Origin of the sequence: Paludisphaera sp. (assembly GCF_037189885.1) — a bacterium.
GTDB lineage: Bacteria > Planctomycetota > Planctomycetia > Isosphaerales > Isosphaeraceae > Paludisphaera.
Window position 1 is genome coordinate 57,672 of record NZ_JBBCIR010000005.1, and the last position, 48,870, is coordinate 106,541.

Here is a 48,870-nt window from a genome sequence, read left to right on the forward strand (position 1 = left end):
CGCGCTGGAGGGGGTCTCCTTCGCCTACCCAGGGACCGACCGCCTCGTCCTGCGGGACGTGAACCTGGACGTCGCGCCCGGCGAGACGATCGCGCTGGTGGGGCGCAGCGGGTCCGGCAAGACGACGCTCTGCAACCTCGTCGCCCGGTTCTACGACCCGACCCTGGGCGTGGTCCGGCTCGACGGCGTCCCGCTGCCGGAGTACGACGTCGAGAGCTACCGCCGGCTCCTGGGCGTGGTCGAGCAGGACGTGTTCCTGTTCGACGGCACCATCGCCGAGAACATCGCCTACGGCGACCGCTCGGCCTCGCGGGCGCGGATCGTCGAGGCCGCCGAGGCCGCCAACGCCGCCGAGTTCATCGAGCGCATGCCCGAGGGCTACGAGACCGTCATCGGCGAGCGCGGCGTGCGCCTCAGCGGCGGCCAGCGCCAGCGCCTGGCGATCGCCCGCGCGATCCTGGCCGACCCCAGGATCTTCATCCTGGACGAGGCGACCAGCAACCTCGACAGCGAGAGCGAGCGGCTGATCCAGCAGAGCCTCGGCCGCCTGCTGGAAGGCCGCACCTCGTTCGTCATCGCCCACCGCCTCAGCACCATCAAGAGCGCCGACCGCATCCTCGTCCTGGAGGACGGCGCCGTCGTCGAGGCCGGCGCCCACGAGGAACTCATGGCCGCCGCCGGCGTCTACCGCGACATGGTTGAGCTGCAAAGCCTGGGGGGCGAGGGGTGATTGATGCCACGAGGGCCATCGCGGCCCCGTGGGCTCGGGACGACGACGGTCTTCGCCCCTGGTGGGGGAAGACAGACCGCGAAGCGGTCAGATGAGGGGGAGCCCGCCCGCGGGGCTTCGGGATTCGAATACTCCGGTCCAGGGCGACGGCGCTCGGAAGGCCCCTTCGAATTCCGGCGGTCGTGCCGCTCGTCCCCCCCTCATCCGGCCCTCCGGGCCACCTTCCCCCACCAGGGGGGAAGGCCGTCATGATGGCCGCCCGGCGAGCGGCGGTGGTTCCGGAATCCGGCGACCCTCACCCGCCGCTGACGCGGCCGCCCTCTCCCGGGGGGAGAGGGGACGGAGGGAGGTCCGCCCCTCGGTCGTCCCTCCCCACGACGCGCCTCGGGTCGACGAACGCCCAGAGCGCCACGCCGACCAGGGACAGGCCGACGTAGATCCAGAAGCCGGGCTCCCACTGGTCGCGGCCCGAGCGGCCGGCGGCCTTCATGACGTCGAGGAACCAGCCGAAGAACGCGGGGGAGGCAATGCCGCCGACGTTGCCGATCATGTTCATGAACCCGAACAATGCCCCGACGTGCCGGCCGCTCACCAGCGTCGCCGAGGCCCACCACGACGGCATCTGAATCTGCACGCCGAAGCACGCCGCCGCCACCAGGGCCGTCGAGAGGACGGGGGAATCGACGCGCAGGCTCGCCCCCAGCGCCGCGGCGGCCAGCCCCGCGCCCAGCACGGCCTGGAGCGTCCGCCCCCAGCGCCGGCCGGCGAAGCCGCGCGTGAGCCGGTCGGTCAGCCACCCGCCCAGCAGGCAGCCGACGGCCCCCGTCCCCAGCACGAAGCTGGAGTACATCCCGGAGTCGGTCGCCGAGACCCCGCGCGCCTCCTGGAGGTACTTCGGATACCACGAGATCAGCAGGTTGTACGTCGCCGCCATCGTCACCATCGCCAGGCCCAACAGCCAGACGTCCGGCGAGCGCAGGACGTGTCGCCAGGGGATGCTCTCGTGCGTCGGCGTGACGTCCTCGCCCCGGCGGCCCTCGCCGATCAGCCGGCGCTCGGGCTCGTTGACGGCGGGGTGGGTGGCCGGATCGTCGCGGAACCAGTACGAGAACGCGAGCGCCCACGCGACGCCGACCAGGCCGAAGATCCCGAACGTCCACCGCCAGCCGACGGCGTCCATCAGGCGCTGGCTGACCAGCGGGGAAAACGTCCCCCCCAGCAGCATCGAGGTCGCGACGAACGCCTGCGCCCGGCCCCGATTGGCGTCGGAGAACCAGACGCGCAGCACCCGCGCCGAATTCGGCAGCGCGCCCGCCTCGCCGGCGCCGAACAGGAATCGGATCGCGATCAGGCTCCAGAGCCCCCAGGCGAAGCCCGTCAAGGCCGTGAAGAGCGACCACCAGATCACGATCCGCGTCAGCACCCCGCGCGAGCCGTACCGATCGCCCCAGCGCCCCGTCGGGATCTCGAACAGGACGTAGGAGAGGCTGAACGCCGAGAAGACCACGCCCATCCAGGAATCCGAGATCCCCAGCTCGCGCTGGATCGCCGGCGCGGCCTGCCCCATGCAGACGCGGTCCAGGTAGAGGATGAACGTCATCGCCGCCAGGAAAGCCAGCACGCCGTAACGGACGCGCGTCGGGGGCTCGGGGAGGACCGTCATCGGCGGGGGAGGCTCCTGGGCGGGCGGGGAAGGAGTGCGGCGCGACCCTCCAGGGCGGGGGAGAGTCGCTTCGAAGTTGGGCCGACGGCAATCGTCCTTCTCCCCTCGTGGGAGAAGGTGGCCGAAGGCCGGATGAGGGGGGCGCGGCCGGCAAGCATGGCCATGAACCCCTTCCCCCCTGGCGGGGGAAGGTGGCCCGGAGGGCCGGACGGGGGGGAAGACGAGCGAGACGGCCGCCGGCGTTCGCATGGGCTGGTCGGACGCGGCTTCGAACTCCAACGTGCCTCGTGCTCGTCCTCCCCCTCATCTGACCGCTTCGCGGTCTGTCTTCCCCCGCGAGGGGGGAAGAGGTCTCGAGCCGGGGCATCCGCGGCCTCGTCGCGTTACTTGGCGCGCGAGGCGACCTCGGCGCGGGCGCGGGCCATGACGCTCTCGATAGTCACGGGGCGGCCGTCCTGGCGCTTGCTCTCGTCGGCGGCCTCCATGAAGGCGAAGATCTCCAGCGTCTCCTCGGCGGGGAAGGGGGGCTCGCCGGTCTTGAAGAACTTGACGATCTCCGCGACCAGCGGCTGGTAGCCGGTGTAGCCGCCGCTCTGGCCGATCCCCTTGGACCCGAAGACCGTGGCGCCGAAGTCGTGCGGCGCCCCGTCGCGGATGCCGCGGAAGGTGCCGATGCGCCCCCCTTCCCACACGCCCACCGCCACGTCGCTCCCGGGCGTCGACGCCCGCGACACGCTCTCGCAGCCGGTCCCCATGATGGTGAAGAGGGTCTCCACGCCGTGGACGCCGTACCAGAAGAAGTCCGGCACGTGCTCCTCCAGGTCGCACGGGCTGTAGGCGTCGCAGCCGGCCACGTCGCCGAGCTTCCCGGCGCGCATCGCCGCGATGCCGGGCGCGAACCGCAGCGCCGAGCTGGAGAAGACCGGCGTGCCGCTCCGCTTCGCCAGGTCGTAGATCTCCACCGCGTCGGCCAGGCTGCCGGCGACCGGCTTGTCGATGAACATCGGCTTGCGCGCCTCGAAGACCGGCCTCGCCTGCTCGAGGTGCGGGCGGCCGTCGACGCTCTCCAGGAACACGACGTCCACCTTCTCCAGCATCGCCTCGATCGAGTCGCAGATCTCGACGCCGTACTCCTCCTTCAGCGTCTTCGTGTACTCGGGGACGCGGTCGCGGCTGGACGGGACGTCCGGGCTGCCGCCGGGGAAGGCGGCGACGACGCGCACGCCGGACAGCTCGGGCGGGGCGTTCGGGTCGTTCAGCAGCTTCGTGAAGGCGACCGCGTGCGAGGTGTCCAGGCCGATCATCCCCGCCCGCAAGACCTTCCCGGCCGCGGCGGGCTCCTCCGCCACCAGCGCCGGCGCGGCGCAAATCGAGACGGCCAGCGCGGCCGACAGGGCGATCCGAACGTTCATGTTGCTTCCCTTGGGTCCGGTCGATACGGGATCATTCGCGAGCGTGATTATCACCCGAGCGGTCTCCGAAAACCAGAACCGATGGGACGAGGAATCCGGCCCGATTACCATGGGACGACGTCGCGCCCCGCTCACGAGCGGCCACGCCACCCGAGGAACCGCCCATGCCCCCGAAGACCCCGCCGATCCGACGCGCCGCCGTCGCCCTGGCCGTCGCGCTGAGCTTCGCCGTTCCCTCGGCCGCCGGCGAGCCGACGATGACCGCGGAGGTCGACCTGCGCGACCTGCCCCGGAAGATCGTCCGCGCCACGATCGACGTGCCGTGCCGCCCCGGCGAGGAGCTGGCCCTGTGGCACCCCAAGTGGATCCCCGGCACGCACGAGCCCTGCGGCGCCAACGAGCCCGTCGCCGGCCTGCGCGTCCACGCCCCGGACGGCTCCCCCGTCCCCTGGCGCCGCGACGACCTGGAGCTGTATCGCATCGTCTGCAAGGCGCCAGACGGGGTCTCGACGCTCCGCGTGAAGCTGGACACCATCGCCAACGTCCCCGCGATCGAGGCCGCCGGGCATCTCACCTACGGCAGCGCGAAGGTCGGCGTCGTCAACTGGTCGACCTGCCTCATGTACCCCGAGGGCCCGTCCGCCGCGGAGACGGTCGTCGCCCTCTCCGCCCGGCTCCCCGAGGGGTGGAAGCACGCCACGGCGCTGAAGACCGAATCGGAGGCCGACGGCCTGGTCCGGTTCCGGCCCGCGTCGCTCGTCGAGGTGATCGATTCCCCCCTCATCGGCGGCGTCCACCTCAGGACGACGAAGCTCGACGTCGGCCCGCATCCCCCCGCGTCGTTCCACGTCGCGGCCGAGTCCCCCGAGGCGATGGACCTCCCGCCCAGGACCATCGAGAAGTATTCCCGCGTCGTCCGCGAGGCGTGCGCCCTCTTCGGCTCGGCCCACTACGACGAGTACCAGTTCCTCGTCACGCTGAGCGACGAGCTGGGCTATCTCGGCCTGGAGCACCTGTCGTCCAGCATCAACGGCGTCCGCGAACGCGACCTGATCGACGACTCCCGGCGCGTGGGATGGGTCGCCAACCTGATCCCGCATGAATATATCCATTCGTGGTGCGGCAAGTACCGCCTGCCGGCCGGCATGGCCACGCGCAACTTCCACGACCCGATGGCCACGCGCCTGCTCTGGGTCTACGAGGGTCTGGCCGAATATCTCGGCGAGGTCGTCATGGTCCGCTCCGGCCTGGTGAGCCCGGACGACTACAAGAAGACGCTGACCCACACGATCGACGGCCTGATGTCCCAGCACGGCCGGCGCTGGCGGCCCCTGGACGACACCGCCGCAGCCACCTCGTTCCTCCGCGCCCCGAGCCCCAACTGGAACGACCTCAGGCGCGGGCAGGACTACTACATGGAAGGCTGCCTCCTGTGGATGGAGGTCGACGCGACCATCCGCGAGAAGACGGCCGGCGCGAGGTCGATCGACGACTTCTGCAAGGCGTTCCTCGGCGGGCCGACGAAGCCCGAGAAGTTCGACCCCTACACCTTCGAAGACGTCGTCGCGGCCCTGAACGGCGTCGTGGAGCACGACTGGAAGACGTTCCTGCAAGATCGCGTGACGAAGCCGCTGGAGGAGCTGCCGCTCGGGTTCGTCGAGAAGCTCGGCTACCGGCTGGAGTACGGCGCGGGCCCGGAGGCGACCCACCGCGGGCGTCGCGGCCCCGCGGGCGCGACGGCGCGGCACTCGCTGGGCCTCGCCTTCCACCACGACGGGACCGTCGCCGACGTCGTCGTCGGCTCGATCGCCGAGCGGGCCGGCCTCGCCCGGGGCCGCAAGGTCCTGGCGATCAACGACCGCCTCTTCAGCCCCGACGCCCTCCGCGAGGCCCTCGCCGCCAGCGTCGAGCGCGGCAAGGTCGACCTGACGCTCGTCGACGGCGACCGGCTCGACACGCTCTCCCTGGACTACCGCGACGGCATCAAGAACCTGGCCCTCGTCCGCGACGAGACCAGGCCCGACGTCCTCGGCGAGATCCTCAAGCCCCGCGACCCGGCCGCCGGGGCGGGGCCCGGCGGGGAAGGCGAGACGAAGGGCCCCGCCAAGGCCGCCGCAGACCCGCGGCACCCGAAAGGCTACGTCGCGTACAGGACGCCGAAGCCCATCGAGGTCGACGGCAAGCTCGACGACGACGCGTGGGAGGCCGCCCCGTGGACCGACCTATTCGTCGACATCGAGGGGGACCGCAAGCCGCGCCCGCGGTTCGAGGCCCGGGCCAGGATGCTCTGGGACGACGAGCATTTCTACATCGCCGCGAGGCTGGAAGAGCCCCACGTCTGGGGGACGCTCACGGAACACGACTCGGTCATCTTCCACGACAACGACTTCGAGGTCTTCATCGACCCCGACGGCGACAACCACAACTATTATGAAATCGAGATCAACGCCCTCGGCACCGTGTGGGACCTCTTCCTCCCGAAGCCCTACCGCGACGGCGGCCCGGCCGACAACTCCTGGGAGATCCCCGGCCTGAAGTCGGCCGTCGCCGCGCAAGGGACGCTGAACGATCCCTCGGATGTCGACGAGGGCTGGACGGTGGAGCTGGCCATCCCCTGGAAGGTCCTGGCCGAGCACGCCGGTCGCCCCGCGCCGCCGGCCGACGGCGACCGGTGGCGCGTGAACTTCTCGCGCGTGCAGTGGCGCCACGAGATCGTCGAGGGCAAGTACGCGAAGGTCCCGAAGACGCCCGAGGACAACTGGGTCTGGTCGCCCCAGGGGGTCATCGACATGCATCGGCCGGAGGCCTGGGGCTACGTCCAGTTCTCCGCGACGGCCCCCGGCGGCGAGCCCGTCGCCTTCCGCCCCGATCCCGCCGAGCCCGCGCGAAGGCGGCTGATGCAAGTCTACCACGCCCAGAACGCCTACAAGCGGAACAACGGCCGCTGGTCCGCCCGCCTCGCCCCCCTCGGCCTCCCCGAGCCCCCCGACGGACTCCCCGAGCCGACCATCGCGATCACTCCCGAGGGATACGAGGCGTCGCTCACCTTCACCCCCGAGGGCGGCCCGGCCGAGACCTGGACCGTGCGCCAGGACTCGCGCCTGACGCGCAAGCCCTGAACGCCGATCCCGCCGGTCAATCCGGCAGCGGTTCGCCGCGGGTCTCGTGGGCGAAGGGGACGACGGCCAGGCCGAGGACGTAGATGAACGACATGATGATCGCCGCGCGCGAGTAGCCGCCGGCGCCGGCCGCCAGCCGGCCGAGCAAGACCGGCGCGGCGGCGGTCAGGTAGCGGGCCATGTTGTAGCAGAAGCCCATTCCGGTCGTGCGCAGGCGGGTGGGGTACAGCTCGGGCAGGTAGACCACGATCACGCCGAAGATGCCGCAGGTGCAGAAGCCCAGCAGGGGGAGCATCCAGAGGGCGTCGACCCCGCGCGACATGCCGCCGAAGACCAGCCAGACCGAGGCCATCGACATCGCGTAGGCCGTGGCGAACGCCTTCCGGCGGCCGAAGCGGATCGCGATCCAGGTGCAGAACGGCGCGCCCAGGAGCGAGCCGACGTCCTGCAAGAGCGTCCCCCGGCCGACGTGGCGGTCGGCCTCGGCCTTCCACTCGGAAAGCTTCGAGTCGGCGTCGCCCCCGGTCTCCGTCGCCCAGGCGCGGGCCAGGTCGTCCAGGCTGTCGGCCTCGACGGCCAGCTCGCGGCGATGCTCCCGGAAGACGACGTCGCGGACGAGTTCCGGCGTGTACAGGCCGATGCTCCAGAGGCCGATCTGGCCGACCATCCCCAGCGTCATGCCGATCAGGCTGCGTCGGCGCAGGACCGGGTCGGCGAAGATCGCGCGGACGTCGCCCAGCTCGCGGCCCGGTTTCGGGTCGCGCCGGGCCTCGTCGCGGGCGCGCAGCCAGCGGTCGGGCTCGGGGACGCGGAAGCGGAGCAGGACCAGCAGGACGCTCGGGATCACGCCGAAGAAGAAGAGGATCCGCCACCCCTCCCAGCCGCCGACGCGCGACTGCGGCCCCACCAGCAGGCTCAGCGCCGAGCCGAGCATGGCGCCGATCGACGACGCCGCCTGCACCATCCCCAGCGCGATCGGCCGGAAGCGGGCCGGCATGGCCTCGGCCACCAGGGCGACCCCCGCGGCGTACTCGCCGCCGATCCCCATGCCGCAGAGGAACCGATAGGCGGCGAACTCCGGCCACGACCTCGCCAGGCCGGACAGGCCGGTGAAGACCGAGTACATCAGGATCGTCAGCGCCATCGTGCGGACGCGGCCGTAACGGTCGCCGATCAGCCCGAAGACCAGGCCGCCGGTCGCCCATCCGGCGATGAACAGGGCCGTCGCCCAGCCCGCCAGCGCCGGTAGCGCCGAGGGGTCGGCGCCGGCGGCCAGGTCGCGGATCGCGGGCGAGCGCGCCAGGATGAACAGGCGCTGGTCCATGGCGTCGAACATCCATCCCAGCGCCGCGGCCAGCAGGATCCACCAGTGCGCGCGGGTCAGGCCCGCGCCCACGCCGGCGGATTCCGGCCCGGCCTCCGTGGTCGTCGCCCCGTCGCCCACGTCAGTCCGCCAGGCGGCGGTATTCGCCGGCGAAGTAGAGCAGGGGGTCGGCCCCGTCGTGCACCGCGCCGCCGACGACCTCGCCGAGGAAGATCTCGTGGTCGCCGCCGGGGAGGACGTCGTGCAGCCGGCAGTCGACGTAGGCCAGGCAGCCGGCGATGACCGGGGCGTCAGTGACGTCGGTGGACAGGTCGAGGCCGAGGAAGTCCTTCGGCCCGGGGACGGCGAATCGCCGCGAGACCTCCTCCTGGTCCAGCCGCAGGATGTTCACCGCGAAGCAGCGGTTGGCCATGATGAACTCGCGCGTCTGCGCCCGCTTGCCGATGGCGACGAGGATCAGCGGGGGATCCAGCGAGAGCGAGGTCACGGCGTTGGCCGTCAGACCGTGCATCCCCATCGGGCCGCCGGTCGTGACCACCGTCACGCCGGTCGCGAACCGCCCCATCACCTTGCGCTGGATCAGCGAATCGATCGCCATGGCACCCCCTTCGTCCGGCCTTCCCACGCGGGCCTTCCGGCCCAGGCCCGTCATTCTACACGAAACGGGGCCGAATCCGGCGCGTCGTGTAAGGACGAACGCCGGGGCCCGTATCGTTCGGACGAAAGTCGGGCCGGGATCGAGAGGATTTCATTCGTATCAACCAGCGATCCGTGGTATTGTCGCAACCGCGAGGAACGCCATGGCGGACGAAGACGTCGCTTCATCTCCCGACCTCTGCCGGACTCAGATCATGCCGAGGACCGAAACGCCGACTCGACACACGCTCATCGATGGCGTCCAGAAACGCAGCCCGGACCGCTGGGCGGAGTTCCACTCGATCTACCGGCCCATGCTCGTCGGCTACTTCCGCAAGCAAGGCCTCTCCGACGGCGACGTCCAGGACCTCGTCCAGGACGTCTTCCTGAAGCTCTGCAGGCGGATCCACACCTACGACCGCGAGAAGACGCGGTTCCGCACCTGGCTGTTCACCGTCGGCCGGAACACGCTGATCGACCACGCCCGCCGCTCCCTGACCCGGCGCCAGGCGGTCGACGGCTGGGTCGCGCGCGTGCTCGCCCAGGCCGCCGACGACGAGGAGAAGCAGCGACGCGAGTTCGAGAAGTCCCACCACGCGCGCATCCTCCAGTTCGCCTTCGAGAAGGCCCGCGCGCGGTCCAAGCCGCGCGTCTGGGACTCCTTCGAGATGACGGTGATCCAGCGCAAGCCCGGGGCCGAGGTGGCCGAGGCGCTGGGGATCTCCTGCAACTCGGTCTACGTCAATTCGTGGCGGGTCCTCCGGTACGTCAAGGAAGTCTGCCGGCGCTACGACGAGGACCTGAAGCATGAGCCGGACGAGCGACTGCCCTGACGCGAGCGTCCTGCTCGCGCTGGCGGCCGGGGAAGACGCCGCGCCGGAGGTCCGCGCCCACGTCGCCGCGTGCCCCCACTGCGGCCGGGCCCTCCGGCGGCTCAGGGCCGAGATCGCCCACCTCCGCTCCTCCGTCGACGCCGACTCCGACGCCGAATCCCCGCCGGGATCGCCCCCGGCGGGGGATTGAGGCTCATCCCTCGTCTTCCTGGGCCAGCTCCCGGATGTACTCCAGGGCCTCGTCCAGCTCGCACACCTCCGCGCCGGGGACGCGGCCCCGCGAGTCCAGCTCGCGCAGGAGCATCAGGTCGTCGAACTCCTCGGATTGCGTCAGCCGCAGCCGCGCGCGGGCGCCCAGCGTCCCCTGGCGGTAGGCCAGGGCGTCCATGTGCAGCGCGATCAGCGTCTCCGTCCGGGGGGTGATCGTCCCCTCGAGCGCCTGGAGCCCCGCGGCGACGTGGTCGGCCGGGTCGATCGCCTTGCCGACGTCGTGCAGCAGCGCCGCCAGCAGGAATTCCTCGTCGTACCCGCGCTCCTCGCGGGCCAGCTCGAAGACCTGGAGGCTGTGGTAGAGCGCGTCCCCCTCCGGGTGGTGCTTCGGGCTCTGCTTCACCCCCTCCAGCGGCCGGAGCAGCAGCCGGTACAGCTCGAAGCGGTCGACGTGGTCCTCGACCCGCTCGACCTCGGAGTCGAGGTCGACCTCGGGGGCCTCGGCCTTCAGGAACGCCTCCAGCTCGGCGATCGAAGCGCGTTCGATGGCCTTGCCGGTGATGCTGCTCTTGAAGGCGTAATGGGCCTTGTCCTCGGGGTAGATGGTCAGCTCGAAGGGGTACCGGTCTTCCAGGTGGACGTGGGTGAAGACGCGCTCCTCGCCGAACTTGACGATCCGCTTCTGTTCCACGTCGTATCCCAGGCCGTGCTCGTCGAGGGCGTCCGTGACCAGCGACAGCGAGTCGCTGAAGACGTGCAGGTCGATGTCGGAGCCCTTGCGGACGTGCCCCGTCCAGACGCTGCCGATCAGCCTGGGGCGGAACCTCGCGAGCTTGCGCATCAGGCGGAGGGCCTCCAGCCGCATCTCGCGCAGGGTATCCAGCCGTTTCGGCCCCTCGTGCATGCGGGCCATGGCCTGGATCTGGTCGCGGATCTCGGCGTTGGAGGGGAGGTCGCCGGGCTTGTAGCGGTACTCGACCCCCAGTTGCCTGGCGGCCTTGCGCTTGGCGGTGAAGTACTCGGACTCCAGCCGCTGGTACATCATCTGGGCGGCCAGGAAGGCGATCTGCCGCCGGATGCGTTCGTCGGCCATGAGGAAGGGTGCGTCGATTAGGCCCATCGAAGCGACGCCGGGCGTGGGGCCCGCGGCCCCGGAGACGATGTCGAACGTCGAAGCGACGCCGACGGGGGGATCGTATCCCCCGCGGCGTCGCCGGTCAAGCCGCGCGAGGCCCGCCCCCGGCCGGGTCGGCCGAGGACGGGACGCCCGGCGTCGTCAGGGGCCGTCCTGCCCATCCACCACGAACGATGTGATGTAGAAGCCCGTGAGTTCCGCGATCCCCGAAGCATCGGTGAGGCCCAGCCTGACGGCGATGTCGGCGGGGGCGAACCCCTCGAGGACGCCGTTGATCGAGATCATCCGATCGTCGACCGTGGTCGTGAATCCCAGGGACGTCTCAACGACCGCGCCGCCGTTGACGACGAGCAAGACCTTCACCGACATCCCGGCCGGCGGGGCGGCCGAGAAGTGGATATCCGCCCTCACGACGATCCTGTCGCTGGTCGAGGTGGTCGTGAGACTCTCGAGCGCGCCGACCGTGGGCGAGAGGATGGTCCCCATGGGCGAGACCGCGACGGAACTGATACCGCCGGACGCGAACGCGATGTCTTTGATCGCGCCGATGCCCGCCGCGCCGGTCGCGCCGGTGGCGCCCGGCTCGCCCTGGGGTCCGGTGGCGCCGGTCGCGCCCGGCTCCCCCTGCGGCCCGGTGGGCCCGGTGATGCCCGGCTCCCCCTGGACTCCGGTAGCCCCGGTGGCTCCCGTGGCTCCCGTGGCTCCCGGCTCGCCCTGGGCTCCGGTGGCCCCCGGTTCGCCGGCCGCTCCGGTCGCCCCCGGCTCGCCGGCCGCTCCGGTCGCCCCATGCTCGCCTTGCGGGCCGGCGGGGCCGCGCATCCCGGGCTCGCCCCGCGGGCCGACGGGGCCCTGGGGACCCTCGGGCCCCCGAGGGCCGACGGGTCCGCGCATCCCGGCCTCGCCCCGCGGGCCGACGGGCCCCCGCGGGCCGACCGGGCCTTGCGGTCCGACGGGACCTTGCGGGCCGACGGGCCCCCGCGGGCCCGGGATGTTGGTGTTGATCGCGGCCCCCGGCGCGATGGGGCCGACGCCGACGGGGCGATCGGCACCCGGCCGGCCGTAGGTGACGAAGCTCGCCTGGCCGCCGGCGAGGAGGTCGGCCGGCACGCCGCCGGGGGTCGCGGCCCCCAGCGCGACGCTGAACGTCCGCCGGCTGACGGTCACCGTCTGCGTCTCCTCGAACAGCAGGTTCGTGCGGCTCCTGTCGTACACGCGGAACGTCAGCGTCACGACGCCGTTGGCCGGGCCGGGGACGCGGCCGCGGAACGCGACCATGGGGACGCCTTCCCCGTCCTCGGTCGGCTGCTGCGCGACGGCCTCCGTCTGGGCCGGCGTCCCCTGGGGCACGATCGAGACGCGCCGCATCGTCGCCCCCGCGGCCAGCTCCGCGATCTGGGCGACCGGCTGGGCCGCGTTCAACACCACCCGCCGCTCGAGGGCGCCCTGGAGATCGGCCTTGAACTTGATGCTTCGGCGCTTTTCGGCCATACGGTCACCTGTGGTTTTCATTCACATTTCGTCTCGACCCCCGCGGGGACGGTCTACATCGCCAAACCTAGGACGCCATTTCGACGATTGAGAACCGTCGCGCCCGCCCCTAGCTTTTTTTCGCCCGCGGCGCCGGATAATGGCTTTTCCAGACGCTTCGGCCCCGGCCCGCCCCCTTCGCGCCTTATGGTCTCTCGGTCGAGGCCACGCCATCGTCGGACGAACAACCGGGGAGAGGAACCGCATGCACGCCCGCGAGTCGACCATATGCCTCGCCATGATCGTCAAGGACGAGGCCCCGGTGATCCGCCGCTGCCTGGCGTCGGTCCTGCCGTTCATCGACGCCTGGGTCGTCGCCGACACCGGCTCGACCGACGGCACCCAGGACCTCGTCCGCGAGTCCCTCGCGGATCGCCCCGGGACGCTGATCGAGCGCCCCTGGGTCGACTTCGCGCACAACCGCAACGAGGCCCTGGACGCCGCCCGCGACCGCGCGGCGTACACCTTCGTGATCGACGCCGACGAGGTGCTGGCGGCCGACCCCGGCTTCGTCCGCCCGGCCCTGACGGCCGACTCGCACGACATCGAGGTGGAGTACGGCTCCACCCGCTACCACCGCAAGCAGTTCGTCCGCAACGCCCTCCCCTGGCGCTACAAGGGGGTGCTCCACGAATACCTGACCTGCCCGACGGCCCGGACGTCGTCCTTCCTCGCGGGGATCAGGACGGTCGTCAGCCACGACGGCGCCCGCGCCCGCGACCCGCTCACCTACCGCCGCGACGCCCTCCTGCTGGAGCGCGCGCTCCTCGACGACCCCGACGACGCCCGCAACGTCTTCTACCTGGCCCAGAGCTACCGCGACGCCGGCGACCTCGACCTGGCGATCCGCCACTACCGCCGCCGCGCGACGATGGGGGGCTGGGAGGACGAGGTCTGGTACTCGCTCCACCAGGTCGCCGTCCTGCGCGAGCGCCGAGGAGACGCCTGGCCGGAGGTGATGGCCGATCACCTGGCCGCCTTCCAGCACTCCCCCCACCGGGCCGAGCCGCTGTACCACGTCGCGATGCGCTACCAGAGGGCCCGCGAGTTCGCCACGGCCCAGATCTTCTTCCGCCAGGCCCTGCGGATCCCCGCGCCGGCGCCCACCCGGCTGTTCGTCTGGAGGTCGCTGTACGACTACCTCCTGGAGATGGAGCACGGCGTCTCGCTCTACTACACCGACGACCACGCCGAGGCCGTCGCCGTCGCCGACCGACTCCTGGAGCGCGGGGGCATGCCGGAGTCCGTCGCCGCCCAGGTCGCCCGGAATCGGGACCTGAGCCTCGCCCGCGCCCCCCGGGCGGCCCGCGCCTGAGCGGGCCGCCTTCGCGATCGACCTTGATTTCCCCGGGCGTCTGCCGCATTGTGATGATCCTTTCGTATGCGGGACGATCGATCGAGGGCGGAGGCCCGGGGGTCGGCAGGGACGTCGACGACGCGAGGCCAGGGAGGACGGCTCTGACATGACGACGGACGCCGAGGGGACGACGGGCGTGGGGCCGCCGAGGCCGTGGCGCGGCGACGGCTGGGGCTTCCGCATGACGGCGCTCGCCTGGATCATCCTGGCGGCGACGCCGCTCTACCTGAACTTCGTCCTGTCGTTCGCCACCCAGGACGCGGAGGCGACGACGGCCGCGACCTCGGCGGCCCCGGCCGGGGCCGTCGACGCGCAGAAGGTGCTGGCCGTGGCCCGCGGCGGCGCCAGCGGGGTCGACTCCAACCTCCCCACCGTGGCCCGGATCTACAGCGACTCGCAGTGGACCGTCCTGACGGCGGTGCTAGCCCTGGCGGCGGCGTCGTACTGGCGGCTGTTCCCGATGCTCTGGCGCGCCATCCACGGCGGCCTGGCGGCGCAGGTCGCGACGCTCCTGGTCGCCTTCCTCGTCTGGCTGATCTACGGCGGCCTCTCCAGCATGGGGATGCCCGGCCTGTTCTGGAGCCCCGAGCGCGGCGACCAGTTCATGGCGGGCATGGGCTCCGTCCTGTTCGTCTTCTGGATGACCTACCTCGTCTTCGTCAGCGACTACGAGGCCCGCGCCGAGGACCGCCTGTGGGCCCGGCTGGCGCCGGCGCTGGAGGCGTACCTGCCGCCGTGGCTGGACCGCCTGGTCCCCGAGCGGCCGACGGCCAGCGGGCAGATGATCGGCTTCGTCTTCTTCGCCGCCTCGCCGGCCCTGCTCCTGCTGGCGATGCCGGCCGTCCTGCCGGCCATCCGCGCCGGCGCCCTGCAGGGCGTGACGGCGACGGACTGGCTGCTGGGCCTGGGCGCCGGCGTCGCGACGGCCCTCCTCGTCGTGACGACCCGCGTCCCCACCCGGCTCAACGAGCTGCGCCGGCAGGCGCTCCGCCGGGAGTTCGACGCGCGGCAGCTCTGGCGGCTGGACGCCGAGCGGCTCGACCCGGGGGGCAACGCCAAGAACATGCTGATCATCGTCGGCCTGCTCTACCTGGCGGCCTGGACCTTCCCGACGGCCACCCAGCGGCTGTTCCCGCCGGCCTTCTCGCTCTGCATCCTGATGGGGGTCATGGCGACGTCGCTCGTCTGGCTGGGCGTGCGCGGGCACTGGAAGTCGCGGCTGATCCTCGCCGGGATCGTCCTGGCCCTGGTGGCGGCCTCCGGGACGCTCGACTACGACGTCGTCGTCCGCGACCTGGCCGGCGTGACGCCCGGCTCGCCCGACCTCTACCCCAGCGTCGGCGAGCAGGCCCGCTACCACCTGAGCCTCAGCGAGTCCAAGCCCGACCCCTACGGCAAGGTCGTCGACCTGGCGGACTACCAGCGCTCGCGCAAGCTGGCCGACGGCCGCGAGGACCAGGTGGAGCGCGAGAAGATCCTCGACGCCTGGCGGTCGGGCCTGAGGTGGGGCGGGGCGGGGGGCCCCCCGGGCGCGGCGGTCGGCGGCGGGGCGAACAAGCCGATCGTCGTCGTGGTGACGACCAGCGGCGGGGCCCTGCGCGCCTCGATCTGGACCCAGACCGTCCTCCGCAAGCTCGACGAGGCGTTCCCCGGCTTCCATCGCCACGTCCGCCTCATCACCGGCGCCTCCGGCGGCATGCTCGGCGCGGCGCGGTACGTCGCCCTGCACGACGACGCCCCGGACGCCGACCGCGTCCTGCCCCCCGGGGGCCGCCACCCCGACTTCCTCGGGCCGATCGCCTGGCAGATCGCCTTCCGCGACTTCTTCCCCAACGCGCTGCTCCCCTTCCCGGTCTACAACCGCGGCGACGTCCTGGAGGACGCCTGGGCCGAGTACGCCCCGGAGCTGAACAAGACCTTCGGCCAGATCGCCCCCCGCGAGCTGTCCGGGGCCATCCCCTCCATCGTCTTCTCGCCGATGCTCGTCGAGGACGGCCGCCGGGTCCTGATCGGCAACATGCCGATGGCCGACCTCACCGTCCACCTCAACGGGGTGCTCCTGGACGAGAGCCGCGAGGACCTCGTGCGGCGCTACCTGGAGGGGAAGCCCCGCAACAAGGACGGCACCCTCAAGACCGAGGACGACGTCGTCGACTACGACCTGGAGTACCCCTCGCTCAGCTCGTTCTCCGCCCTGGAGTTCTCCAAGCTGTTCGCCGACCACCAGGCGCTGGACCACCTGAGGCTGGCCTCCGCCGTCCGCATGAGCGCCACGTTCCCGTTCATCACCTCGGTCGTCGCCCTCCCCACGTTCCCCGCCCGCCACGTCGTCGACGCCGGCTATTACGACAACTACGGCGTGAACCTGGGCGCCTCCTGGATCAACAGCCATCGCGAATGGCTCAGGCGCAACGCCGCCGGCGTGCTGGTCGTCCAGATCCGCGCCTTCCGCAACGAGAAGCGGCTGAAGATCCTCGACCAGGAGGTCTACGCCCCCCCCGCCAAGCCCGAGGCCAAGGCGTCGGCCAAGATCTACGACTGGGTCGCCTGGGGCGTCGGCCTGATGCCCCGGTTCCTCACCCTGCTCAACGAGGGCGCCCGCGCCGTGGCCATCCCCGCCCAGGGGGTCGCCATGGCCCGCGAGTCCTCCATGTTCTTCCGCAACGACGAGGACCTGGAGACGCTCCACGAGCTGTTCCGCCGCCTCACCGGCGACGACGCCTTCTTCCGCACCGTCGTCTTCACCTGCGACACCATCCAGGTCGGCCAGGCCTCCCAGAACGTCGAGACCCTCAACTGGTACATCGACCCCGTCGAGTACGCCCAGATCGAGGAGAACATGAACCCCTTCGACCGCGACAGCCAGACCGGCCGCGAGCGCAACCACCTGCGCCTCAAGCGGCTCCAGGAATGGTGGCGCTCCCGCGGCGGCGTCGCCACGCCCGCCACCCCCTGACGCGACGCCCCCTCATCGGCTCGACGCGACCCCGACCCTCCGGCACATGGAGAGCAGCGGGCACGTCGAGCACCGGGGTGCGACCCCCGTGCAGACGAACTTGCCGAACGGGACCAGCAGCTCGTTCGTCTCGATCCAGTAGCGTCGCGGCAGCGCGGACTCCAGCGCCTCCATCGTCTTCTCGGGCGTCCGCGTCTCCACCAGGCCCCATCGGTTCGCGATCCGGTGCACGTGGACGTCGACCGGCACGATCGGCGTCCCGAAGGCCACGGCCAGCGTCAGCGCCGCGATCTTCGGGCCGACGCCGCGGAACGCCGTCAGGCCCTCCATCGTCGCCGGCACCTCGCCGCCGTGCTCGTCGCGGACCCGCCGGGCGATCTCCACGACGTCGCGCGCCTTCGTCTCGGCGAACGTCGCCGGCCGGATCAGCTCGGCCAGCCGATCCTCCCCAAGCGCCAGCACATCGGCCGGCGTCGGGGCCTCGGCGAAGAGCCGGAGGGAGACGGCCAGCGTGGCCTCGTCCCGCGTCCGGGCGGAGATCAGGCTCGCGACGAGGATCTGGAACGGGCCGCCGAAGCCCCGATCGCGGAGGTCGAACACGGCCGCCTTCGGCCGCCCTCGCGTCGCCTCGCGCAGCCTCCGGAACGCCTCGTCGGCGTCCCACGGCTCCGTCCCGCCGACCACCTCGGGCCCCTTGGCCATCGATTCGCCCTCCCCGGGACGGCTCCGCAATGATCGCGCCGCCGCGACGCGCGTCCCCCGCCATCACCGGGACATGCCGCCATGGCGAATCGACGAGGCTTTCCGGAACCTGTTTGCAACCCGTCGGTTCGCGTACTATGGTGACCGATCAGTGGCGACGACGACGCGCCCGGCGCACTAATTCAATCGGACTTAACGAGCGCGTCCATCCCGCCCGAGTGACGTGGGGCCCCCCAACCTCGGTCATCCCTTCCCAACGAGGAGCGCGCCATGATGCATTCGACGATTGAATCCGCCAAGCGCCAACCCCGTCCCGGCTTCACCCTGATCGAGCTGCTGGTGGTGATCGCGATCATCGCCGTGCTGATCGCCCTCTTGCTCCCCGCCGTCCAGGCGGCGCGCGAGGCCGCCCGCCGCGCCCAGTGCACCAACAACCTGAAGCAGCTCGGCCTGGCGGCGGCGAACTACATGGACGTCAACGGGACGACGCCGCTGCACATGTTCCGGCAGTCCGCCGAATGGGACGGCCCGAGCAACGGGGCGTCGGGCAACCGCTCGTGGTACTGCGTGATCCTGCCGTTCGTGGAGCAGACGCCGGCCTACAACTCGCTGAACTTCTCGTACTCCTCCGGCTGGTCCGAGATCGCGACGAGGAACGGGCCCAACATCACGTCGAACCTGATGTCGGTCTCGTCGTTCCTCTGCCCGTCCGACGGCGAGAGGAACACGTACGCGGGAGTGAACTGGGGCAACTTCAACTACGTGGCGAGCTGCGGCGTGCCCCGCAACTACCTGATGCCCGGCGCGCCCTCGACGAACTCCGCCGCCCCGCCGCCGCCGACGGGCTTCATCTCCACCTCCCGCATGAACAGGGCGGGCCCGTGGAGCGACAGGTGGCGGCAGGGCACCAGCAAGAGCTTCCCGCTGGGGGCCTTCACCGACGGCCTCTCCAACACCCTGGCGTTCAGCGAGTCGCTGATCTCCAACGGCACGACCTCGAACAGGGACCCGAGGCGGAACCTGCGGTCGCTCGACTCCGACTACATGGACAACTACGACGCCTACATCGACGTCGTCGTCCGCGAGGGGCTCGCGACGGCCTACAACTGGGGCCCCTGGACCGAGGAGCGGGGGATGACCTGGTCGTTCTCCGACGGCTGGCAGAAGCACACCTTCGCCACCGTCTTCCCCCCCAACGTCTCCCCCATCGTCTGCTACTACAGCGACACCTTCCGCTGCGAGGAGTGCGACGGCGCCATGAATCCCACGAGCAACCACCCCGGCGGCGTCGTGGCCGCCATGATGGACGGCTCGGTCCGGTTCATCAAGAACTCGATCAACCTGCCGACCTGGTGGGCCCTCGGCACCCGCGCCGGCGGCGAGGTCATCGGCTCGGACTCCTACTGATCCGATCCGACCCGCCCCGGCACGCCCGCGCCCCGACGTCGGGGCGCGGTAGCCGCCCGAACCACAGCGAGACCGAACCATGCCCAGACTCGCCCACGCCGCGTCCGCGCTGATGACGGCGCTCTCGCTCCTCGTCGCGGGCTGCTCCGACGACGAGGCCCACCTGAAGGAGCTGGCCCGGTATACCCCGGAGATCCTCTCGGAAGAGGTGCTCACGCGCTACAAGGCCTCGCTGAAACGGCCGCGGGCCGACGCCAGGGCGAAGGCCGCCGCCAAGAGCGGGCGCGACGTCGACGGCGACAAGGAGCGGGAAATCGTCGACAGGCTCGGCCCGGAGGCCCTCTCCCACGACGCCCCGGCCGACGGCAAGGGGATGTCGCTCGACGAGCTGGCCGCCAGCACCGCCAGGAAGGCCGGCCTCATCGAGGGCCAGTCGCTCCAGGAGGTCCTCTCCAAACTGTCCACCGCCGTCGAGGCCGATCCCGGCCTACCCGACGCCGAGAAGGACAAGCTCAAGGACGCGCTCCACGCCGCCTTCAAGGCCGCCGCCGCCCCCTGACGCCCCCCCGCGGGCCACGCCCGATCAGGTCGCGGCCCGCCGCCATTCGACGTACCGCCGCAGGCCCTCGGCGAAGGTGGTCCGCGGCCGGTATCCCAGCTCGGCCTCGGCGCGGGAGACGTCGGCGTAGGTCTGCCGCACGTCGCCGGGCTGCTCCGGGTGCCGCTCCACGATCGGCTCCTTGCCCACCGCCTCGCCGATCGCCGCGATCATGTCGCGCAGGGCGATCGGGCTGGAGTTCCCCAGGTTGTAGAGGTGACACCCCCGGCAATTCTCGATCGCGGCGACGATGCCGTCGACGATGTCGCCGACGTAGGTGTAGTCCCGCCGGGTCGAGCCGTCGCCGAACATGGGGACGGGGCGCCCGCGCTCGATCAGGTCGGCGAACTTGGCGATCGCCAGGTCGGGCCGGTTGCGCGGGCCGTAGGCGGTGAAGAACCGCAGGCCGGTCACGGGGAGCCCGTGCAGGTGCTGGAAGGCGTGGGCCATCAGCTCGCACGCCTTCTTGCTCGCGGCGTAGGGGCTGACGGGGTCGTCCACCGGGTCGCTCTCGCGGAACGGGGCCGTGTCGCGGTCGCCGTAGACGCTGGAGCTGGAGGCGTAGACGAACCTCGGCCGCGGCTCGACCCGGCACGCGGCCTCCATCAGCCGCACGGTGCCGACGACGTTGACGTCGGCGTACACCGCCGGCCGCTCGATGCTCGGCCGGACGCCGGCCATCGCGGCCAGGTGGACGATCGCGTCGGGGGCCGTCTCGCGCGCCACGCGGTCGACCGCCTCGGCGTCCCGGATGTCCGCCTCGACCAGCCGGAACCGGGGCGAGCGCGCGGCATCGGCCAGGTTCGCGCGCTTGATCGCCTCGGGATAGAACGGGTCGAAGTTGTCCAGGACCGTCACCCGGCCGCCGTCGGCCAGCAGCCGGTCGACGAGATGCGACCCGATGAACCCGGCGCCGCCGGTGACCAATGTCTTCATTCCCACATCCCCCACGACGCGCGGGGGACGCCCCGGCCGAGCCGCCGACGCCCCCCGAGGATACCGAAGTCGACGGGACCACTCGCCCCGGGACATCACGCCCGATATTGTAGCGTCGCCGCGGACGACGATCCCAGACCGCGCCGGGACGAGGCCGCTCGCCGCGCCCCGGCCCGCCCCGGCGGCCCACCTCGTCGTTCAGGGCGCGATCCTCAGCAGCGTCCCCTGGCCCGGCGCCAGCCAGACCCCCTCACCGCCGAACGGCCCCGTCCGGCCGGTGTAGGGGGAGACCTGCTCCAGCTTCGCCTCCGCCCGGAGCTCCGGCCGGCAGGGGGCGGAGTCGGTGAAGCTCTTGTTGACGATCATGAGGTATCGCGAGCCGTCCTCGTGCGTGAACTCCCCCACGAGCATGGGCCCGCCGATCTCCTCGACGAGCGAGTCGGCCGGCGGCGCCTGGGCCCCCTGGGGGACGTCGCCGTGGTGGTAGACGCGGTCGGACCGCAGCTTCAGGAGCGTCGGCGCCAGCTTCTCGACCTGGAGGTTGACCGTCCGCAGCTTGCCCCAGGTCGGCGTCTCGTTGCCGAACTGGTCGATCGGCCCCAGCCGGTAGTTGCCCCAGTTGGGCGTGAAGTAGGTGAAGAAGGCGATCCCGCGCGCCCCGTAGGCCAGCGACGTGAAGATCTGGAACCGGACGTCGGCGTCGGTGGTCTCGCGATAGTTGAAGTGGGCCGAGGTCAGCACGATGTTCCAGAACGGGAGCTCGTGCTCCAGCCCGGCGTTCCGCATCGATTCCAGGTTGGCGAAGTAGCTCTCGCGGAGCCCGCCCCCCTCGAACGGCGCGTAGTGGTCGTAGCTGAGCTGGGTCGGCTTGCAGGTCTCCACGAACGCCTTGATGTGCGACTCGTAGTCCGGCGTGCCGAGCTGCTCGGGCTCGGCGTAGTTCGGGAAGAGGTTGATGTAGGGCCACGCGCCGGGGTGGAACTCCTTGACCGCCTCGGAGACCGCCGCCAGCCCGGGGAACATCGCGGCCGACGGCTCGTCGCGCAGGAGGTAGCCGTACACCGCCGGGTGGTCCTTGACCTCCTTCGTCAGCGCCTCGACGTTCGCCCGCGCGACGGCCGGGTCGACGTTCAGCCAGTCGTAGCCCGCCGTGCGCGGGTCGGCGACGATCGCCTTGAGCCCGGCGTCGCGGCAGGCGTCGAGCGCCTTGGGGTCGACGAACCCCGCGACGGTGATGCCGCACTCGCGCATCCGCTTCAGCACCGCCGGGTCGCCGGGGGTGTGCCCCCAGGCCATCAGGGGGAACATCGCCTCCTCGGCGCGCGCCGAGACCGCCGCCGTCCACAACACCACCGCCACCATCGCGAACCGCCGTGCCATCTCATCAACCTCCTTCGATGCGGGGAGAGTCCGCCTCGTCGTCGAGACGCCCCCGATCGTACCCCCCGCCGGACCCCGAGTCACCGCCCCGGCGGCCCGCCGTCAATCGCGGATACGGCCAAGCGATTATTGATGACGGTCTTCCCCCCTCGCGGGGGAGGACAGACCGCGAAGCGGTCATGAGAGGGGGACGACGAGCATGGGCGCTATTGGAGTCCAACGGCCCGCCCGACCGGCCCGCCCGAATCCCGCCGGTCGTCGCGCTCGTCTTCCCCCTCATCCGGCCCTCCGGGCCACCTTCCCCCGCGAGGGGGGAAGGACGTCATGATGGCCGCCTTGATGTCCAGGCCTCATGATCGAGGGCCACGCCACGGCGGGACGGCCGCGAGGAGTTCAAGCCTCGCGGTCGCGCGCGGCGGCGGCGCGCAATAGCGCCGCGACCTCGGCGCGCCCGGCGCGCTCGGCGTGCTCCGCGGGCGTCGCGCCGTCCTCGTCGGGCTTGCCCGGGTCGAACCCGTGTTCGAGGAGGAGTTGGACGACGTCGAGCCGCCCCATCGCGGCGACCTGGCCCAGGATGTCTTCGTGGCGCAGGTATCGGTCCGGTTGGGCCGACCAGGCTCGAAGGAGCAGCCGCAGCGTGGCCACGTCGCAACGGGCGAGGTGGAGTGAGCATTTGGAGAGGATCGAATCGAGGGCCTGCTTCTCGACCGTCGGCAGCAGCTCCGCGATCAGAGACGCGTCGTTCAGGAAGATGGCGTCCGCGAGGGTGCGACGGGGGCCTCGCTCCACGAGCAGCCGGACGACGTCCGCGTGGCCTCCCTCGGAAGCGCGGGCGAGGGGGGTAAAGTCAGTCCAGTCGACATGGCTCGGGTCCGCGCCGTGGTCCAGCAGCAGGGCGGCGATGTCGGCCCGACCATCCAAGGCGGCCACGCCCAGGGCGGTGTAACGGACGTCGTCGTCGGTCGCGTGGACGTCGGCGCCCCGGTCGATCAGGAACCGCGCCATCTCCAACCGGCCGAAGAAGGTCGCGACCATGAGGAAGGGATAGGAGTAGCTCAGGCCCGAGTTGGCGGAGACGTCGATGGTCGGGTCGGCGTCGAGGATGCTCCGGGCTAGCTCCACGTCGCCGAGGATAACGGCCTCGCGGAAACCGAGGCGGCCCCCCGCCTCGATCAGCAGCCGAAGGGTCTCGTCCTCGGAGTCCCGGCCCGAACGGTTGACGTGCATCGCGGCCCAGGTCATCGGAGTCCGACCTCTCTCGTCGGGCTGGTTGGGATCGGCCCCGCGCCCCAGCAGGAGGCGGAGCATCGCGACGTCCCCCTGATTGGCCGCCGCGCCCAGGGCGGTGCCGCCGAATCGGAGCACGGAGCCGACCGGGACCCCCCGGTCGATTAGCTCACGGACGGCGTCGACATCGCCCCGATCGACGGCCTCCCGCCACGCCAGCAGGAGGGGGACGCGGCGACGGTGGTCGGGATCGATGGCCGCCTCGACACCGAGGAACACGGCCTCGACCTCCGACTCCAGGCCGAGGTGACGCAATTCCGAATTGAGCACGACGCCGTCGAGCCGGGGCATGTCGTCCATTTCCTCAAGGACCGCGGCCGCCTCGTATCGGACGCGACCCTCGGCGGATGGCATATCCGCGGCCATGACGCGCGCGAGGATCGCCCCCAGGTCGACGCGCAGCCGCTCCAGCGCCGCCGCGTCGGCCTCGACCCTCCGCGCGGGGAACGTGGCCAGGGGCTCGATCCAATCCGCGTCCAGGTCCAGCACCGCGACGGCGTCGGGATGTTCGCGCGCCTCGGCCATCGTCCGGAACGCACGGTACTCCCGCTTATAGAGCTGCTCGGCGGACCACTTCCGAGTCCGGTTCTCGCGCGGGGGCCACGCTTCGGGGGCGTCCACCATGGATCGGGCCTCCAGGAAGTTATCGATCGCGACGGGCAACGGTCGCGAGGGCTCAGGCCCGGCGGTCACGAGCAGCGGCGCGGAGGAATTCCGCGACCTCGGCGTGCCCGGCGCGCTCGGCATGCACCGCGGGCGTCACGCCGTCACGGTCGGGCTCGCCCGGGTTGAAGCCGTGTTCGACGAGGAGCCGCGCGACGTCCAGCCGCCCCATCGCGGCGGCCTGGGGGAGCACTTCCGGGTTCCCCAGGGCCCCGCCCCCTTCGGACCAGGCGCGCAGGAGGGGCCGGAGCACGTGGAGGTCGCAATCGGCGAGGCGGCGCCCGCAGTGGAAGAGGAGTGTATCGAGATCGGGGCCGTCCTCCTTGGCGGCCGGCAGCAGCTTCGCGACCATCTCCGCGTCGTTCAGGAAGACGGCGTCGGCCAGGGTGCGACGCGCGCCGCGCTCCAGGAGCAGCCGGAAGACGTCGGCATGGCCCCGTTCGGCGGCGTTGGCTAGGGGGGCGAATCCGTTCCCGCCGCCGCGATTGGGGTCGGCTCCGCGATCCAGCAGCAGGGCGGCGATGTCGGCCCGCCCGTTCGAGGCGGCCAGGCCGAGGGCCGAGTAGTCGACGTCGTCATCGGTCGCGTGGACGTCGGCGCCCCGGTCGAGCAGGAACCGCGCCATCTCCAACCGGCCGAACGAGGCCGCCACCATGAGGTAGTTGTCGGACCAGCAGACGCCCGCGTCGCCGGAGACGTCGATCGCCGGGTCGGCGTCGAGGATGCTCCGGGCTAGCTCCACGTCGCCGAGGATGACGGCCTCGCGGAAACCGAGGTGCCCCCCCGCCTCGATCAGCAGGCGCAAGATCTCGTCGCCGTATTCGCCTCCCAGGGTGCTGGCGCGGTCGGCGGCATCGGTCGTCGGCGTCCGGCCCCTTGCGTCGGGCTGGTTGGGATCGGCCCCGCGATCCAGCAAGAGGCGGACCATCGCGACGTCGCCCCTGGCGGCCGCCGTACCCAGGGCGCTGGGGCCGTATCGATCCCTGGAGCCGACAGGGACGCCCCGGTCGATCAGCTCGCGAACAGCGTCGACGTCCCCCCGGCCGACGGCCTCCCACCACGCCAGCAGGAGGTCGACGCGACGGCGGGACTCTGGGGCGAGATCCTCCCTGACCCCGAGGAACACGGCCTCGACATCCGACTCCAGGCCGAAAGGCCGCAGCCCCTGGTGGAGCACGACGCCGCCGAGCCGACTTGCTACATCACAAAGTTCCAGGACCGCGGCCGTCTCGTACCGGACGCGGCCCTCCAGGTCCGGCGTCTCGGGCTCCATGACGCGAGCCAGGAGCATCCCCAGGTCGACGCGCAGCCGATCCAGCGCCGCCGGGTCGGCCTCGACCCTCCGCGCGGGGAAGGTGGCGAGGGGGTCATACGCATCCGCGTCCAGGTCCAGCACCGCGACGACGTCGGGCCGCGCGCGGGCCTCGGCCAGCGTCCGGAACGCCCAGTACTCCAGTCGCCGCCCCGCGAAGCCGGCATACCACTTACGGGTCTGATTCTCGTGCGGGAAGTCTGCTTCGGAAGTGCCGGGCATGGGGCGATCCTCCGGAGAATTTTCGATCGGGCGACGGAATCCTGAAATCCCGCCCCCCCGGCCGCGGAGCATAGGGATGATCGATGTTCCCATGCTCCTTGACAAGCCGCCAGGATCGAAACCGGGCCACCGGAGATAGGGACGGCCCGCGCGGAGGCCGCCGCGGGCACGCTAGCACGGGCCGACGGCGACCCATGGGTTCCCGAAGACGCCTCTTCGATGGGGACACACCGCCCGGGTGATAGACATCCCCCTTCTCCCCTCGCGGGAGGAGGGACGCCTGGCGACGGCCGGCGAACGTTGCGCGGGGCCCATTCCGTAAGCGACAGGGCGTCAGCCCGGCGGGGGAGCGGGCTCGCGATTCACGCTCGGATGAACATGGCGAGGGGTGGCGAACGGGCCGAGAACATCATTCAAAAAGACGAACGAAGCCAACGCAAAACCCACTCAATCCACCACCAAAACAGGAGTTACGGCCAAACCTCCGAACAGCGCGGCGCGCGAACGAAGCCAACCGCTCCCGGCCTCGCGGGGATAGTGCCTCACCGAGGGGAAGGGCCTGCCCGAAAAGGAATGACGGCCGGCGAGGACGCTGGGGGGGTCTCCAGGTTCACCGGCCGCGTCGGTCATCATCTCGACCGTGGAAAGCGAGAAGCATCGTTCGAAAACGACGAACGAAGCCAACGCGAAACCCACGCAATCCACGCCACGAACCGAACTTACGAACAAACCCCGGAATATCGCGGCGCGCGAACGAAGCCAACCGCCCGCGCGGGGTTCAGTCGCCGGTGGGGCTGTCGCCGGGGCCGGGGCGCGGGGCGAGGCCGCCGCCGGTCTTGCCGCCGATGGCGCGGCCGTCGGCCACGGCCCCGCCGACGGCGCCGCCGGTCGGGCCGGAGTAGGCCGACGTGTCCTCGTGGTCGTCGTCCAGCTCCTGGTCGAACTCGCCGCTCCCCATGGCGTCCTCGAGGTCGCCGTCGTCGGGGTCGCCGTCGCCGATGTTCGTGCCGGCCAGGCCGCCGACCGCCGTGCCGCCGCCGGCGGTCCCGGCCGCGTGGACGTCGGGATTGCCGCCCCGACGGGCCCCGGCGCCGACGCCCGGCCGGTCGGCGTCCCCGACGGCCGACGGGTCGACCCCGGCCGCGCCGTGGCGGCGCTCCAGGCCCCCCATGGAGTCGGGGCGTCCCGAGTTCAGGTTCGCCGTCGCCCCGTCGCCGACCTCGGCCGAGCAGGGGGTGCAATAGCGGGTGTAGGGGAGCGCCGCGAGCCGCTCCGAGATGATCGCCTTGCCGCAACGCTCGCACGAGCCATAAGCGCCGCGGTCCAGCCGCCCCAGGGCGTCGCGGACCTCATGGGTGAGGTATTCCTGGTTCTCCAGCAGGGTCGCGTTCAGCTCCTGCATGTACTGCTCGGTCCCCAGGTCGGCCAGGTGCATCGGGGCGTTGGAGAGGTTCCCCCCCGCTTCCCCGCCGAGCCCCGTCCGGGCCTGCTCCTCCAGGCTCTGGATCTCCCCGCTCAGCCGACGGTCCATCGCCTCGAGGACGTGCCGGAACCGCTCCAACTGCTTCTGCGTCAGCGCCATCATCGCCTCGTTCAACGGGTTGCCTCCGGCCCCCACGGCCGCGTCTCCGCATCTTGCACGGGACGTGCCGTCGGGGCCGGATCGGCCCGCGTCAGAGGCCCTCGACCTCCCAGCCCTTGCGGTAGGTCTTGGTGACGAAGGCGTTCGCCTCGTCCAGGTTCAGGACCTTCATCGCGGCGGGATCCCACCGCAGGGTCTCGTTCGGGAACCGGGTGGCGAGGCAGCCGAGCAGCACCATCTCCGTCAGCGGGCCGGCGAAGGCGAACGGGGCCGACGTCTCCCCCTCGCCGCGGCAGGCGTCGACGAACTGGCGGTAGTGGTCGGCGCCGCCCGGCTCGGGGAGCTTCGTCTCCTTGAACTTGTCCTCCGGCAGCAGCACAGGCCTGTCGATGTACGGCGAGTACAGCACGCCGTCGGTGCCGATGTAGAGCGAGCCCTGATACGCCATCTCGCGCCCGCCGAGCAGGGCCGTGACCTCCTCGGGCGGGCGGACGTCGCCGTTGTACCAGTGGAGCGACAGCTCCTCGGTGGTGTGCGGCGTCTGGGGGAAGACGTAATGGACGTGGACGTCCAGGCTCCACGAGTCCTGGCCGGGGCCGTCGAGGAGCGACCGGATCGACTTGGGCTTGGTCAGCCCGGTCGACTCGAAGACGGGGTCCAGGATGTGGCAGCCCATGTCGCCGAACGTGCCGGTGCCGAAGTCGAGCCGCTTCCGCCACTCGCCGGGGTGGTAGTAGTCCTTGATGAAGGGCCGATCGGAGGCCACGCCCAGCCAGCCGTCCCAGTCCAGACCGGCCGGCACGGGGTCGACGCGGTCGGGACGGGGATTGCGGTCGCCCCACCCCTTGCCGCTCCAGCTGTGGATCTCCCTCACCTTGCCGATCGCCCCCGACTGGATCGTCGCCACGACCTGCCGGTGGACCGGGTGCGAATGGATCTGGATCCCCATCTGGGTGACGATCTTCGGGTTCTCGGCCGCGAACTCGGTCAGCCGGCGGGCCTCGTGGATCGTCTGCGTCAGCGGCTTCTGGGTGTAGACGTGCAGGCCGCGCTGCATCGCGCTCATGGTGATCGGGGCGTGCATGTGGTCGGGCGTGGAGATGTTGACCGAGTCCAGCCCCTTCTCCTCGTCCAGCAGCTTCCGCCAGTCCTGATAGACCTTGACCTCGGGGAACAGCTCCTTGATCTCCCCGACGCGGGAGAGGTCGACGTCGGCCACGGCGACGAGCTTGAAGTGGGGGCTCGACGCCAGGCTCCGCACGTCAGCCAGCGCCATCCCGGAGGCCCCGAAGCTGGCGTGCCGCACCGTCTCGCTGGGCGCGGCGAGCGCGTGACGGCGGAGGACGGCCGGCGCGGCGAAGGCGGCGGCCATCCCCTTCAGGAGGGCGCGACGATTCATCGGAAGATGGGCGGGCATGGGGCTTTCTCCGATCTCGGATGGCGGGATGGCGGGCGGGACGCGGCCCATCGTAAACCCGGCGCGGGGCCGACGCAACGCGCCGCCGGCTCGCCGCCGCGCCCCCGGCGGAGAGGCGTCAGACGCGCAGGAACGTCTTCGTCCGATAGAGGTGGTAGAGGAACAGCCACTTGAGGACGAGCGTGCCGACCGCCCCGACGATCGCCGCGACGGGGGGGCTCAGCATCTCCAGCGTCCCGCTCAGGAAGAAGTCGCGGATCGTCCCGAAGGGGATGATCCGCCCGGCCATGTAGATCGTGATCGCGTTCACGCCGATCACGACGAAGAAGAACGACCAGCCGCGCAGCTTCCAGACGTCGATGACCAGGTAGAAGAGCCCCAGCAGCAGCAGGCTGAAACCCCCGGAGACCAGGACGAACGAGCTGGTCCACAGGTTCTTGATGATCGGGAAGACCTCCCCCCAGGCGTAGCCCGCGGCGACCGCGACCGTCCCCGCCGCCAGCAGGCCGACGGCCTTCGCGCCGCCCCCCCGCGCCGAGAGGAGCCACTCGCCGGCCAGCACGCCCAGCAGGGTGGTTGCGACGGCCGGGATGGTCGAGAGGAGCCCCTCGTTGTCGCCGAAGCCGTAATAGCTCTTCAGGATCTTGCCCGGCAGGACCTGGCGGTCGACCCAGCCGGCGAGGTTGGTCTCCTTGCTGTAATCGCCCCGGACGCCGGTCTCGGGCGCGGGGGTCAGCCCCAGGAGGGCCCAGTAGCCCAGCAGGATCGCCGCGACCAGGATCGCCAGCCCGCGCGTCCGGATGAACATGTAAATGACCGCGGCGACCCCGTAGCAGATCGCGATCCGCTGGAGCACGCCGACGTATCGCAACTCGGCGAAGTCCCACGTCTGGACGCCGTTGTACAGGAACGCCAGGACGAGCAGCAGGGCCACGCGGCGGGCGGTGCGGGCGAGGGCATGCTTCCGGGGGTGCTCGCCGGTCTGGTACTTCTTCAGCGAGAACGGGATCACCGCGCCGACGACGAACAGGAAGAGGGGGAAGATGAGGTCGTAGAACCGAAACCCTTCCCAGTCGACGTGCTGGAACTGCTCGCCGAGCGTCGCGGCCTCGGGCGTCCCCCACCACCGGCAGAGGGCCCGCGCCAGGGCGTCCCCCCCCATGATCCAGAACATGTCGAAGCCCCGGAGCGCGTCGATGGAGACGAGCCGCGGGGGCTTCGGCGGGGGCTCGGCCGTCGTCGCGACGGCCTCCTCGGGGGCCTCGTGGATCTCGTCGCGGGTCGGCTGGAATCCCTGGTCTGGCATGGCACCCCCGTCGTCGGGCGTCGGTCGTCATCGGCGGCGACGATTCTAACCCGGCGGTGGGGGCGAGTCGATCGGGCGGGTCACTTCGCGACGGTCGGGAAGTCGTCCGGGACGGGGACCGTCACCGCGCCGGTGGCCGCCCACTCGGCCGCGCGGACGATCAGGGCGCGGAAGTCCGGGGCCTCGATGGGGCCCACGTCGTCCCCCCAGGCGTGCCCCATGACGTTGACCGCGACGCGGCCCTCGCCGAAGGCGACGGTCCAGAGCAGCGGCTCGTTCGTCCCGGTCCCCCCCTGGGCCTCGTCGGAGAAGGCGGTGGCGAGCACCTCCATGTTCCTCGCCGGCCCGCGCTGGCCGTGGTACAGCTCGTCGACGGCGTGGGTCCACTTCGACGGCAGACCCTTGGTGATGGGATGCTCGGCATTGCGGACGTCGACGGTGTAGGCGTGCCGCGGGCCGTGGCCGGAGCCGGGGCCATCCCCCCTCGGCGTTCGGACGACGTTGCCCGAGTCGTCGACGGTAACCCGGTCGCCGAAGGCCGCGTCGCGCCACCCCAGGCCGATCATCTCGTTGTACGCCGGCCATTCGGGGAAGGCGTTGTTCGCCGCGTGCATCACCACCAGGCCGCCCCCGCCGGCGACGTACCCCTCGAGCGCCTCGCGGACCGGGGCGGGCCAGGGCTCTCCGTTGTAGTTGGTCAGGACGACGTCGAACGCCTTGAACTCCGGCCGGAACGAGTCCCAGGCCGATGCCGGCGCCTTGGCCGGCGGGGTCCTGGCCACCGACGCCTCGAACCGCCCCGACTTCTCCAGCGCCTCCTTGAGGATCGGCGTGGTCGTCTCCCACGAGTGGTTGTTCTGACCCTCGATGATCAGGACCTTCAGCTTCTCGGCCGCCTCGGCGCCGACGCCGAGCCCCAGGCACGCCGCCCCCAGCATCGCCCGCATCATCATCCGTCGCATGCCGCCGCCTCCGGGTGGTCCGTGATGTTCAACGCTCGAGTCGAACCCCAGGATACCGCGACGGGCGACCGACACAACCGGCGGCCGTCGCCTCGGGCCGGATCGCATGCGCCGGGATCATCTCGGCGCCCGCGGCGAGCGGCTTCAGCGAGACCCGATCGCATCCCGGCCCCCGCCCGGCCGCCACCGTCGCCTTCCCGGCCGGCTCGTCCCTCGCGTCGATCGCGCCGGACGCCAGGCACACGGTCAGGACCGCCGCGTTGAAAATGAAGAGTCGCCGCATGAGGATGTCTCCCTATAATCCGTTCGGGATGGGCCGCCGCGTCCGGCCTTCCTGGCCGCCGCCCCGATCGCTCCGCGACCGGCCTCGACGACATTTGTATCGTCAGTGTACGTTCGTCTCCATGAGAGAGGGTTCGAAAATCATGGCCCAGTTGAACATGTCGTTCGAGCATGGCCAGCCCTGGGAGGCCGCCCGGGCGAAGTTCGAGGCGGCGATCGAGCGGGCGCGGGCGGACCATGGCCGCTGGATCCACGCGGTGGAATGGTCGGAAGACCGGACGGCGGCGGCGCTCTCGGGGTCGTCGTACCGGGTCGTCCTGGAGGTGGACCCGACCCATGTGCGCGCGACGGGGCAGGTGCCGTTCGCGGTCAAGCTGCTGGAGCCGGCCGTGCGGCGATACGTCGAGCGGACTCTGCGGGAGATGGGCCCGGAGACGGCCTAGTCGACCGGGCCGGTCGCGGCGCGATGGTGCTCGGCGATCTCCTCGGCCGTCAGGGCCCGGTCGTACACGGCGACCTCGTCCAGCAGCCCTTCGAAGCTCTCGGCTTGCTTGCGGCGATCGCCGAAGGTGAAGGAGATCGGCGAGCCTCGCCTCGACGCGGCGTCGGCGTCGCTCTTGGCGACGGCCTCGATGTCGGCGTCGGCCTGGAGGTCGAGGACGCCGTCGAGATAGACCTGGACGCGCCGGCCGTGGCGGACGAAGGCCAGGTGATGCCAGGCCCTGGGCGCCACGTCGGCCTTGCCGACCGCCGGGAAGGTCGACGCATGCGGCGATTCGCCGTGGGCGAAGACGAGGCGGTTGGGCGGGGCGCCGGCGGACGTGCCGGTGACGGCGAGGGCGTCGCCGGGGACGCCGTCCCGGCCTCGCTCGAACAGGATGCCCGAGACGGGGCGGTCGGCGGGCTCCAGGCCGTTCCAGAACCAGAGTTCCACCGAGTAGGCCTCGGGCGCGACGGGGAGTTCGGCCGTCAGCGAGCCGCCGGCCAGGTGCGACGCGCGGTCGACCCGGCCGTCGGGGGCGCGGAAGCCGGGCAGGGGGGGGCCAGGGAGGAACAGGGCGACGCCGCCTCTCCTGGCCGCCGCGCGATCGTGCCCGGAGGCGTCGCGGGCCTCGACTCCGTCCATCTCGTCGAGCCGCCAGAAGGCCGCGGGACGGGAGGCGAGGACGGCCGCCGCGAGGGGCGTGGCCGGGGGCTGCTCGATGCGTCGTGGGCCGCCGGCCGCGTCTTCCAGCAGGCCGAGGACGGCGTCGAGGATCCTCGGTTCCGCCTGGACCTCCAGCCCGGCGGTGCGGGCGGGCCAGGTCGTGTAGCCCCCGAGCGCGTGCTGCTCGGGCGGGGGGATGTAGCCCTCGGCCCCGTTGGCGAGCTCGATGTTCATCGTCGTCGGCAGGGGGCTACGGGCCTTGATCTTCAGGCCGGTGAGGGCGTAGACCTCGTTCGGGATGGCGGTGATCCCCAGGTCGCCGACGCGGATCGCCTGCAGCTTCAGCGTCCGCTCGGGCTCGTCGTGGAGATAAACGGCCTCCGCGGCGTAGACCTCGGGGATCGACTTCGGCGGCATGTCCCCCATCGCGGCGACGATCGGGCGGGCCCACTCCAGCCGCTCCGGGCTCGGGACGCGACGGCCGAGGGTCAGCGTCGTCTCGGCCATCGCCAGGGGCGCGGCGCGATGATAAGCGTCGATGGATTGATACGCCCGGAAGGCCGACTCGGCGACCCGATCGGCGTAGGCGTCCAGGCCGGGGTCGACGCGGGGCTTGCCGTAGTCCATCCACTGCTGGTCGCCGCTGGTCCCCTGCGACATCATGCAGATCGGCGCGGGGCCGTCCGGGGCGATCTTGCTCGCCAGGGCAGTCGCGAACCGGCCGTAGTAGTCGGCCGAGACGGGCTGGGCGCCGAAGTAGTGCATCGAGTAGTTGGCCAGCACGGCGATCGGCCGGCCGCCGGGCTCGCGGACCGCCAGCACGGTGAGCCCCGGGTCGGACGGACCGGACGGGGCGATCACGTCGGCGTTGACGTGGCCGGGGTGCATATTGGCCCGGACGGTCTTGCCGCCGAAGGGGTCGTCGATCATCCGGTCGGGGCGGCGGATCCAGCGCCTGGTATGCGTGTGCTCGGGGTCGTCGACCGCGCCCCAGCCGACCTCGGCGGGGGCGAGGTTCGCGGCGGCCTCCTCGATCGCCTCGGCGATCTTGCCGGGGAGGAACGCCGCGTAGGTCGGATCGACGGGAGTTCCCAGCGCTCCCATGCACGACGCCGCCGTGTGGGTGTGCGTCGCCGAGACGAGCATCCGCTCGACGGGGATGCCCGTCGCCTTCGAGGCCCTCGCCTTGGCGTCGTCGATCAGCTCGCGGGGCATCATGCAGCTATCGACCACGACGATCGCCAGCCGGGTCGAGCCGTCGTCCAGCACCACGCAGCGCGCGAGCAGCGGGTCGCGGACCTCGTTGGCGACGGCCTGGAGGAACCCGCCGTTGACGATCACCGGGAACGTCGTCGGCGAGACATCCACCACGGCGGCCCCCGCGCGGAGCCCGCCGGCCTCGTCCGCGGTCGCGACGGCTCCGCCCAGGATCGAGGCGGCCAGGGCGAGCAGGCCGGGGATCGTCGTCTTCATCGAGGGGTGCCTCATATTGAACGGTTCATCGCGGGTTCAGTCGAGTTCCCCGCCCATTTCCCGGAGCCGCTGCTCGAGCAACTCGGCCCGACGCTCGGCGGCGAGCGCGCGTCGCTCGGCCTGGGCGGTGGCCTCTTGCATCTCCAGGGCGGTGCGGAAGGGAGAGCCGTCAGGGTGGTAGAGCTTGAGGCTCTCCGGCCCCTCGCCGGGGACGAAGCGGACGCCCAACCGGGGGCTGACCCAGCCATCGGTCTCGACGACCTCCTGGAGCCTGCCATCGCGGCGGAGCCAGACCTGGAGGACGCCTTCGCCCGGGTCGTAGACGTAATACTCCTCGACCCCGAGGTCGTCATACGTCCGGAACTTGCGCGTCATCTCGAAGACGCGGTTGCTCGGCGAGAGGATCTCGACCACGACCTGAGGCGCGACGCCCCCTTCCTCCCACTGGCGATAGGAGCCGCGATCCCCCTTCGGCCGGCCGAAGACGACCATGGTGTCGGGGGCGATCCTCGACCTGGGGATCCCCTCCTCGTAATACCAGAGGAGGTCGCCGGCGACGAACACGTCGGGGCGGTCGCGGAACAGGTATTCCAGGCCCTCCTTGATGAGGACGATCCAGCGGAACTGGACCGTGTTGTCGGACATGGGCTCTCCGTCGCTGTCGGGGTAAAGGTCCCGATCGTCCCGCGTCTTCAGGGTCGTGCTCATGATCGCCTCCGCATGGCGCGCCGGGGACCGGCCCCGCCCGCGCCGCCAGTATCGCGTGGAATCGCGGGCGGGGCAAGTTTCAGGGCGTTCGCGGGCCTGGGGGATGGAATCCCGTCGGCTCGGCGGAATACGATGACGACGTGAACGGGGCGCGTCCCAGGCGTTCGGGAAAGGGGCGATTCGTGACGGTCTTCTGGATCGCGGTCGGGGCGGCGTCGCTGGCCCTGGTCTACCTGGCGTGGACCTACAATCGGCTCATCGGCCTGAGCCGGCGGGCCGACGGGGCCTGGAGCGACGTCGACGTGCAGCTCAAGCGGCGATGGGACCTGGTCCCGACGCTGGTCGAGACGGTCAAGGGCTACGCCCGGCACGAGTCCGGCACGCTGGAGGAGGTCGTCCGCGCGCGGGCCGAGGCGACCCGCGCGGCCACCGTGCCCGAGCGCGGCGCCACCGAGGGGAGCCTGTCCGGCGCGGTCGGGCGGCTGTTCGCCGTCGCCGAGTCGTATCCCGAGTTGAAGGCCGGGCGCAACTTCCAGGATCTGCACCAGGCGCTGGTGGACGTCGAGGACCACGTCCAGTACGCCCGGCGCTACTACAACGCCGTGGTGCGCGACCTCAACACGCTGATCGAGGGGTTCCCGTCGTCGCTGATGGCGAGGGCGGCGGGGTTCGCGCCCCGGGCGTTCTTCCAGATCGACGTGGCCGAGCGGTCGGCGCCGCGCGTCGCCTTCGACGCCCCCGCGCCGACCGCTCCCGAGGCGGGGGAGACGCGCCCTTGAGCGTTCACATGCCCCGCGCGACATGGCTGGCGATCGCCCTGGCGGTCGCGATGGCGGCGGCGTCCCCACCCGGGGCGCGGGGGGCCGACGACGGCTGGACGATCGCCGACTTCGACGTCGACCTGACCATCCGGCCCGACTCCGCCCTGGACGTGGTGGAGACGGTCGACGCCGACTTCGCCATCCCCAAGCACGGCATCCTCCGCGAGATCCCCGTCCGCTACGCCGTGGGGATGCACCAGTACGCCCTGCGGTTCCGACTCCTGGGGGTCGACGACGGCGAGGGATCGGAGCGCACGGCCGAGGTCGCCTTCGTCGAGAACCTGGCGCGGATCCGCATCGGCGACCCCGACCGCGTGGTGAGCGGCCGCCAGCGATATCGCATCCGCTACCGGGTCGAGCGGGCCGTGATCTGGGAGGGGAACCAGGCCTGGGCCGACGGCGGCCGCGCGGTGCTCCGCTGGAACGCCACCGGGACGGAGTGGCAGATCCCGATCGCCCAGTCGCGGGTGACGGTCCACCTCCCGCGCGAGCTGGACGACTCCCGGCTCTCCTACGACGCCTGGGTCGGCCGCTACGGCGCCGTCGGCCGCGACTTCCGCAAGGCGCGGGTGGATGCCCGGACGATCGAGTACCAGACGGGCCCGCTCCGGGCGCGGGAGGGGATCACCGTCGAGGTCGTGATGCCGGCCGACGCGGTCGAACGCCCCGGCGCCATGCGCCGCCTGCGCTGGTGGCTGGCGGACAACTTCCCCTACGCCGTCTTCCCCATCACGGCGCTCGCCTGCTTCCTCTCCTGGTTCCGCCGGGGGCGCGACCCGGAGGGGATGGGGACGATCGTCGTCGGCTACGAGCCCCCCGACGGCCTGGCGCCGGCCGAGGTCGGCGCGCTGGTCGACGAGCGGGTGGACCTGAGGGATATCTCGGCGTCGATCATCGACCTGGCGGTGCGCGGCTACATCCGCGTCGAGGCCCAGGAGCGCGGCGGCTGGTTCTCGTCCGGGGCCGACTATCGCTTCGTCAAGCTGCGCGGGCCGACGGGGCTCAAGCCGTTCGAGCGGCTGCTGTTCAACCGGATCTTCCAGGGGGACTCGCATTCGGTCCTGCTGAGCGACCTCCAGGAGAAGTTCTACCCGGTCTTGCCCCAGGTGAAGGACGAGCTTTACCGGACGCTGAGCGGGGAGAAGTATTTCGACGGCAACCCCGAGGCCGTCCGGACGGGGTTCCTGGCGGTCGGCCTGGTGCTGGTGGCGGCGGCGATCGTCCTGGCGGCGATGATCCAGCTCACGATGATCGACCGGGTCTTCGCCGCGCCGTTGGTGTTCGCCGGGCTCCTCTCGGCGGGGACCGTCGCGGTGACGAGCCGTTACATGTCGAGGAAGACGCGGAAGGGGCGCATCGCCTGGGAGAAGGTCGCGGGGCTTGAGGAGTACATCCGGCGGGCCGAGGCCGACGACATCCGCGAGCAGGAGCGCCGGGGGGTCTTCGAGCGGCTGCTCCCCTACGCGATCATCTTCGGTCTGTCGGATCGCTGGGGGAAGGCGTTCGCCGACCTGTACCAGACGCCGCCGGACTGGTATCGCCCCGCGCGGGGCGACGGCTTCTCGACGTGGGTGCTCATCAACGACATCGACACCTCGATGTGGGCGATGAACCGGACCTTCCCCAGCCAGCCCCGGGCCGACCTGTCGAAGCTCTCCGGCCGGGGGGGCGGCTACTCGTGGTCGTCGGGCGGCTTCGGTGGCGGCGGCCGCTCCGGCGGCGGCTTCGGAGGCGGCGGCGGTTCGTCCTGGTGAACCCGGCCGGCGTCACCGGGGGTGTGGCGCTCCGGACATCGGGCGCGCCCTCATAACGGCCTTCCCCCCTGGAGGGGAAGGTGGCCCGAAGGGCCGGATGAGGGGGGGACGAGCCGGATGGCCGTCGCGGATCGCGGGGGTTTCCCCACGGCCGTCGGCCTGGGCCAAGGTTCCGAACACCGAGACTCCGCGGGCGGGCCCCCCCTCATCCGACCGCCGCGCGGTCTGTCTTCCCCCACCAGGGGGGAAGAGCGTCACCGAGGCATCTTCGCAGACGAGAGGCACGCCCGTCACCGGGACGGGGGCCACTTCCGCGCGAACGCCGCGGAGGCCCCGGACGGGATCGGCTTGCCGTGGCCGAAGACGGCGACCTCGAAGTCCAGGGCCGACAGCTTCGCCAGGCTGCGTCGGCCCTCGTCGAAGTCCTCGTACATGGGGCTGGGCGCCAGGCCGAAGGCGTTTGCGGCGGCGTCGGCGGCGATCAGCACGCCCCCGTGCTCGGGCCACAGGAACGCGAGCTGCCCCGCGCAGTGGCCGGGGACGTGGATCGCGCGGAGGCCGCCGGGGAGCGTCTCGCCATCGGCGACCTCGCGCTCGATCGCAGTCGGCTCGACCTCGGTCGGGGCGGCGGGGAGGAGGAACCGGCAGATGAGCCGGTTGACCAGCCCGGGCGCGGGCGCGAGGGGCCGAAGGGCGCGACCCTCGCGCGTCATGGCGGCGTCGACCGCGTGCATGAAAACCGGCGCGGAGGTCGCCCGCTTCAGCGCGGCCAGCCCGCCGACGTGGTCGCTGTGACAGTGCGTCGCCAGGATGCGGGCGACGTCGGACGGCTGCCGGCCGATGGACCGGATCGCCTCCAGGATCGTCGCGTCGCCGCCGGGCATCCCCGCGTCGATGACCGTCAGGCCGTCGCCGCCGTCCATGATGAAGGCGTTGACATACTGGATCGCGACCTGCCAGAGCCCCGGGACGACGGGCTTCACACTCATGAAGGATGCCTCGGCATGGATGATGACTTTCCGGGCGGTCAGAAGATCCAGCGATATACCGCGTACAGGCCCGCGATCACGCCGATGATGATCCACCACGGCTTCCGTTGATACGGCGCGTCCTCGCGGGAGATGTAGGACCCGCACTCCGGGCAGCGCTCCGAGTCCTCCAGGATGTCGCGACCGCAGTACGGGCAGGGAGCCGTCCCGTCGTCGTCGACCGGCTCGTCCTCGTCGTCCCAGTCGTCCTCGGGTTCGTCGTCCCAGCGGGGCATGGGTTGTCTTCCGGGGGGAACGGGGCCGGCCGACGCCAGGTCGGCCGGCCTCGTCGGAGGGTCACTTGGTGTTGTTGGCCGTCACGCCCGGCCAGTCATCGGTCCGGAACGGGGTGAGGGGCAGGCCCGCGGCGCTGTACATGTTGCAGACGGGGTTGTCGGCCCAGGCGTAGCGGACGGACTCGGGCCCGGAGACCTGGTCCGACCAGACCTCGACCTTGTTCGGGCCGACGACCTTGGCCTGGGCGTTGACGAACTTCTTGTCGGCGCCGGCGATGGTGAAGCCGACGGGCTCCTGGACGTCGAAGGGGCGGAAGCCGCCGTCGACGTGATCGAACGTCAGGACGACCTTGCCCCCCTGCTTCTCCATGGACTTGTAGGTCGGGCTCTGGGCGGGGATGTCCAGGCCGTAGTCGCGGGCGAGTGCCCAGCGGGCGAGCCGCTTGGCGACGTCCTGCTTGTTCTTCGGGTGGATGTCCTTGCCCTCGCCGAGGTCGATGATGACGGCCTCGCCGGTGTTGGGGAGGCGGCCCATGGTCATGGTCTGGGCCTCGCGCAGCTCGGCCCAGGAGCTGTCGGCGGGCTCGGGCTTCTCGGCCATGAAGTCGGCGAGCTGGACCCAGTAGAACGGGAAGTCGCCCTGGCCCCAGGCCTTGCGCCAGGTCTCGATCATGAGCGGGAACATATCCCGATACTGGTACGCGCGGCCGGCGTTGCTCTCCCCCTGATACCAGATGACGCCCCGGATGGTGTAGCCGACGGTCGGCAGCAGAACGCCGTTGTAGATGTTGGCGGGGCGGTAGTTCCCCTTCATGGGGCCCTCCGGGTCGTCCTGCGGCCGGGGGGCGGGCTTGCCCTCGGCCTTGGCCGTCGCCTTGGCCTCCTCGTAGGCCTTCTTGGCGGCTTCGTAGTTCTTCTCGCGCTCCTCCCAGGAGGCGAGGAGATCCTTGTAGATGGGATCCGCGGCGAGCGTCTCGCGCGGGATCCAAGCCTCGCAGGCCGAGCCGCCCCAGGCGTTGTTGATCAGGCCGACCGGCACGTCGAGCGTCTGGTGGAGCTGGCGGCCGAAGAAGTAGCCGACGGCCGAGAACGGCAAGACCGTCTCCGGCGAGCAGACCTTCCACTCGCCCCGGAAGTCCTTCTGGGGCTCCTGCGTGCCGACCTGCGGGACCGAGATCAGCCGGATGTTCGGGAACTTCGCGGCGGCGGCCTCCAGGTCCGGGTCGTTGGCCGCGGCCACCGACCACTGCATGTTCGACTGGCCGGAGCAGATCCAGACCTCGCCGACCAGCACGTCCTGGAACGTCAGGGTGTTCTTGCCCGAGACGACCAGCTCGAACGGGCCGCCGGCCTCGACCGGCTCCAGCGCCACGCGCCACGAGCCGTCCTCGCCCGCCTTCGTGGCCTGGGACTGGCCGCGGAACTCGACCTTCACGTCCTCGCCCGGGTCGGCCCAGCCCCAGACGTTGATCTTCTGGTCGCGCTGGAGGACCATGTGGTCGCCGAAGATCGCCGGCAGCTTCACGTCCGCCCGCGCCGTGCCGGCCCCCAGGACCGCCAGCCCCGCCAGCAGCCCGACCGCCCCCCGGAGGATCGCCGTTCTCAGCTTCATCCCGCCCCTCGCGTCAACGCCATCCGATGATTCTCCGGGACCACGTCGCCCCGGATCCGGCCTGCAATATACGGCGCGCCGGGGCCCGGATGAAGAGACCGGCGCCGCAGGGAGTTGGGTTCGTTCGTCATCGCGCGACCACGGCCGCGATAGACGCAACCCCTTGAACCCCAGGATATTACCCCCGGTTCTCGGTTGGCTTCGTTCGTCGAAATCGATTGCGTCGCGATACCCTCCCCGTCCCCCCGATCGGGGCGACGGCCGCGAGTCCGTCGGCCCGCGTCGCGGCCTTCGTCGGGACGCTGGCGGCGAGGCGCGGGCGCGATTCACCCGGCCGGATTCGCCCCGATCCGCCTTCGATGCCCTCCGAATTTTCAAAGATCGGCCGATCCCCTCATCTGGATATGCTCGCGGGAAGGGCTCGCCAGATTTCAGGAATTTCGAACGGCGTCAGGGAGTTTCTTCGGGCGGGGGCGTGCCTCCCTGCTCATCCGGACCACCCGGCTACCTTCCCCGCCAGGGGGGAAGGTCGTCATGAACGCTCTTCCCCCCTGGTGGGGGAAGACAGACCGCGCGGCGGTCAGATGAGGGGGGCCCGCCCGCGGAGTCTCGGTGTTCGGAACCCTGGCCCAGGCCGACGGCCGTGGGGAAACCCCCGCGATCCGCGACGGCCATCCGGCTCGTCCCCCCCTCATCCGGCCCTTCGGGCCACCTTCCCCCTCCAGGGGGGAAGGCCGTTATGAGCTTCGACATCAACGGCTCGGGCTCGCCCCCCACCCATCCACCCCTCCGCGGTGCCTTCCCCTGTAGGGTCGGAGGACGATCGGCGTCGGCGGGGCACGAACGGGGGCGAGGCCGCGCCCGGGGGGGGCGCGGCCTCGCGAAGGGTGGTCGGATCGGGCAGGGTTGATGGGGTCAGAAGGCGTCAGAGGAGATGACCTCGCCGCCGGCGCGGGTGCCGAGGGCCAGCCAGCTCTGGTAGTCGATCGAGTCCTTGATGAACCGGACCGAGCCGTCCAGGAGCAGGACGTTCACGCCGCCGGCGTGGTTCGACGAGGCCGAGATGATGGAGTCGGCGTTGCGGTTCGGGCCGGTGTTGCCGTCGAGGGCGCACGACTTCTGGTTCGGCGTGGCGATGTGGTGATAGCCGCCGCCGCGGGCGGCGTCGCCCTGGATCCAGCGCTCGCCCTTGTAGTCCCAGGTGCGGATCGTGCCCCGGTTGCGGCAGGCCTGGAAGAGGAGGAAGTTGTTGTTGGCCTGATCGGCGAAGTCGCGGATGCCCAGGCTATCGGCGCGATAGAGCATGTGGCGGCCGTCCTTGCTGCCGGTGCCGATGCTGTTGCCGGTCCCCTTGAGGACCTCGCTGAAGATGGCCGTGTTGCTGGTGCCGTCGGCGATCGAGGAGAGCGTGACCACCTTGTTCAGGCCGCCGTCGGTCCCCAGCCAGTACGACGGGCCGTCGGTCGCCCAGCCGTTGTAGTAGCGGTTGCGCCCCAGGTTGTTCGCGTAGCTGGCGGCCACCTGATCGTCCCAGCCCGCGTTGCTGTCGGACGGGCAGGAGAGCGCCGCGACCCGCGTGTGCCCCACCGTCCAGTTCCACATCCGGCCGGCGTCGACGTAGGACGACATGTAGATGTTGCAGGAGTCGTACAGGGCTTGCTGCTCGAAGAACGGCAGCAGGCGCAGCTTCATCGAGAAGTGGGCGTCGGTCTCGGCCGTGCCGGGGTTGGGGCTCAGGCCCGTCGGGGCCAGCGCCCCCTGGGAGGCCTCGTAGTTCTGCACCGCCAGGCCGATCTGCTTCAGGTTGTTGACGCATTGCGACCGCCGGGCCGCCTCGCGGGCGGACTGCACGGCCGGCAGGAGGAGGGCGATGAGCACGGCGATGATCGCGATCACCACCAACAGCTCGATCAACGTGAACGCACGTCTCATATAACCAGACATCGACCAATGTCCTTTGAATAAGGATCGGAACGGGGCGTCCGGGGGGAGGGGAGGGCGCGGGCCGCCGCGTCGCGGCCCTCGCCTCAGGACCTGCGGCCCTTCTTCTGGAAGGCGGCCTCTTCCTCCATCTGGCGCTTGTACTCCTCTTCCCGCGATTGCGGCGCGTTCGGGTCGTTCGTACCCGCGGCGCCGATGCCGGCCTTGGAGTCCCCGGTCATGTCGGGATCGTCGCCGCACCCCATGGGCAGCAAGGCGACCGCCGCGACGAGCGCGGCCGGCGCGAGGAGCGATCGCAGACGAGTCGTCATCGGAACATCCTTCCCGGTCAGCCTCGCTCGCGTCCCTTCGCGGCCGCCGCGCGCACGCCCTCCACGGGCCGCGACGCGGACCGCCCGCACGACGAAAAATGGGGCTGCCGTATCGAGAAAATGGCGGGACCGGCGCGGCGTCGTCGCCTCTCCATCGGCAAGGGCCGACGGACTCGTGGCCGGTCCCGCCACCATAGCGTCCGCCAATTCATTCTGTCAAGACCGACGCAACCGTCCATTCAGAATTCACCATTGCTCGCGAAGCCACGCCGTGTCACGACGCGCGTCGGCTCGACGTGGCCTCGGGACCTGTCCGGGGGATGGAGCGGGCGGGCGGCCGCGAAGCCGGGACGTCGCCATCGATGAGCCGATCGGCGGGAGCCCCGCGGCTCCCGTCATCCCGCCGTTCGTCGGGGCGAGTTTCGAATCCGACTTTCCGGTAGCCGACAGGGTCGAGGACGGGGTCGATCGTGTTAGATTGATGCCGGCAATTTCATGAAGCGGAGTTCAGGCCATGCCGCTCTACACGATCGCCACGCAATCGGGCACGCTCGACGCCGCCGGCAAGGCCGGCCTCGCCGCCGAGATCACGGCGCTCCACGTCGAGCTGTCCGGGGTGCCGAGGAACTGGGTCCACGTGATCTTCCAGGACTATCCGGCCGGCGACGGTTTCACGGCCGGAGAGGCGGCGGCGACGGTCAGCCTGTCGCTCTCCATCCGCGCGGGCCGATCGGCGGAATACAAGCGGACCCTCCTGACGCGCCTCTGGGCGCTGCTCCAGGCGGCGACCGCCGCGCCCGAGGATCGAATCGTGATCGGATTGCGGGAGGTCCCGCCCGGCGACGCGATGGAGATGGGCCAGATCATGCCGGACGTGCGGTGATCCCATGGACGTTCCGAGGCGACGGACCCAGATCCGGAGACATCCATGAACGGCGCGCAGTCCTTGTTCAAGGCCCTGGTGGACGCGGGGGTCACGACGTGCTTCGCCAACCCCGGCACGTCGGAGATGCAGTTGGTCTACGAGATGGGGAAGTCCGAGGCGGTGCGTCCCGTCCTCTGCCTGCAAGAGGACGTCGTCACCGGCGCGGCCGACGGCTACGGCCGCGTGAAGGGGTCGCCGGCGTTCACCCTGCTGCACGTGGCCTGCGGCTTCGCCAACGGCATCGCCATGCTCCACAACGCGGCCCGCGCCCACACCCCCGTCGTCAACGTCGTCGGCGTGAACGCCACCTACCACCAGCCGAACTTCCCGGAGCACGAGCTGGTCAACGGCCGCGCGTCGGACCTCGCCCGCGCGGTGTCGCACTGGGTCGGCGAGGCGCGGAGCGCCTCCCATCTCGGCGAGCTGGGCGCGGAGGCCGCCGCGCTGGCGAAGACGGGCAAGGTCTGCACCGTCGTGGCGCCCAACGACCATCACTGGGGCGACGCCGCCCCGCCGCCGTCCGCGCCGCCGCCGTCGGCACGGCCGCGGGTCTCCGAGGAGGCGATCGGGCGCGCGGCCGGGATGCTCTCCAACGGCAAAAAGACGGGCCTGCTGCTGGGCGGACTGGCCCTCCAGGGCGAGGCGCTGGAGCTTGCCGGCCGCGTCGCCGCGAAGACCGGCGCGGCGCCGCTGTCGGAGACGTTCCCCTCCCGCTACCTCGCGCGGGGCGAGGGCCGTCCGCCCGTCGACCCCATCCCCTACGAGTTCGAGATGGGCGTCCAGTTCCTGGAGCCGTTCGAGCAACTGATCCTCGTCGGCTCCGGCCCGCCGGTCGCGACCTTCGCCTACAAGGGCAAGCCGACGCTCAAGAGCCGCGCGGGGTGCGACATCTTCGCCCTGGCCTCGGCGGAAGAGGACGTGGAGGCCGCGCTCCGATCATTGGCCGAGGCGACCGGCGCGGCCGGCGCTCCAGCCCCGCGAGGAAGTCGAGCCCCCTTCCGGGGACCTGACGGCGGAGGCGATCGGGCGGTCGCTCTGCTCGCTGCTGCCGGAGGGCGCGATCCTCGTGGACGAGGGGGCCACGAACGGCCCGCCCATCATCGCGGCGACCAGGGGAGCCCGGGCGCACGACCTCATCAACCCCGTCAACGGCGGGGCGATCGGGGGCGGCCTGCCCACGGCCCTCGGCGCGGCGATCGCCCGCCCCGACCGGAAGGTCGTCGTGCTCCAGGCCGACGGCAGCGGGATGTACACCGTCCAGGCGCTGTGGTCCATGGCGCGGGAGAAGGCCGACGTCGTCGTCATCGTCCTCAAGAACGACGCCTACGCCATCCTCAACCTGGAGCTGGCGCGGGTCCGCGAGGGCGAGACGAACGCGAGGATGCGGTCGATGCTCGATCTCGACGGCCCGTCGATCGGCTGGGTCGAGATCGCGACGGGCCTCGGCGTGCCCGCGACCCGGGCGGCGACGGCCGAGGAGTTCCATCGGCGGTTCGAGGCCGCGCTCGGCGCGAAGGGGCCGCAACTCATCGAGTGCCAGGTCATCGCCCCGAAGGAGTGGCACGCGCTCGAGGAGTATGTCCACCGGACCCGTTGAGGCCGACCACGACGAGATTGACGCCGCGTCGCCGATGGGACAATCCGCCGGGAGATGGGGTGGAAATGGCGAGGCCCTCGCGCGGCGGCGAGGGCCTCGGGGCTCGTCGGTCCGATGGGGGCCGGCGTCAACGCTCGGGCGGGGGGAGCAGGCCGCCGGAACCGGGCTCGGCGGGGTCGGCCGGCGTGACGGGCTCGGAGAGCCGGATCTCGCCTTCAGGCCGGGGGCGACGCGGCGTGGCGGGGCTGTCGGGGTCCGCCGTGGTCGCCGGGGTGGCCGGCGAGGGCGTCGCGTCGGGGCTGGCGATCCGGCCGGCGGGCTGGCGCACGGCGCGGGAGCGCGGCGAGGACGTGGCGGCGGGGTCGACGACCTGGCTGGTGGTCTGGACCGCCAGCTCGTCGATGACGCGGGCGACGCCGACGGTGTCGGTGGCCAGTTCGACGGCCCGGGTCCTGGCCTCATCGCTCGGGACCGACCCGCGCAGGGTGACGATCCCGTCGGCCTCGGCGGCGATGTCGATGGTGCTGGATTCGAGCATCTTGTCCCAGTGGACGCGGCCGTAGACGCGCGCCTCGACGCCCATGTCGTTGATCCGGACGCGGGACTTCTCGAACGACTCGCGGACCGCCTCGCGGGTCCGGTTCAGGCCGCGCTCGACGCCGCTGATGACGCTGCGGCCGGCCTCGTCCAGCCTCTCGCCGGCGCGCTCGATGGGCCCCGGCTCCTGCTGGGCGTGGGCCGTCGCGAACACCAGCGCCGCCCCCATGGCCGCCGCGCCCAGCCGCTTCATTCCGGTCATCCTGGATTCTCCATTCGCGAAATTCGATCCGTCGCGGGCCGCGTCGGCCCGCCCTTGCCCCACATAACAAGCAAGAAACATACCAGGCCCCGACGCGACCCTCCCATCGCCCGGACGGCCGCCGTACAATCGGCCACGTCGTCGAACGCAAGTCGAACCGGGGGCCGCCGCCTTGATCGACCTCCCGCCCGATCTCCGCACCCGCCGTCGCAGCCCCGAGGTCATGGACCAGCCCGGCCTGGATCCGGCCGAGCACGGCCGGGCGTTGGAGGCGTTGCGGCGGGTCAACCTGTTCAGCGCGACGACGCGCGCGATGTGGCCGCGGATCCGCGAATTCGCGAAGGGTCGGCCCGGCCCGATCCGGCTGCTGGACGTGGCCTGCGGCGGGGGAGACTTCGCGGCGCGGATCGCGAGGAAGGCCCGGCGCGAGGGGATGGCGCTGGAGGTCGCCGGTTGCGACGTGAGCGAGTACGCCGTCGCCCACGCGACGGAGCACGCGCGGCGGTCGGGGGTCGCGGCGAACTTCTTCAAGCATGACGTCCTGGCCGATCCGTTCCCGGAGGGGTTCGACGTCGTGACGTGCTCGCTGTTCCTGCACCACCTGGACGAGCCCGAGGCCGTGGGGCTGCTGCGGGCGATGAAGCGGGCGGGCGGGCTGCTCCTGGTGGACGACCTGGAGCGCGGGCGGTCGGGCTGGCTGCTGGCCTACGCGGGGATCCGCATCCTGTCGCGATCGGCCGTGGCGCATGTGGACGGCCCGCTGTCGGTCGAGGGGGCGTTCACGCGCGACGAGGCCCGCGCGCTGGCCGAGGCGGCCGGCTGGGACCGCCCGGAGGCCGTCGCCCGGTTCCCCCGCCGCTTCCTGCTGACGGAGGGGCGATGACGGCCGGTTACGACGCCGTCGTCATCGGCGCGGGGCCGGCCGGCTCGACGTCGGCGCGGGGCCTGGCGCGCCGGGGGCTCCGCGTCCTGCTCGTCGACCGCGCCCATTTCCCCCGGCCCAAGGTCTGCGGCTGCTGCCTGAATCCCCGGGCCCTGGCGACGCTGGCGCGGATCGGCCTGGGCTCGCTCGCCGGGAGGCTGGGCGCCGTGCCGCTGACCGGCCTGGAGTTGGCGACCGGCCGCCGCCGCGCGACGCTGCACCACGCGCTGGGGGTCGCGCTCTCGCGCGACGCGCTCGACGCCGCGCTCGTCGACGAGGCGGTCGCGGCCGGGGCCGAGTTCCAGCCGGGCGCCTCGGCGACGCTCGCGACGGGAGGGGTCCGGCTGAGGACGGGGGACGAGTCGCGCGAGGTCGGCGCGCGGTTCGTCGTCTCGGCGACGGGGCTGGGGGACGGGCTTTTCCCGGCCGACGACCGCGCGAGGCCCTCGCCGCGGTCGAAGCTGGGGGCGGGGACGATCCTCGACGCCGCGCCCGACGGCTACGCGCCCGGCCGCGTCTTCATGGCGTGCGGGGCGGGGGGGTACGTCGGGCTCGTGGCGCTGGAGGACGGCCGGCTGGACGTGGCCGCGGCGCTCGACCCGGCCGCCGTGCGCGAGGCCGGCGGCCCCGGGGCGCTGGCCTCGGCGATCCTGGCGGGGACGCGGCTGCCCGGGGCCCCCGGGCTGGCCGAGGCTCGCTGGCGCGGGACGCCTGCGCTGTGGCGGTCGCCGGGGAGGGTGGTGGAAGGGGGCGTCTTCCGGGTGGGGGATTCGGCCGGCTACGTCGAGCCCTTCACCGGCGAGGGGATGGCCTGGGCGCTGGCCGGCGGAGAGGCGCTGGCCGCGACGCTCGCCGACGATCCCGACCCGGCCCGGCGCTGGGCGCGCGAGCATCGGCGGATCGTGCGGGATCGCCAGCTCGCCTGCCGGGCGGTCGCGCGGGTCCTGCGGTCGCCGGGGATGACGCGGGCGCTGGTCGCGGCGCTGGGGAGGCGTCCCGGACTGGCCCGGCCGTTGCTCTGGGCCATGCACCGCGAGTAGACACGACACCGAACGCGAGGCTTCCGCATGCACGTCGAACTGCTGGGGATCGGCACGGCGACCCCTCCATTGAGGATCGAGCGATCGGAGTCGATCGACGCCGCGCGGGCGTTGTGCGCGGAGGACGACGACCACGGCGAATTGCTGGCGAGCCTGTACCGCCAATCGGGCGTGGACGCGCGGCACGTCGTCTACGGGCGGGAGGAGTTCCGGCGGATCGTCCACGGCGAGGGGGATTGCGACACCCCGTTCGTCCGCGACGGCGTCGACGACCCCGGCCCGACGACCGCCGTCCGCATGGAGCGGTTCGAGGCCGAGGCCACGCCGCTCGCCGAGCGCGCCTGCCGGATCGCCCTGGAGCGGTCGGGCGTGCCGCCGGGCGCGATCACGCACCTGGTGACGGTCTCATGCACCGGGTTCGCCGCGCCTGGGGTGGACCTCGGCCTGATGGAGAAGCTCGGGCTGGGGCCGACGGTCGAGCGGACGCACGTCGGCTTCATGGGCTGCCACGGGTCGCTCAACGGCCTGCGCGTGGCGCGCGGGCTGATCGCGGCCGAGCCCGACGCCCGCGTGCTCCTCTGCTCGGTCGAGCTGTGCAGCCTCCATTATTCGTACGGTTGGAACCCGCGCCGGATGGTCGGCAACGCCCTGTTCGCGGACGGTGCCGCGGCGGTGGTGCTGGGGCCGGATTCCGGCCGCCCGGCGTGGCGGCTGGCGGCCAACGGAGCGTGCCTGTTCCCGGGGTCCGAGTCGGCGATGGCCTGGTACGTCCGCGACCACGGCTTCGAGATGACCCTGTCCACGCGGGTCCCGGGTTTGATCCAGAAGCACGTCGGCCCCTGGCTCGACTCGTGGCTGGCGCGCTCCGGCCTGACGGTCGCCGACGTCGCCTCGTGGGCCGTCCATCCCGGCGGCCCGCGCGTCCTCTCGTGCGTGACCGAGGCCCTCTCCCTCCCGCCGGAAGCCGTCGCGACCTCGCGATCGATCCTGTCCCGCTACGGCAACATGTCGTCGGCCACGGTCCTGTTCATCCTCGACGAACTGACTCGCGCCGACGCCCCCCGCCCCTGCGTCGCCCTGGGCTTCGGCCCCGGCCTGGCGGCGGAGGGGGCGCTGTTCCGGTGAGAGTCAAAGCAGCACCACGCTTTATGGACGGCAAAAGATCGTGTGGGCCGCTTCTAGCAGCGAGAAGTCCATTGTCTGGCGACTCGGCCCCGGCGGACGTCGTTGGGGACACGAGGTTGGTGCCTTTCCCAACCCCTGGCAGTACCGCCGTCGAAGCAACCTCTGGAGTCAACAAGGTGGAGACAGGCAGCGTGGATTCGCCCGCCTCCTGGGCGGGTGGCTAGCGTTGGTCTTGATCTAGGCACAGACCCTGGCGGGGGAGGTCCTCGGACTGCTCCTCGGCCAGGGCCTCGGCCTGGGCGACGATCGACTCGGCCAGCGGCTCGTCCAGGCCCTCGATCGTGGCCACCAGGTCGGCGATCTCCATCACCGACAGGTCGTCGTAGCTGAGGATCCCCTGCTCGACGAGCCGCTCGGCCAGCTCGACGTCGACCCCCTCGATCCGCGAGAACGCCGCGACGGCCTTCTCGATC

General features: G+C 71.5%; 42 protein-coding genes (1 of these 42 cut by a window edge). 16 read left to right on the forward strand and 26 right to left on the reverse strand.

The annotated features are described in order from the left end of the window. A protein-coding gene (locus WG209_RS01815) for an ABC transporter ATP-binding protein (protein WP_337173280.1) crosses the window boundary here: on the forward strand, positions 1–730 show its 3' end. Its footprint begins 1,217 nt before the window's first position; 730 of the gene's 1,947 nt are visible here — the last part of the coding sequence; the start codon falls outside the window, past its left edge; the stop codon is at positions 728–730. A gap of 295 nt (positions 731–1,025) precedes the next feature. Here the strand turns inward: WG209_RS01815 and WG209_RS01820 are convergent, their stop codons facing one another. Then, positions 1,026–2,393 carry an MFS transporter gene (locus WG209_RS01820; protein WP_337173281.1) on the reverse strand — a complete coding sequence of 456 codons (1,368 nt, stop codon included), beginning with the start codon at positions 2,391–2,393 and terminating at the stop codon, positions 1,026–1,028. A gap of 383 nt (positions 2,394–2,776) precedes the next feature. After that, positions 2,777–3,805 (reverse strand): Gfo/Idh/MocA family oxidoreductase, encoded by a 1,029-nt coding sequence (locus WG209_RS01825; protein WP_337173282.1) that lies wholly within the window; start codon positions 3,803–3,805, stop codon positions 2,777–2,779. Positions 3,806–3,969: 164 nt separating this feature from the next. Here WG209_RS01825 and WG209_RS01830 point away from each other — a divergent pair, with 164 nt between their 5' ends. Then, positions 3,970–6,924 (forward strand): sugar-binding protein, encoded by a 2,955-nt coding sequence (locus WG209_RS01830; protein WP_337173283.1) that lies wholly within the window; start codon positions 3,970–3,972, stop codon positions 6,922–6,924. Between the two features lie 16 nt (positions 6,925–6,940). On the opposite strand, the gene WG209_RS01835 is transcribed toward WG209_RS01830, so the two are convergent. Both WG209_RS01835 and WG209_RS01840 read right to left on the reverse strand, forming a co-directional pair. Beyond that, the gene (locus tag WG209_RS01835; RefSeq protein ID WP_337173284.1) at positions 6,941–8,368 is read right to left on the reverse strand and encodes an MFS transporter; all 1,428 of its coding nucleotides are present in this window, start codon (positions 8,366–8,368) and stop codon (positions 6,941–6,943) included. A 1-nt stretch (position 8,369) separates the two neighbouring features. Continuing rightward, positions 8,370–8,846, reverse strand: a complete 477-nt coding sequence (locus WG209_RS01840; RefSeq protein WP_337173285.1) for a flavin reductase family protein — start codon at positions 8,844–8,846, stop codon at positions 8,370–8,372. 253 nt (positions 8,847–9,099) lie between these two features. Here WG209_RS01840 and WG209_RS01845 point away from each other — a divergent pair, with 253 nt between their 5' ends. After that, the gene (locus WG209_RS01845; protein WP_337173286.1) at positions 9,100–9,717 is read left to right on the forward strand and encodes a sigma-70 family RNA polymerase sigma factor; all 618 of its coding nucleotides are present in this window, start codon (positions 9,100–9,102) and stop codon (positions 9,715–9,717) included. After that, entirely contained in the window at positions 9,692–9,907 is a 216-nt protein-coding gene (locus tag WG209_RS01850; protein WP_337173287.1) for a hypothetical protein, read from the forward strand. Before WG209_RS01845 ends, WG209_RS01850 begins: the two co-directional genes overlap by 26 nt. A 3-nt stretch (positions 9,908–9,910) precedes the next feature. On the opposite strand, the gene WG209_RS01855 is transcribed toward WG209_RS01850, so the two are convergent. Then, on the reverse strand, positions 9,911–11,020 hold the full coding sequence (locus WG209_RS01855; protein ID WP_337173288.1) for an HD domain-containing protein: 1,110 nt from the start codon (positions 11,018–11,020) through the stop codon (positions 9,911–9,913). Positions 11,021–11,203: 183 nt separating this feature from the next. Further along, the gene (locus tag WG209_RS01860) at positions 11,204–12,571 is read right to left on the reverse strand and encodes a hypothetical protein (RefSeq protein WP_337173289.1); all 1,368 of its coding nucleotides are present in this window, start codon (positions 12,569–12,571) and stop codon (positions 11,204–11,206) included. Between the two features lie 223 nt (positions 12,572–12,794). On the opposite strand from WG209_RS01860, the gene WG209_RS01865 reads away from it, so the two are divergent. Further along, positions 12,795–13,904: a glycosyltransferase gene (locus WG209_RS01865; RefSeq protein WP_337173290.1), complete on the forward strand. Its 1,110-nt coding sequence runs from the start codon at positions 12,795–12,797 to the stop codon at positions 13,902–13,904. Between the two features lie 148 nt (positions 13,905–14,052). Then, entirely contained in the window at positions 14,053–16,902 is a 2,850-nt protein-coding gene (locus WG209_RS01870) for a hypothetical protein (protein ID WP_337173291.1), read from the forward strand. Positions 16,903–16,914: 12 nt separating this feature from the next. Here WG209_RS01870 and nth read toward each other — a convergent pair whose 3' ends face one another. Continuing rightward, positions 16,915–17,604, reverse strand: coding sequence for an endonuclease III (gene nth, locus WG209_RS01875; protein ID WP_337173292.1), 690 nt, complete (start codon positions 17,602–17,604; stop codon positions 16,915–16,917). A 270-nt stretch (positions 17,605–17,874) separates the two neighbouring features. On the opposite strand from nth, the gene WG209_RS01880 reads away from it, so the two are divergent. Beyond that, positions 17,875–19,011 (forward strand): DUF1559 domain-containing protein, encoded by a 1,137-nt coding sequence (locus WG209_RS01880; RefSeq protein WP_337173293.1) that lies wholly within the window; start codon positions 17,875–17,877, stop codon positions 19,009–19,011. Between the two features lie 79 nt (positions 19,012–19,090). After that, complete coding sequence (locus WG209_RS01885; RefSeq protein WP_337173294.1) at positions 19,091–19,570, forward strand: hypothetical protein; 480 nt, start codon at positions 19,091–19,093, stop codon at positions 19,568–19,570. A gap of 24 nt (positions 19,571–19,594) precedes the next feature. Here the strand turns inward: WG209_RS01885 and WG209_RS01890 are convergent, their stop codons facing one another. From WG209_RS01890 to WG209_RS01930, 9 genes are all read right to left on the reverse strand, one after another. Beyond that, a complete protein-coding gene (locus tag WG209_RS01890; RefSeq protein ID WP_337173295.1) occupies positions 19,595–20,545 on the reverse strand; it encodes a GDP-mannose 4,6-dehydratase in 951 nt (316 codons plus the stop codon). Positions 20,546–20,743: 198 nt separating this feature from the next. Further along, the gene (locus tag WG209_RS01895; protein ID WP_337173296.1) at positions 20,744–21,925 is read right to left on the reverse strand and encodes a hypothetical protein; all 1,182 of its coding nucleotides are present in this window, start codon (positions 21,923–21,925) and stop codon (positions 20,744–20,746) included. 393 nt (positions 21,926–22,318) lie between these two features. Further along, complete coding sequence (locus WG209_RS01900) at positions 22,319–23,836, reverse strand: ankyrin repeat domain-containing protein (protein WP_337173297.1); 1,518 nt, start codon at positions 23,834–23,836, stop codon at positions 22,319–22,321. Positions 23,837–23,888: 52 nt separating this feature from the next. Then, entirely contained in the window at positions 23,889–25,409 is a 1,521-nt protein-coding gene (locus WG209_RS01905) for an ankyrin repeat domain-containing protein (RefSeq protein ID WP_337173298.1), read from the reverse strand. A gap of 778 nt (positions 25,410–26,187) precedes the next feature. Continuing rightward, positions 26,188–27,006 carry a TraR/DksA C4-type zinc finger protein gene (locus WG209_RS01910; protein WP_337173299.1) on the reverse strand — a complete coding sequence of 273 codons (819 nt, stop codon included), beginning with the start codon at positions 27,004–27,006 and terminating at the stop codon, positions 26,188–26,190. 76 nt (positions 27,007–27,082) lie between these two features. Then, complete coding sequence (locus WG209_RS01915) at positions 27,083–28,408, reverse strand: Gfo/Idh/MocA family oxidoreductase (RefSeq protein WP_337173300.1); 1,326 nt, start codon at positions 28,406–28,408, stop codon at positions 27,083–27,085. A 118-nt stretch (positions 28,409–28,526) separates the two neighbouring features. Further along, entirely contained in the window at positions 28,527–29,714 is a 1,188-nt protein-coding gene (locus WG209_RS01920) for a DUF5009 domain-containing protein (protein WP_337173301.1), read from the reverse strand. A gap of 80 nt (positions 29,715–29,794) precedes the next feature. Then, entirely contained in the window at positions 29,795–30,676 is an 882-nt protein-coding gene (locus tag WG209_RS01925) for a ThuA domain-containing protein (protein ID WP_337173302.1), read from the reverse strand. Between the two features lie 28 nt (positions 30,677–30,704). Then, the gene (locus WG209_RS01930; protein ID WP_337173303.1) at positions 30,705–30,959 is read right to left on the reverse strand and encodes a hypothetical protein; all 255 of its coding nucleotides are present in this window, start codon (positions 30,957–30,959) and stop codon (positions 30,705–30,707) included. A gap of 142 nt (positions 30,960–31,101) precedes the next feature. Here WG209_RS01930 and WG209_RS01935 point away from each other — a divergent pair, with 142 nt between their 5' ends. Continuing rightward, positions 31,102–31,401 carry a polyhydroxyalkanoic acid system family protein gene (locus WG209_RS01935; RefSeq protein ID WP_337173304.1) on the forward strand — a complete coding sequence of 100 codons (300 nt, stop codon included), beginning with the start codon at positions 31,102–31,104 and terminating at the stop codon, positions 31,399–31,401. On the opposite strand, the gene WG209_RS01940 is transcribed toward WG209_RS01935, so the two are convergent. Further along, positions 31,398–33,578, reverse strand: a complete 2,181-nt coding sequence (locus WG209_RS01940) for a LamG domain-containing protein (RefSeq protein WP_337173305.1) — start codon at positions 33,576–33,578, stop codon at positions 31,398–31,400. The genes WG209_RS01935 and WG209_RS01940 overlap by 4 nt on opposite strands. 36 nt (positions 33,579–33,614) lie before the next feature. Further along, positions 33,615–34,286 carry a Uma2 family endonuclease gene (locus WG209_RS01945; protein ID WP_337173306.1) on the reverse strand — a complete coding sequence of 224 codons (672 nt, stop codon included), beginning with the start codon at positions 34,284–34,286 and terminating at the stop codon, positions 33,615–33,617. 182 nt (positions 34,287–34,468) lie between these two features. Between WG209_RS01945 and WG209_RS01950 the strand changes: the two genes are divergently transcribed. After that, complete coding sequence (locus WG209_RS01950; RefSeq protein ID WP_337173307.1) at positions 34,469–35,065, forward strand: LemA family protein; 597 nt, start codon at positions 34,469–34,471, stop codon at positions 35,063–35,065. After that, positions 35,062–36,861 carry a DUF2207 domain-containing protein gene (locus WG209_RS01955; protein WP_337173308.1) on the forward strand — a complete coding sequence of 600 codons (1,800 nt, stop codon included), beginning with the start codon at positions 35,062–35,064 and terminating at the stop codon, positions 36,859–36,861. Before WG209_RS01950 ends, WG209_RS01955 begins: the two co-directional genes overlap by 4 nt. 290 nt (positions 36,862–37,151) lie before the next feature. Here WG209_RS01955 and WG209_RS01960 read toward each other — a convergent pair whose 3' ends face one another. From WG209_RS01960 to WG209_RS01980, 5 genes are all read right to left on the reverse strand, one after another. After that, on the reverse strand, positions 37,152–37,850 hold the full coding sequence (locus WG209_RS01960; protein WP_337173309.1) for an MBL fold metallo-hydrolase: 699 nt from the start codon (positions 37,848–37,850) through the stop codon (positions 37,152–37,154). A 38-nt stretch (positions 37,851–37,888) separates the two neighbouring features. Further along, positions 37,889–38,125, reverse strand: a complete 237-nt coding sequence (locus WG209_RS01965; RefSeq protein WP_337173310.1) for a zinc ribbon domain-containing protein — start codon at positions 38,123–38,125, stop codon at positions 37,889–37,891. 61 nt (positions 38,126–38,186) lie between these two features. Further along, complete coding sequence (locus WG209_RS01970) at positions 38,187–39,737, reverse strand: sialate O-acetylesterase (RefSeq protein ID WP_337173311.1); 1,551 nt, start codon at positions 39,735–39,737, stop codon at positions 38,187–38,189. 915 nt (positions 39,738–40,652) lie between these two features. Beyond that, the gene (locus tag WG209_RS01975; protein ID WP_337173312.1) at positions 40,653–41,669 is read right to left on the reverse strand and encodes a DUF1559 domain-containing protein; all 1,017 of its coding nucleotides are present in this window, start codon (positions 41,667–41,669) and stop codon (positions 40,653–40,655) included. Between the two features lie 95 nt (positions 41,670–41,764). Beyond that, positions 41,765–41,989, reverse strand: coding sequence for a hypothetical protein (locus WG209_RS01980; protein WP_337173313.1), 225 nt, complete (start codon positions 41,987–41,989; stop codon positions 41,765–41,767). Between the two features lie 514 nt (positions 41,990–42,503). Here WG209_RS01980 and WG209_RS01985 point away from each other — a divergent pair. Continuing rightward, positions 42,504–42,872 carry a tautomerase family protein gene (locus tag WG209_RS01985; RefSeq protein ID WP_337173314.1) on the forward strand — a complete coding sequence of 123 codons (369 nt, stop codon included), beginning with the start codon at positions 42,504–42,506 and terminating at the stop codon, positions 42,870–42,872. Between the two features lie 350 nt (positions 42,873–43,222). Here the strand turns inward: WG209_RS01985 and WG209_RS01990 are convergent, their stop codons facing one another. Further along, complete coding sequence (locus WG209_RS01990; protein ID WP_337173315.1) at positions 43,223–43,384, reverse strand: hypothetical protein; 162 nt, start codon at positions 43,382–43,384, stop codon at positions 43,223–43,225. Positions 43,385–43,980: 596 nt separating this feature from the next. Here WG209_RS01990 and WG209_RS01995 point away from each other — a divergent pair. After that, positions 43,981–44,511 carry a thiamine pyrophosphate-dependent enzyme gene (locus WG209_RS01995; protein WP_337173316.1) on the forward strand — a complete coding sequence of 177 codons (531 nt, stop codon included), beginning with the start codon at positions 43,981–43,983 and terminating at the stop codon, positions 44,509–44,511. A gap of 127 nt (positions 44,512–44,638) precedes the next feature. On the opposite strand, the gene WG209_RS02000 is transcribed toward WG209_RS01995, so the two are convergent. Next, a complete protein-coding gene (locus tag WG209_RS02000) occupies positions 44,639–45,310 on the reverse strand; it encodes a BON domain-containing protein (protein ID WP_337173317.1) in 672 nt (223 codons plus the stop codon). Positions 45,311–45,482: 172 nt separating this feature from the next. Here WG209_RS02000 and WG209_RS02005 point away from each other — a divergent pair, with 172 nt between their 5' ends. From WG209_RS02005 to WG209_RS02015, 3 genes are read left to right on the forward strand one after another with little or no spacing between them, the layout of a single operon-like run. Further along, positions 45,483–46,193 (forward strand): methyltransferase domain-containing protein, encoded by a 711-nt coding sequence (locus tag WG209_RS02005; RefSeq protein WP_337173318.1) that lies wholly within the window; start codon positions 45,483–45,485, stop codon positions 46,191–46,193. Then, entirely contained in the window at positions 46,190–47,272 is a 1,083-nt protein-coding gene (locus WG209_RS02010) for an NAD(P)/FAD-dependent oxidoreductase (protein ID WP_337173319.1), read from the forward strand. The genes WG209_RS02005 and WG209_RS02010 overlap by 4 nt, the downstream gene beginning before the upstream one ends. Before the next feature lie 27 nt (positions 47,273–47,299). Then, positions 47,300–48,397, forward strand: a complete 1,098-nt coding sequence (locus WG209_RS02015) for a type III polyketide synthase (RefSeq protein ID WP_337173320.1) — start codon at positions 47,300–47,302, stop codon at positions 48,395–48,397. A 220-nt stretch (positions 48,398–48,617) separates the two neighbouring features. Here WG209_RS02015 and WG209_RS02020 read toward each other — a convergent pair. After that, positions 48,618–48,870 (reverse strand): helix-hairpin-helix domain-containing protein (locus WG209_RS02020; protein ID WP_337173321.1); only part of this gene is annotated, 253 nt, incomplete at its 5' end.

What these genes read in the sequence shown, in the direction of transcription:
- WG209_RS01820 (WP_337173281.1), bottom strand. Translation starts at nt 2,393, where the DNA reads ATGACGGTCCTCCCCGAGCCCCCGACGCGCGTCCGTTACGGCGTGCTG.
- WG209_RS01825 (WP_337173282.1), bottom strand. Translation starts at nt 3,805, where the DNA reads ATGAACGTTCGGATCGCCCTGTCGGCCGCGCTGGCCGTCTCGATTTGC.
- WG209_RS01830 (WP_337173283.1), top strand. Translation starts at nt 3,970, where the DNA reads ATGCCCCCGAAGACCCCGCCGATCCGACGCGCCGCCGTCGCCCTGGCC.
- WG209_RS01840 (WP_337173285.1), bottom strand. Translation starts at nt 8,846, where the DNA reads ATGGCGATCGATTCGCTGATCCAGCGCAAGGTGATGGGGCGGTTCGCG.
- WG209_RS01845 (WP_337173286.1), top strand. Translation starts at nt 9,100, where the DNA reads ATGCCGAGGACCGAAACGCCGACTCGACACACGCTCATCGATGGCGTC.
- WG209_RS01850 (WP_337173287.1), top strand. Translation starts at nt 9,692, where the DNA reads ATGAGCCGGACGAGCGACTGCCCTGACGCGAGCGTCCTGCTCGCGCTG.
- WG209_RS01855 (WP_337173288.1), bottom strand. Translation starts at nt 11,020, where the DNA reads ATGGCCGACGAACGCATCCGGCGGCAGATCGCCTTCCTGGCCGCCCAG.
- WG209_RS01860 (WP_337173289.1), bottom strand. Translation starts at nt 12,571, where the DNA reads ATGAAAACCACAGGTGACCGTATGGCCGAAAAGCGCCGAAGCATCAAG.
- WG209_RS01865 (WP_337173290.1), top strand. Translation starts at nt 12,795, where the DNA reads ATGCACGCCCGCGAGTCGACCATATGCCTCGCCATGATCGTCAAGGAC.
- WG209_RS01870 (WP_337173291.1), top strand. Translation starts at nt 14,053, where the DNA reads ATGACGACGGACGCCGAGGGGACGACGGGCGTGGGGCCGCCGAGGCCG.
- nth (WP_337173292.1), bottom strand. Translation starts at nt 17,604, where the DNA reads ATGGCCAAGGGGCCCGAGGTGGTCGGCGGGACGGAGCCGTGGGACGCC.
- WG209_RS01880 (WP_337173293.1), top strand. Translation starts at nt 17,875, where the DNA reads ATGATGCATTCGACGATTGAATCCGCCAAGCGCCAACCCCGTCCCGGC.
- WG209_RS01885 (WP_337173294.1), top strand. Translation starts at nt 19,091, where the DNA reads ATGCCCAGACTCGCCCACGCCGCGTCCGCGCTGATGACGGCGCTCTCG.
- WG209_RS01890 (WP_337173295.1), bottom strand. Translation starts at nt 20,545, where the DNA reads ATGAAGACATTGGTCACCGGCGGCGCCGGGTTCATCGGGTCGCATCTC.
- WG209_RS01895 (WP_337173296.1), bottom strand. Translation starts at nt 21,925, where the DNA reads ATGGCACGGCGGTTCGCGATGGTGGCGGTGGTGTTGTGGACGGCGGCG.
- WG209_RS01900 (WP_337173297.1), bottom strand. Translation starts at nt 23,836, where the DNA reads ATGGTGGACGCCCCCGAAGCGTGGCCCCCGCGCGAGAACCGGACTCGG.
- WG209_RS01905 (WP_337173298.1), bottom strand. Translation starts at nt 25,409, where the DNA reads ATGCCCGGCACTTCCGAAGCAGACTTCCCGCACGAGAATCAGACCCGT.
- WG209_RS01915 (WP_337173300.1), bottom strand. Translation starts at nt 28,408, where the DNA reads ATGCCCGCCCATCTTCCGATGAATCGTCGCGCCCTCCTGAAGGGGATG.
- WG209_RS01920 (WP_337173301.1), bottom strand. Translation starts at nt 29,714, where the DNA reads ATGCCAGACCAGGGATTCCAGCCGACCCGCGACGAGATCCACGAGGCC.
- WG209_RS01925 (WP_337173302.1), bottom strand. Translation starts at nt 30,676, where the DNA reads ATGCGACGGATGATGATGCGGGCGATGCTGGGGGCGGCGTGCCTGGGG.
- WG209_RS01930 (WP_337173303.1), bottom strand. Translation starts at nt 30,959, where the DNA reads ATGCGGCGACTCTTCATTTTCAACGCGGCGGTCCTGACCGTGTGCCTG.
- WG209_RS01935 (WP_337173304.1), top strand. Translation starts at nt 31,102, where the DNA reads ATGGCCCAGTTGAACATGTCGTTCGAGCATGGCCAGCCCTGGGAGGCC.
- WG209_RS01940 (WP_337173305.1), bottom strand. Translation starts at nt 33,578, where the DNA reads ATGAAGACGACGATCCCCGGCCTGCTCGCCCTGGCCGCCTCGATCCTG.
- WG209_RS01945 (WP_337173306.1), bottom strand. Translation starts at nt 34,286, where the DNA reads ATGAGCACGACCCTGAAGACGCGGGACGATCGGGACCTTTACCCCGAC.
- WG209_RS01960 (WP_337173309.1), bottom strand. Translation starts at nt 37,850, where the DNA reads ATGAGTGTGAAGCCCGTCGTCCCGGGGCTCTGGCAGGTCGCGATCCAG.
- WG209_RS01965 (WP_337173310.1), bottom strand. Translation starts at nt 38,125, where the DNA reads ATGCCCCGCTGGGACGACGAACCCGAGGACGACTGGGACGACGAGGAC.
- WG209_RS01970 (WP_337173311.1), bottom strand. Translation starts at nt 39,737, where the DNA reads ATGAAGCTGAGAACGGCGATCCTCCGGGGGGCGGTCGGGCTGCTGGCG.
- WG209_RS01975 (WP_337173312.1), bottom strand. Translation starts at nt 41,669, where the DNA reads ATGAGACGTGCGTTCACGTTGATCGAGCTGTTGGTGGTGATCGCGATC.
- WG209_RS01980 (WP_337173313.1), bottom strand. Translation starts at nt 41,989, where the DNA reads ATGACGACTCGTCTGCGATCGCTCCTCGCGCCGGCCGCGCTCGTCGCG.
- WG209_RS01985 (WP_337173314.1), top strand. Translation starts at nt 42,504, where the DNA reads ATGCCGCTCTACACGATCGCCACGCAATCGGGCACGCTCGACGCCGCC.
- WG209_RS02000 (WP_337173317.1), bottom strand. Translation starts at nt 45,310, where the DNA reads ATGACCGGAATGAAGCGGCTGGGCGCGGCGGCCATGGGGGCGGCGCTG.
- WG209_RS02010 (WP_337173319.1), top strand. Translation starts at nt 46,190, where the DNA reads ATGACGGCCGGTTACGACGCCGTCGTCATCGGCGCGGGGCCGGCCGGC.
- WG209_RS02015 (WP_337173320.1), top strand. Translation starts at nt 47,300, where the DNA reads ATGCACGTCGAACTGCTGGGGATCGGCACGGCGACCCCTCCATTGAGG.